At 39.4% G+C, this 57,671-nt stretch carries 49 protein-coding genes and 1 riboswitch (2 of these 50 cut by a window edge); of the genes, 48 read left to right on the forward strand and 1 reads right to left on the reverse strand.

Annotation, left to right across the window (positions count from 1 at the left end; all coding sequences use genetic code 11):
• The 17 genes from BUB05_RS08340 to BUB05_RS08420 all read left to right on the forward strand — a co-directional run.
• Window positions 1-1,695, forward strand: partial view of a BglG family transcription antiterminator gene (locus tag BUB05_RS08340; RefSeq protein WP_073049145.1) — the 3' portion only. The gene continues 402 nt to the left of window position 1, outside the view; 1,695 of the gene's 2,097 nt are visible here — the last part of the coding sequence; its start codon lies beyond the left edge, outside the window; the stop codon is at window positions 1,693-1,695.
• Window positions 1,696-1,973: 278 nt separating this feature from the next.
• Window positions 1,974-3,377 (forward strand): PTS mannitol transporter subunit IIBC, encoded by a 1,404-nt coding sequence (locus BUB05_RS08345; RefSeq protein WP_073049146.1) that lies wholly within the window; start codon window positions 1,974-1,976, stop codon window positions 3,375-3,377.
• Window positions 3,378-3,691: 314 nt separating this feature from the next.
• Window positions 3,692-5,641 (forward strand): PTS mannitol transporter subunit IICBA, encoded by a 1,950-nt coding sequence (locus tag BUB05_RS08350; RefSeq protein ID WP_073049147.1) that lies wholly within the window; start codon window positions 3,692-3,694, stop codon window positions 5,639-5,641.
• A 21-nt stretch (window positions 5,642-5,662) separates the two neighbouring features.
• Window positions 5,663-6,928: a zinc-binding dehydrogenase gene (locus tag BUB05_RS08355; RefSeq protein WP_073049148.1), complete on the forward strand. Its 1,266-nt coding sequence runs from the start codon at window positions 5,663-5,665 to the stop codon at window positions 6,926-6,928.
• Window positions 6,929-6,972: 44 nt separating this feature from the next.
• Window positions 6,973-7,119, forward strand: coding sequence for an HPr family phosphocarrier protein (locus BUB05_RS18445; RefSeq protein ID WP_245819810.1), 147 nt, complete (start codon window positions 6,973-6,975; stop codon window positions 7,117-7,119).
• 8 nt (window positions 7,120-7,127) lie between these two features.
• A complete protein-coding gene (gene ptsP, locus BUB05_RS08365) occupies window positions 7,128-8,840 on the forward strand; it encodes a phosphoenolpyruvate--protein phosphotransferase (RefSeq protein ID WP_073049149.1) in 1,713 nt (570 codons plus the stop codon).
• Between the two features lie 168 nt (window positions 8,841-9,008).
• Entirely contained in the window at window positions 9,009-10,142 is a 1,134-nt protein-coding gene (buk, locus tag BUB05_RS08370; RefSeq protein WP_073049150.1) for a butyrate kinase, read from the forward strand.
• Window positions 10,143-10,490: 348 nt separating this feature from the next.
• The gene (locus BUB05_RS08375; protein ID WP_073049151.1) at window positions 10,491-11,642 is read left to right on the forward strand and encodes an iron-containing alcohol dehydrogenase; all 1,152 of its coding nucleotides are present in this window, start codon (window positions 10,491-10,493) and stop codon (window positions 11,640-11,642) included.
• Window positions 11,643-11,958: 316 nt separating this feature from the next.
• On the forward strand, window positions 11,959-12,897 hold the full coding sequence (pfkB, locus tag BUB05_RS08380; protein WP_073049152.1) for a 1-phosphofructokinase: 939 nt from the start codon (window positions 11,959-11,961) through the stop codon (window positions 12,895-12,897).
• A 54-nt stretch (window positions 12,898-12,951) separates the two neighbouring features.
• A complete protein-coding gene (locus BUB05_RS08385; protein ID WP_073049153.1) occupies window positions 12,952-13,224 on the forward strand; it encodes an HPr family phosphocarrier protein in 273 nt (90 codons plus the stop codon).
• 8 nt (window positions 13,225-13,232) lie between these two features.
• Window positions 13,233-14,945 carry a phosphoenolpyruvate--protein phosphotransferase gene (ptsP, locus tag BUB05_RS08390; RefSeq protein ID WP_073049154.1) on the forward strand — a complete coding sequence of 571 codons (1,713 nt, stop codon included), beginning with the start codon at window positions 13,233-13,235 and terminating at the stop codon, window positions 14,943-14,945.
• A gap of 133 nt (window positions 14,946-15,078) precedes the next feature.
• A complete protein-coding gene (locus tag BUB05_RS08395) occupies window positions 15,079-15,888 on the forward strand; it encodes a DeoR/GlpR family DNA-binding transcription regulator (protein WP_281257992.1) in 810 nt (269 codons plus the stop codon).
• A gap of 14 nt (window positions 15,889-15,902) precedes the next feature.
• Window positions 15,903-16,844: a 1-phosphofructokinase gene (pfkB, locus tag BUB05_RS08400; protein ID WP_073049156.1), complete on the forward strand. Its 942-nt coding sequence runs from the start codon at window positions 15,903-15,905 to the stop codon at window positions 16,842-16,844.
• Window positions 16,845-16,892: 48 nt separating this feature from the next.
• Window positions 16,893-17,159: an HPr family phosphocarrier protein gene (locus BUB05_RS08405; RefSeq protein WP_073049157.1), complete on the forward strand. Its 267-nt coding sequence runs from the start codon at window positions 16,893-16,895 to the stop codon at window positions 17,157-17,159.
• Window positions 17,160-17,419: 260 nt separating this feature from the next.
• Entirely contained in the window at window positions 17,420-18,982 is a 1,563-nt protein-coding gene (locus tag BUB05_RS08410; RefSeq protein WP_073049158.1) for a DEAD/DEAH box helicase, read from the forward strand.
• Between the two features lie 63 nt (window positions 18,983-19,045).
• Entirely contained in the window at window positions 19,046-19,435 is a 390-nt protein-coding gene (locus BUB05_RS08415; RefSeq protein WP_073049159.1) for a hypothetical protein, read from the forward strand.
• A 17-nt stretch (window positions 19,436-19,452) separates the two neighbouring features.
• The gene (locus BUB05_RS08420) at window positions 19,453-19,926 is read left to right on the forward strand and encodes a M48 family metallopeptidase (RefSeq protein ID WP_175548533.1); all 474 of its coding nucleotides are present in this window, start codon (window positions 19,453-19,455) and stop codon (window positions 19,924-19,926) included.
• 88 nt (window positions 19,927-20,014) lie between these two features.
• Here the strand turns inward: BUB05_RS08420 and BUB05_RS08425 are convergent, their stop codons facing one another.
• Window positions 20,015-20,254 carry a TIGR03905 family TSCPD domain-containing protein gene (locus tag BUB05_RS08425; RefSeq protein ID WP_073049161.1) on the reverse strand — a complete coding sequence of 80 codons (240 nt, stop codon included), beginning with the start codon at window positions 20,252-20,254 and terminating at the stop codon, window positions 20,015-20,017.
• Between the two features lie 268 nt (window positions 20,255-20,522).
• Between BUB05_RS08425 and BUB05_RS08430 the strand changes: the two genes are divergently transcribed.
• The 31 genes from BUB05_RS08430 to BUB05_RS08580 form a co-directional block, all read left to right on the forward strand.
• Window positions 20,523-21,203, forward strand: coding sequence for a response regulator transcription factor (locus BUB05_RS08430; protein WP_073049162.1), 681 nt, complete (start codon window positions 20,523-20,525; stop codon window positions 21,201-21,203).
• On the forward strand, window positions 21,200-22,570 hold the full coding sequence (locus tag BUB05_RS08435; RefSeq protein ID WP_073049163.1) for a sensor histidine kinase: 1,371 nt from the start codon (window positions 21,200-21,202) through the stop codon (window positions 22,568-22,570). The genes BUB05_RS08430 and BUB05_RS08435 overlap by 4 nt, the downstream gene beginning before the upstream one ends.
• A 122-nt stretch (window positions 22,571-22,692) precedes the next feature.
• The gene (locus BUB05_RS08440) at window positions 22,693-22,974 is read left to right on the forward strand and encodes a putative quinol monooxygenase (RefSeq protein WP_073049164.1); all 282 of its coding nucleotides are present in this window, start codon (window positions 22,693-22,695) and stop codon (window positions 22,972-22,974) included.
• 50 nt (window positions 22,975-23,024) lie between these two features.
• Window positions 23,025-23,660 (forward strand): flavodoxin family protein, encoded by a 636-nt coding sequence (locus tag BUB05_RS08445; RefSeq protein ID WP_073049165.1) that lies wholly within the window; start codon window positions 23,025-23,027, stop codon window positions 23,658-23,660.
• Window positions 23,661-24,146: 486 nt separating this feature from the next.
• Window positions 24,147-25,775, forward strand: coding sequence for an L-lactate permease (locus tag BUB05_RS08450; RefSeq protein ID WP_073049166.1), 1,629 nt, complete (start codon window positions 24,147-24,149; stop codon window positions 25,773-25,775).
• A 92-nt stretch (window positions 25,776-25,867) separates the two neighbouring features.
• On the forward strand, window positions 25,868-26,491 hold the full coding sequence (locus tag BUB05_RS08455; RefSeq protein WP_073049167.1) for an acetate uptake transporter: 624 nt from the start codon (window positions 25,868-25,870) through the stop codon (window positions 26,489-26,491).
• 111 nt (window positions 26,492-26,602) lie between these two features.
• Complete coding sequence (locus tag BUB05_RS08460; protein ID WP_073049168.1) at window positions 26,603-27,250, forward strand: hypothetical protein; 648 nt, start codon at window positions 26,603-26,605, stop codon at window positions 27,248-27,250.
• Window positions 27,251-27,528: 278 nt separating this feature from the next.
• A complete protein-coding gene (locus tag BUB05_RS08465; protein WP_073049169.1) occupies window positions 27,529-29,091 on the forward strand; it encodes an acyl CoA:acetate/3-ketoacid CoA transferase in 1,563 nt (520 codons plus the stop codon).
• Between the two features lie 51 nt (window positions 29,092-29,142).
• Complete coding sequence (locus BUB05_RS08470; RefSeq protein WP_073049170.1) at window positions 29,143-29,559, forward strand: VOC family protein; 417 nt, start codon at window positions 29,143-29,145, stop codon at window positions 29,557-29,559.
• Between the two features lie 54 nt (window positions 29,560-29,613).
• Window positions 29,614-30,402, forward strand: a complete 789-nt coding sequence (locus BUB05_RS08475) for an acyl-CoA dehydratase activase (RefSeq protein ID WP_073049171.1) — start codon at window positions 29,614-29,616, stop codon at window positions 30,400-30,402.
• 86 nt (window positions 30,403-30,488) lie between these two features.
• Window positions 30,489-31,757, forward strand: coding sequence for a 2-hydroxyacyl-CoA dehydratase subunit D (locus BUB05_RS08480; protein ID WP_073049172.1), 1,269 nt, complete (start codon window positions 30,489-30,491; stop codon window positions 31,755-31,757).
• Window positions 31,757-32,887, forward strand: coding sequence for a 2-hydroxyacyl-CoA dehydratase subunit D (locus BUB05_RS08485; RefSeq protein WP_073049173.1), 1,131 nt, complete (start codon window positions 31,757-31,759; stop codon window positions 32,885-32,887). Before BUB05_RS08480 ends, BUB05_RS08485 begins: the two co-directional genes overlap by 1 nt.
• A 378-nt stretch (window positions 32,888-33,265) precedes the next feature.
• Window positions 33,266-33,979: a FadR/GntR family transcriptional regulator gene (locus BUB05_RS08490; protein WP_073049174.1), complete on the forward strand. Its 714-nt coding sequence runs from the start codon at window positions 33,266-33,268 to the stop codon at window positions 33,977-33,979.
• Window positions 33,980-34,230: 251 nt separating this feature from the next.
• On the forward strand, window positions 34,231-35,016 hold the full coding sequence (locus tag BUB05_RS08495) for an electron transfer flavoprotein subunit beta/FixA family protein (protein WP_073049175.1): 786 nt from the start codon (window positions 34,231-34,233) through the stop codon (window positions 35,014-35,016).
• An 18-nt stretch (window positions 35,017-35,034) separates the two neighbouring features.
• The gene (locus BUB05_RS08500) at window positions 35,035-35,973 is read left to right on the forward strand and encodes an electron transfer flavoprotein subunit alpha/FixB family protein (protein WP_073049176.1); all 939 of its coding nucleotides are present in this window, start codon (window positions 35,035-35,037) and stop codon (window positions 35,971-35,973) included.
• 63 nt (window positions 35,974-36,036) lie between these two features.
• A complete protein-coding gene (locus BUB05_RS08505; RefSeq protein WP_073049177.1) occupies window positions 36,037-37,473 on the forward strand; it encodes an FAD-binding oxidoreductase in 1,437 nt (478 codons plus the stop codon).
• A 29-nt stretch (window positions 37,474-37,502) separates the two neighbouring features.
• Window positions 37,503-38,645, forward strand: coding sequence for an acyl-CoA dehydrogenase (locus tag BUB05_RS08510; protein ID WP_073049178.1), 1,143 nt, complete (start codon window positions 37,503-37,505; stop codon window positions 38,643-38,645).
• A gap of 266 nt (window positions 38,646-38,911) precedes the next feature.
• Entirely contained in the window at window positions 38,912-39,697 is a 786-nt protein-coding gene (locus BUB05_RS08515) for an electron transfer flavoprotein subunit beta/FixA family protein (RefSeq protein WP_073049179.1), read from the forward strand.
• 18 nt (window positions 39,698-39,715) lie between these two features.
• Window positions 39,716-40,651, forward strand: coding sequence for an electron transfer flavoprotein subunit alpha/FixB family protein (locus BUB05_RS08520; protein ID WP_073049180.1), 936 nt, complete (start codon window positions 39,716-39,718; stop codon window positions 40,649-40,651).
• Between the two features lie 31 nt (window positions 40,652-40,682).
• Entirely contained in the window at window positions 40,683-42,116 is a 1,434-nt protein-coding gene (locus BUB05_RS08525; RefSeq protein ID WP_073049197.1) for an FAD-binding oxidoreductase, read from the forward strand.
• A 57-nt stretch (window positions 42,117-42,173) separates the two neighbouring features.
• On the forward strand, window positions 42,174-43,316 hold the full coding sequence (locus tag BUB05_RS08530) for an acyl-CoA dehydrogenase (RefSeq protein WP_073049181.1): 1,143 nt from the start codon (window positions 42,174-42,176) through the stop codon (window positions 43,314-43,316).
• A gap of 188 nt (window positions 43,317-43,504) precedes the next feature.
• On the forward strand, window positions 43,505-46,873 hold the full coding sequence (locus BUB05_RS08535; protein WP_073049182.1) for an AAA family ATPase: 3,369 nt from the start codon (window positions 43,505-43,507) through the stop codon (window positions 46,871-46,873).
• Between the two features lie 64 nt (window positions 46,874-46,937).
• A complete protein-coding gene (locus BUB05_RS08540; RefSeq protein ID WP_073049183.1) occupies window positions 46,938-47,783 on the forward strand; it encodes a PhzF family phenazine biosynthesis protein in 846 nt (281 codons plus the stop codon).
• Window positions 47,784-47,880: 97 nt separating this feature from the next.
• Window positions 47,881-47,964, forward strand: a riboswitch (cyclic di-GMP riboswitch).
• A 31-nt stretch (window positions 47,965-47,995) separates the two neighbouring features.
• Window positions 47,996-48,811: a GDSL-type esterase/lipase family protein gene (locus tag BUB05_RS08545; RefSeq protein WP_073049184.1), complete on the forward strand. Its 816-nt coding sequence runs from the start codon at window positions 47,996-47,998 to the stop codon at window positions 48,809-48,811.
• A 119-nt stretch (window positions 48,812-48,930) separates the two neighbouring features.
• Entirely contained in the window at window positions 48,931-50,055 is a 1,125-nt protein-coding gene (locus tag BUB05_RS08550; RefSeq protein ID WP_073049185.1) for a site-2 protease family protein, read from the forward strand.
• Window positions 50,056-50,612: 557 nt separating this feature from the next.
• Entirely contained in the window at window positions 50,613-51,266 is a 654-nt protein-coding gene (locus BUB05_RS08555; protein ID WP_073049186.1) for a LytR/AlgR family response regulator transcription factor, read from the forward strand.
• A complete protein-coding gene (locus BUB05_RS08560; RefSeq protein WP_073049187.1) occupies window positions 51,266-52,543 on the forward strand; it encodes a sensor histidine kinase in 1,278 nt (425 codons plus the stop codon). The genes BUB05_RS08555 and BUB05_RS08560 overlap by 1 nt, the downstream gene beginning before the upstream one ends.
• A gap of 371 nt (window positions 52,544-52,914) precedes the next feature.
• Window positions 52,915-53,139 carry a hypothetical protein gene (locus tag BUB05_RS08565; protein ID WP_139257968.1) on the forward strand — a complete coding sequence of 75 codons (225 nt, stop codon included), beginning with the start codon at window positions 52,915-52,917 and terminating at the stop codon, window positions 53,137-53,139.
• A gap of 303 nt (window positions 53,140-53,442) precedes the next feature.
• The gene (gene xerA, locus BUB05_RS08570) at window positions 53,443-54,411 is read left to right on the forward strand and encodes a site-specific tyrosine recombinase/integron integrase (RefSeq protein WP_073049189.1); all 969 of its coding nucleotides are present in this window, start codon (window positions 53,443-53,445) and stop codon (window positions 54,409-54,411) included.
• 142 nt (window positions 54,412-54,553) lie between these two features.
• Window positions 54,554-55,084, forward strand: coding sequence for a hypothetical protein (locus tag BUB05_RS08575; RefSeq protein ID WP_073049190.1), 531 nt, complete (start codon window positions 54,554-54,556; stop codon window positions 55,082-55,084).
• A 3-nt stretch (window positions 55,085-55,087) separates the two neighbouring features.
• A protein-coding gene (locus BUB05_RS08580; protein WP_073049191.1) for an HD domain-containing protein crosses the window boundary here: on the forward strand, window positions 55,088-57,671 show its 5' portion. 839 nt of this gene lie beyond the right edge of the window; 2,584 of the gene's 3,423 nt are visible here — the first part of the coding sequence; its start codon is at window positions 55,088-55,090; its stop codon lies beyond the right edge, outside the window.

Genomic DNA, 57,671 nt, shown 5'->3' on the forward strand with positions numbered 1-57,671 from the left:
AACAGTTACGGAATTGAAATAATAAAAAGGCCGGGACTTGGCATTATTTTGTCAGGCAAGGAAAAGGACAAAAGAAAGGCAATTGTATCTCTTGTTCTGGAGCAAATCAAGCCTTTGGAATTCATGGATTATTTCAAGGAAAACAAGTTCAGGGAAATCAACGCGACTGCAGTGAAGGAAAGGATCAACAAATCAATATTGGAATTGTTGTCTCTTGAAAGCCTGGAAACCGTTCTCTGCCTTGTCCGGAATATTGAAGACGAGATGGGATATGCTTACTCCGATAATGCATTCGTATCCCTTGTTGTACGCACGGCTGTGATGTTGAAGAGGAGATTCATATGGGGACAGCAGCTCATTGATTATGAGAAGCGGGAGAAAATCAGAAGGGACAAGATATTCAAGATTCTTGTCAAATGGATAAATGAGAATCCTTCTGAATATTATGAGGATATTCCTGAGGAGGAACTTCTTTATCTGACTATGTATATAAAGGGAGCCAAGCTTAGGTATACTAAGATAGACAACAAGATATCCATGATAGAAGACTTTCAGACCATCAAGCTAGTGAAGGAATTCATTCAGGGCGTGGAGGAAGAGACGGGCATATACCTGTCAGACAATGAATTGCTGACATTCAGTCTGATAAAGCACCTTAGGCCGTCCATATACAGGATGAAAATGGATCTTGACATCATCAATCCATTGCTTAATGTAATAAAGGAAACATATCCAAAACTGTTTCTTGCCATATCAAAGTGCATATACATTATAGAAGAGCGTGAAAACATCAAGGTTCCGGAAGATGAAATAGCCTACCTTACAGCACATATTGGAGCCATAATTCAAAAGGAAAACAAGGATATTGTAAAAAAATATCAGGTGGTCCTTGCTTGTACCTATGGCATCGGTGCATCACAGCTTTTGCGGGCGAATGTTGAAAAGAATTTCAACAACATCGAAATAGTCAAGGTTGTCAGTATTATGGACTACAAGCTGGGCAGGGTGGATTTTGAGGGGGTCGATATAATAATATCCACTGTATCCCTTGAAGATTCTGAAGTACCCCATATAGTAGTAAATCCTGTATTGAAACCTGAGGATATCTTGAGTGTAAGCACCTTCCTAAAGGCATATACCCCCAAGGCGGCCACAGGCAGCATAAAAAAGAAGAGATATCTTGCTGACAAGCTGAAAACTCTTGATGAATACAGCAGGATAATCAGGAGAATATTGAAAAATTATTCTTATGAAAAAAACTTTAAGGCCGGGTCCATGAAAGAAATCATTGATTATTCAAGCAGCCTTATTGGGAGGAATCCGGAAGAGGTGGATATATTAATCAAGGCTTTTGCCGAGAGGGAAGAAAAGGGAACGACGATATTGAGCAAAAAAGGGATGCTTCTTCTCCATTGCAGGGCCGACATATCCATGGAAGTATGCTTGAAGATACTGAGTCTTTCAAATCCAATCGAACTGAAGCAGGGTGATGAGCAGCTTATAGATACCATAGTGATCATGGTGGGTCCTGTTGTCATAAATCAAAAGATACTCGATACTATGTCCGAAATTACGAGGTCCATAATCGCCAGCGATTTTTCCGAGCTTATCCTGTCGAAACGTGAGGAAGAAATCGAATTCGAATTAAATAGGATACTTGATAAGTACTATGAGAATCAGGTTTACAACCTTTAGAATATTAAAAGTTTTGTTTTTTGGAGTTCGGGAAAACGCTGTCAGTTGTAAAGTTCCATATATCCAGGGGTTGCATGTATTGATATTATTAAGTTGAGAAAAATGTCACTTTTTAAAAGTGACATTTTTTGACAATACGTTTTCCTGTCACTTTCCAATACGGACAAAGGCGTTTTTCATTTGCTTTATTTTTCCCCACGGCGATGGTTTAATTGAACCAGGCCGCAGAACACAGGACACAATGCAGCCGAAAATAATTTTAATCAGGGAGGAAAAGAATGGCAAATGTAGCAAAGAGCAATAATACAGTTAACACTACTAGTTCATCAAGAGAAAACATCCAGAAGTTCGGAAGATTTTTAAGTGGAATGGTGATGCCAAATATTGGAGCATTCATTGCATGGGGACTCATAACAGCTTTATTCATACCGACAGGATGGCTTCCAAATGAAAACCTTGCAACTCTGGTAGGGCCCATGATAGTATACCTTTTACCTTTACTTATTGGTTATACAGGTGGAAAGATGGTATATGGTCAAAGAGGTGGAGTGCTTGGTGCAGTTGCAACCATGGGTGCCGTAGTAGGAACTGACATTCCCATGTTTATCGGCGGTATGATTATGGGTCCAATGGGCGGATATATGATCAAGAAATTCGATGAAGCTGTAGACGGAAAGATACCGGCAGGATTCGAAATGCTTGTAAACAATTTTTCGGCTGGAATTATAGGAACTATTATTACATTGCTTGCATATCTTGGAATAGGACCAGTAGTTGAAAGCATAAGCAGCACCTTGGGTGCCGGAGTTGAATCCTTTGTAGATGCAGGATTGCTTCCGCTGGCTTCAGTATTCATAGAGCCTGCAAAGGTTCTCTTCCTTAACAATGCAATCAACCACGGAGTACTCAGTCCTCTGGGAATAGAGCAGCAGGCGGAACTTGGAAAATCCATCTTCTTCCTTCTCGAGACAAATCCAGGACCTGGACTTGGAATTCTTATGGCTTACTGGGTATTCTCAAAGGGAATGATCAAGCAGTCTGCACCAGGAGCAATAATAATCCATTTCCTTGGTGGAATTCATGAGATTTACTTCCCGTATATCTTGATGCAGCCTTCGTTGATCCTTGCCGCAATAGCAGGAGGAGCTTCCGGAGTATTCACCTTTGTATTGCTGGGGGCAGGTCTTGTTGCAGTACCTTCACCAGGTAGTATCTTCGCACTTGCAGCAATGGCGCCAAAGGGTGGACTGTTGCCCGTACTTGCAGGTGTAGTTGTAGCAGCAGGAGTTTCATTCATCGTAGCATCTCTTCTTATAAACAAGAAAGAAGCCAGCGAGGACAGTTTTGAATCAGCCAAGCAAAACATGGTTGACCTTAAGGGAAAGAAATCAAGCGTTGTAAAGACAAAAGTCAGGAAGATTATCGTAGCATGTGACGCTGGAATGGGATCAAGTGCAATGGGAGCAGGAAAACTCAGAAACAAGGTCAAGAAGGCAGGTCTTGATATAGATGTTACAAATATGGCCATAAACGACTTGCCGGGTGATGTTGACATTGTAATAACCCACAAAAAGCTTACCGACAGAGCTAAATCTTCAGCTCCAAATGCACAGCATATTTCAATTGACGATTTCATAATGACTCCTGTCTATGACCAGCTTGTTGAAGAACTTAAAGGATAAAGATCGAAACCTGAATAGACAGCAAAGTGGATAAAATGTAAGATTCCCAGGGTATGAAACCTTGGGAATTTTCTGTTTGTTCCACTGTAAAACAGGAAAATGACATTATATGTATTTTCTTTATTGTTCAAGAATGTCACTTGTTGATGCCGACATAGTAGTGTTTCTTAAACTTTTATATAAAGTTGCTGGGGCGTATAATTAAAGTATATCAAGAAAGCATCTTCGATGCATTATCGACAAAGTCGATATTCAAATGCGTAGCTGAAAAAACGCAACAGAAATAATAAATAAAAATCAAAGAGGAGAAAAATATGAAGGATACTTTAAACAACAATACTGTTGAATCAAAGAGCAAGGCACAACAGCATGTTCAAAAATTCGGCAGATTCCTGAGTGGAATGGTAATGCCCAATATAGGAGCGTTCATAGTATGGGGTCTTATAACAACGTTATTCATACCCACGGGATGGCTGCCAAATGAAAACCTTGCAAGCCTTGTAGGTCCAATGATTGTTTATTTGTTACCATTACTCATTGGATATACAGGAGGAAAACTGGTATACGGACACAGAGGGGGAGTACTGGGAGCAGTAGCTACAATGGGAGTTATTGTAGGAACCGACATTCCAATGTTCATCGGCGGTATGATAATGGGTCCCCTCGGTGGCTACATAATCAAGAAATTCGATGAAGCTGTACACGACAAGATACCTTCCGGATTTGAAATGCTTGTGAACAACTTCTCTCTGGGAATATTCGGAACTGTAATTGCAATTCTTGGTTATTATGGTATAGGACCTGTAGTTGAAAGGATAAGCAATGGTCTTGGAGCAGGAGTTGAAATGTTCGTGGAAAGAGGACTTCTTCCACTGGCATCCGTATTCATTGAGCCTGCCAAGGTATTGTTCCTGAACAATGCAATCAACCACGGAGTATTGAGTCCTCTGGGTATTGCTCAGCAGGCGGAACTCGGGAAATCGATTTTCTTCCTTCTCGAGACAAATCCGGGACCTGGCCTTGGAATACTGTTGGCTTACTGGGTGTTCTCAAAGGGTATGATCAAACAGTCTGCACCAGGAGCAATAATAATTCATTTCTTGGGTGGAATACATGAGATTTATTTCCCCTACATATTGATGCAGCCTATATTGATACTGGCGGTTATGGCCGGAGGAGCAGCAGGAGTATTCACATTTAATGCTTTGGGAGCAGGACTTGTTGCCGTACCTTCGCCCGGAAGTATTTTCGCACTGTCGGCAATGGCGCCAAAAGGAGGACTACTTCCTGTACTTGCAGGTGTTCTTGTATCGACAGGAATCTCATTCCTTGTTGCATCGGTTCTCATCAACAAGAAAGAGACAGATGAAGACATGTTTGAATCAGCCAAGGGACAGATGATAGACCTTAAAGGAAAAGAATCCAGCGTTGTAAAGACAAAGAGCGGAGCATTAATAGACACATTGTCCGAAGAACTGATTGGAGACCGTGAAATAAAGGCAATAGTGGTAGCGTGTGATGCAGGCATGGGTTCAAGCGCAATGGGAGCTGGAAAGCTTAGAACTGCACTTAAGAAGGCAGGGCTTGACATAAAGGCAACAAATACCTCAATAGACCAACTTGATGAAACCATTGACATGGTTATAACTCATGAGAAACTGACAGACAGGGCTAAATCAACTCTTCCATCAGCGATACATCTATCGATTACAGATTTTCTTACAACTCCTGTATATGAAGAGATAGCAGAATTCCTTAAAAACAGAAAAGGAAGTGGCGTGGAAAAAGCTGATGAAGAAAAGGTTGATGATAATGTTGAGGAAGCAACAGGTACCCCTGAAACGTTGAAACCGGAAAACATAATGGTAGGACTAAAGTCCGTATCCAAGGAAGAAGCAATCAAACAGGCTGGAGAAATACTTTTCAAGGGTGGATATGTCAAGGAAGACTATATTGAAGCAATGCTTCAAAGGGACAGGGAGCTTTCAACATTCATAGGAAACGGCACTGCAATACCTCACGGCGTTAATGAAGCAAAAAAAGAAATCAAGCATACGGGAATAAGCATACTTCAATATCCTGACGGAATAGACTATGACGGCAATACGGTTTATCTGGTAGTTGGAATCGCAGGACTTGGGAACGAGCATTTGAAGATACTTTCAAATCTTGCGGAAATAATAGAAGACGAGGACAAGGTTGAACAGCTTAGAACCACAAAGGATGTCAATGACGTGTACAAGCAGTTTACCAATAAAATGTAGAAATCAACAAGGAGATAATAAATGAAAACTGAAGCAGTGAGATTATACGATGTAAAGACAATGAAGCTGGAAACTTTTGAATTGCCTGAAATCAAGAAGGATGAAATTCTTGTGAAGGTTGTCAGCAACAGTATCTGCATGTCCACCTACAAGGCGGTCATTCAGGGAAGCAAGCATAAAAGGGTTCCTGAAAACATAGCAACAAATCCTACAATAATGGGACATGAATTTTCAGGTGAAATCATAGAAGTGGGAGAAGAATGGAAGGACCAGTTTTCTCCGGGGGACAAATATGCCATACAGCCAGCGCTTAACTACAAGGGAAGTCCTTATGCACCGGGATATTCATTCGAGTTTTTCGGAGGATTAACGACATACTGTGTAGTTCCAAGGGAAGTCATGGAGCTTGGATTCCTTCTCAAATATGATGGTGAATCATATTATGAAGCTTCACTTTCTGAACCCATGTCTTGTATCATAGGAGGGTTCCATTCAAACTACCATACGAAGACAGGAGAGTACTTCCATTACATGGGAATAAAGGAAGGCGGAAAGATGGTGCTTTTTGCAGGAGCAGGTCCCATGGGACTTGGAGCAATAGACTATGCTCTTAACTGTGACAGAAGGCCCGGACTTCTGGTTGTAACCGATATAAACGATGAAAGACTGGAAAGAGCAAGAAAGCTGTTTCCGAAAGAGGAAGCAAGGAAAAACGGTGTAGAGCTCCATTTTGTGAACCCAAACAATATGGAGGATTCCATCAAGGGATTGATGGATTATACGGATGGAACGGGATATGACGATGCATTCGTCTATGCTCCCGTAAGACCTATAGTTGAAGATGCGGACAAGGTACTTGCCAAGGATGGCTGCATGAATTTCTTTGCAGGCCCATCAAATACGGCATTCAGTGCTGAAATCAATTTTTACAATATCCACTATACTCCTACGCATATCATGGGATCTACAGGAGGAAATGCTGACGATATGATTGAAAGCCTTGAAATGTCGTCAAAGGGACTCATAAATCCGGCAGTAATGCTTACGCATGTAGGCGGTATAAACAGTGCAATCGACACCATTCTGGACCTTCCAAACATTCCGGGAGGAAAGAAGATTGCCTATAATGAAATAGATATGCCTATGACTGCAATTGAAGATTTTGCAGAACTTGGAAAAACAGATCCACTCTTCAAGGAACTTGCTGCAATTGTGGACAAGCATAACGGATTGTGGAATGCTGAAGCGGAAAAATATCTGTTGCAAAACGGAAAGAAAAGAGGTTAAAATGATAGAGAAAATATACGTACTGAATAACGAAGAAGGACTGCATGCAAGACCAGCCAAAGAGCATCCTTTCAGTCATGTCAATGGTAGCTGCCAAAGGCGACCGGGTAACAATAATTGCAGAAGGAGAAGACGAGAAAGAAGCAAGTGCAGTAATAGGATCTTTGTTTGAATGCGGATTTAAGGAGTAGGTGATATTATGATGAGTTACCTTGGACTGCCAATAGCAAAGGGAATCGCTCACAATAAGATTTACAAGATTGAAGACCTGGTAATAACATTCGATGAAAGCAGTGCATCCGATGTTGAAAAGGAACTGGAAATATTCAAAAACGGAAGAATGGGTGCAATAGCCGATGTGGAGAAGATATATGAAAAGACATTGACCACCTTGGGGGAGAATGAAGCCAGGATATTTGAAGCCCATCTTAGTCTGTTGAATGATATCGAGCTCATAAGCCAGGTTGAAGCCTATATCAAGGACAACAGGGCCCATGCAGCCTATGCTGTAAGTGAAGTAAGCAAGCAGCTGGAAGCAATTTTCACTGCAATGGACAATGAATACATGAGAGATCGTGCGGCCGACATCAAGGATATCACCACACGTATCATCAAGCACATAAAAGGCATCAAGACGGACAACAAGGTGGAAGAGGAATGCATAGTAATGGCAAATGACCTGACTCCGTCCATGACATCTTCACTGGACAAGAATCTTGTAAAGGGAATCATTACTGAAACAGGCGGGAAAACATCACATTCTGCCATAATAGCAAACCTACTTGAAATACCCTATATAGTCCTGGACAGATGCATGTCTCTCATAAACCAGGGAGACATTGTCGTGTTCGATGGAGCCGACGGATCTGTGCATGTTGATCCCGATGAGAAAACAACTGCAGAATACAGGAAGAGACAGGAAGAGTATGAAACACTTAAAAACAAGTATAAGGAGCTTGAGGGATTGCCTGCGGCAACGAAAGACGGCGAAAAGGTCGAGCTGATGGCAAACATAGGAAATACAGAAGACATGGAGTTTGTTGTTAAAAGCGAAGCGAAAAGCATAGGACTTTTCCGTACGGAATTCCTCTTCATGGACGACGAGTATCCTGACGAAGAAAAGCAGTTCAAGATCTACAAGGAAGTTGCAGAGAAGCTGCCTGAAGGCTATGTGACAATAAGAACCATAGATATCGGCGGAGACAAGAACAGTCCCCATTTCGACATAGCGGCCGAAGACAATCCATTCCTGGGATACAGGGGAATCAGGCTCTGTCTTGGAGAAACGGAAATATTCAAGGCCCAGCTGAGGGCTATACTGAGAGCCGGAGTCTACGGAAGCATAAAGATAATGTTCCCCATGATAGCTACAGTTCAGGAATTTATGGATGCCAAGGAACTCATCGAGGAATGCAAGAAGGAACTGAGAAGTGAAAGCATTGAATTCAATGACAATATTCCTGTAGGGATAATGGTGGAAACTCCCGCGGCTGCAATAATGGCTGATGCATTCGCCAAGCTTGTGGACTTCTTCTCAATAGGAACCAATGACCTTGTACAGTATACCCTGGCGGCTGACAGGATGAACAAGCAGGTCTCCTATATGTATTCGGCCTATGACCCTGCAGTCATAAGGAGCATAGGAATGGTTGCCCAGGCTGCAAAAATTAACAATATACCGGTCAGTATTTGCGGAGAATCGGCTGCAGACAAGACCCTCCTGCCCGTATTCGTAGGACTTGGAATCAGACATCTGAGCATGTCCGTTTCATTCATGCCTGAAGTCAAGTGGGCACTGCATTTGAGAAGTCTGGCTGAAGATGAAGCAATAAGGGATGAAGTATTCGGATTGTACAACAAGGATGATATAAAAGAATACCTGAAAAAGGTATCCGAGATGCTGCATATATAACTGATATCCGGAAGGGCATTGGAAGAATTATTCCGATGCTCTTTTGTTTTATAGAAAATTGGAGTGGTTATAATTATATGCAGTGAGTATAATATAGTTATATATATAGAAAAGGAGGATGACCATGTCGAGTAATAATTATGAATACTGGGACTGGAAGATATAAAAATGAAGAAAATATTCACTATCAATTGCGGGTCCACGTCAACGAAAGTGGCGTATTTTGAAGACAATAACATGATAAACATGGTATCTCTTGATGTTACCTCTGAAGAGCTAAAGCGTATGCCAAAGGTTCTTGAGCAGCTTGATTTCAGAACAACTCAAGTCAGGGAATTTCTTGAAAAAAACAATCTTAAACCAGCGGAGTTCGACATAGTTGTAACGAGAGCGGGTGCCATACCTGCGGTACCATATGACGGAGCCTATGAGGTAAATGAACTTATGATCGCTTCAGTCACCTATGCACCTGAAGCCCAGCATGCATCAACATTGTCATGTCTCATTGGTAAAGAACTGATTAAGGGACTTGATATTCCGGTTATTATATACGATCCTACCTGTGTGGACTCGGCAGATGAAATTGCAAAAATCACGGGAATACCTGAAATAATAAATATGCCTATAGCTCATTTATTAAACACAAAAATGGCGGGTAAGACTTATGCGGAATCTGTTGGGAGGAAATATGAGGATCTGAATTTGGTCATTGTACATCTTGGAGGAGGAATCACAATGGGATTCCATGATCATGGACGAGTTGCCGACTGGGTATATGATGACGAGGGACCGATGTCGCCGCAAAGAGCAGGTGCAATTCCAACAAGGTATATGGCGGATTTCTGCTACAACAGCTTCCAGGAAGGAAAGTCACTACAGGATGTAAGGATGTATCTTTGCGGAAAGGCTGGTCTTGCGGCCCATTTCGGAACCCAGGATGTAAGGGACGTAATCAAAATGATAGAGGCGGGAGATGAAAAGGCTGAACTGGTACTGAAGTCACTTGCCTACAATGTAGCAAAAAGCGTCGGTTCACTTTCTGTCATCAGAGGCGGCAAGGTGGACCGGATTGTCATAACCGGTGGAATGGCATACAGCGAGCTGTTGACCGGATGGATCAGAGAACTGATTGAATTCATTGCTCCCGTAACTGTAATTCCGGGAGAACAGGAAATGGAGGCTCTTGCCGCTGGCGGCCTGAGAGTATTAAACAAAGAAGAGGAAGTTCATACCTATGATGTCTATCCAAAGGGATATGCATCTATAGAAGAAATAATAAATAACCCGAACAATTTGGCTTGAGATTTGGTAACCAATGCAATCCAGGATGGCAGACAGGAAATTAGGCTGGATTGAATTGGGTTTAGTGAAAAAACATGCATCGATTGTAATAAAATAAACAAACACCTGATATTCATGGATGGATTGTATTTTGGTAAATGAAGATGATAAAGTTGCTGGATGCTGTTGGATGCCTGAATGCAATGATAAAAAAATGATAAATAAATTTCAGATGTATCTTGCTATGTTTCTTCTACTGTATTTTGTACAAATTCGAAGTTTATATTTATACAGAAGATGGATGGATTTTTTTTATTTTTGGTGATATACTTGAGACAGAGAAAAAGATTTAAAGAGGAGGAAATAATAATGGCAGTTAACGGTTATTTCATACCGACGGTAAATCTTATAGGGGAAGGCAGTGTAAACGAAGTGGGAAACAAGGTTGTAGGTCTTGGAGGCAAAAAGGTTTTGCTGGTTACCGATGCAATGCTGGTAAAATTGGGAATGGCGGCAAAGATTGAAGGTATACTTAAGGAAGCAGGACTTGAAGTGGTATTATTCGGTGGAGCTGAACCAAATCCTACAGATAAAAACGTACTTGCCGGCATGAAAGTGTGGAAAAAGGAAAAATGTGATTCCATAGTGTCCCTTGGGGGTGGATCATCGCATGACTGTGCAAAGGGAATCGGCCTGGTGGCTTCAAACGGCGGAAAAATCCAGGATTTCGAAGGGGTAGACAAGTCGCAGAATGAAATGGTTCCTTTGGTTTCAGTTAATACTACTGCCGGAACAGCATCTGAGATGACAAGATTCTGTATTATTACGGATTCAAAGAGAAAAGTAAAGATGGCGATTGTTGACTGGAGAGTAACGCCTTCGGTATCCATCAACGATCCTGGATTGATGATGGGTATGCCTCCGGCTTTGACTGCGGCAACAGGAATGGATGCTTTGACCCATTCCGTTGAAGCTTATGTTTCGACAGCGGCAAATCCTTTGACTGACTCTGCGGCCCTTATGTCAATCAAGCTTATAGCTGAATATCTCCCAATGGCTGTAGCGAACGGTACAAATATGTTGGCAAGAGAAAAGATGGCCTATGCCCAACTGCTTGCCGGAATGGCTTTCAACAATGCGTCATTGGGATATGTACATGCAATGGCTCATCAACTTGGAGGTTTCTATAACCTGCCTCATGGTGTTTGCAACGCAATACTTTTACCGGTGGTGTCTGAATTCAATATAATAGGAAATACTGAAAGATTCAAGGATATTGCTGAGGCGATGGGAGAAAATATTGACGGATTATCAACTGTTGAAGCGGCCAGGAAGGCAATAAGCGCTATAAAGGCCCTTTCCAGCTCAGTAGGAATACCTTCAGGTCTTTCCGAACTCGGAGTCAAGGAAGAGGATTTTGAAGTGATGGCAACAAATGCCAAACTTGATGCCTGCCAGTTGACAAATCCCAGGCTTGCTAGTCTAGAGCAGGTTATTGAGTTGTTCAGACAGGCAATGTAGCATAAATTAATTTAATAATATGAATTCGAAGGATTCGATGACTTGAGAATTCAAGTCAAAAAGACAATGGATCAGTTCATTCCCATTGTCTTTTTTTGTTGAATGATTATTTGTGACCATTTTTCTTTTTGACGGCATTGACAAATTACAAAAAATGATATATAATCATATTAAATCAAAAACAATCACAAACAATCACGAATGAACTTTGCATGGAATTCAATGTTTCCGCCTCAAATACTTCCAGTAACTTTATTCATAAAGCGGAAATTAAAGGGATAGAAGTGTTTGTTGGATTATGAGAGAGGTGAAAATTATGATGAACAAGGTATTGACTTTAACACTAAACCCGGCTCTTGACAAAACTGTTGAAATTGACAGCCTGGAACATGGAGGGCTAAACAGGATAAGGGAAGGAAGGATAGATGCAGGTGGCAAGGGAATCAATGTGGCAAAGGTGCTTAAGAATCTTGCAGTAGATGTGAGGGCGACGGGAATTGTTGCCGGGCATCAGGGAAGAAGTCTATTGGCTTATATGAATGATCTTGACATTGAATCGGATTTTCTTGAGATAGAGGGCGAAACAAGAACAAATTTGAAGGTCTATGACAGAAGCAAAAGTGAGATAACGGAATTTAATGAGAATGGAACATTTGTATCTGAAGAGAATCTGGAAAGATTTGACAACCTTCTTGAAAGGGTGCTCAATGATGTTGAGGTATTCGTACTGAGCGGAAGCATACCCCCGGGAATAGATAGTGATATCTACAAGAAGTATATTGAGAAAGCCAAGGCTAAAAACATCAGGACCATTCTTGACGCCGATGGGGAGATTTTCAGGAAGGGACTGGAGGCAAAGCCCTATGCAGTCAAGCCGAATATCCATGAACTTGAACAGTTTTTCGGGAGAAAATACAGCAGCGATAAAGAAGTGGTCGAGGATATTAAGAAGCTCATTGATAGGGGTGTGAAGCTTGTTGTTGTATCCATGGGGGGAGAAGGATCCATCATAGCCAATGAAACTGAAACATATCGAGTAAGACCTTTTCCAATCGAAGTGAAAAGTACAGTTGGATCAGGAGACTCAATGGTCGCTGCATTGTCGTATTCAATCATGAACAATCACGGGATTGAATTCATAGCAAAATGGATTACATCGGCTGGTACCATGACAGCCACCAAGGAAGGTACCCAGGTTTGTAGTTTTGAAGATATAAGCAAGAATGTCGACAGGGTATACCTTGAAAAAATATGAACATAATAAAATCAAGAAAAATATCAAACACCAAATATTAAAGGAGAAATTAAAATGGTAGAGAAAATATATGTACTGAATAATGAAGAAGGACTGCATGCAAGACCGGCAACAATGCTTGCCAACGAATCGATGAAATTCAGCTGTGATTTCAAGATGCTGAAAAATGACAACAAGGACAAGGTCTACCAGCCAAAGAGCATCCTTTCAGTAATGTCAATGGGAGCTGCCAAAGGCGACCAGATTACAATAATCGCAGAAGGAGAAGACGAGAAAGAGGCAAGTGCAGTGATAGGATCTTTGTTTGAATGCGGATTCAAGGAGTAGGTGATATTATGATGAGTTACTTTGGACTGCCAATAGCAAAGGGAATCGCTCACAACAAGATTTACAAGATTGAAGACCTGCTAATAACATTCGATGAAAGCAGTGCATCCGATGTTGAAAAGGAACTGGAAATATTCAAAAATGGAAGAATGGGTGCAATAGCCGATGTGGAGAAGATATATGAAAAGACATTGACCACACTTGGGGAGAATGAAGCCAGGATATTTGAAGCCCATCTCAGTCTGCTGAACGACATAGAACTCATAGGCCAGGTTGAAGCCTATATCAAGGACAAGAGCGCCCATGCAGCTTATGCCGTAAGTGAAGTAAGCAAGCAGCTGGAAGCAATCTTCACTTCAATGGACAATGAATACATGAGAGAACGTGCGGCCGACATAAAGGATATCACCACACGTATCATCAAGCATATAAAGGGCGTAAAGACGGACAACAGCGTGGAAGAGGAATGCATAGTGGTGGCAAATGACCTGACTCCGTCGATGACATCATCACTGGACAAGAATCTTGTAAAGGGAATCATTACTGAAACAGGTGGGAAAACATCACATTCGGCAATAATAGCAAACCTCCTTGAAATACCCTATATAGTACTGGATAGGTGCATGTCCCTCATAAACCAGGGTGATACTGTCGTATTCGACGGAACCGACGGATCTGTACATGTTGACCCAGATGAAGAAACGGTAGTTGAATACAGGAAGAGACAGGAAGAATACGAAAGCCTTAAAAGCAAGTACAAGGAACTTGAAGGATTGCCTGCAGCAACAAAAGACGGTGAAAAGGTCGAGCTTATGGCAAACATAGGAAATGCTGAAGACATGGAGTTTGTTGTAAAAAGCGAAGCGAAAAGCATAGGGCTTTTCCGTACGGAATTCCTCTTCATGGACGATGAGTATCCTGACGAAGAAAAGCAGTTCAAGATTTACAAGGAAGTCGCAGAACAGCTGCCTGAAGGTTATGTGACAATAAGGACCATAGATATCGGCGGAGACAAGAACAGTCCCCATTTCGACATAGCAGCAGAAGACAATCCATTCCTTGGATACAGGGGAATCAGGCTCTGCCTTGGAGAAGTGGAAATATTCAAGGCCCAGCTGAGAGCCATACTTAGAGCCGGAGTCTATGGAAGCATAAAGATAATGTTCCCCATGATAGCCACAATAAAGGAATTCATGGATGCCAAGGAACTCATAGAGGAATGCAAGAAGGAACTGAAAAGGGAGAATATCGAATACAATGACAATATTCCGGTAGGGATAATGGTTGAAACTCCCGCAGCTGCAATAATGGCTGATGCATTCGCCAAGGTTGTGGACTTCTTCTCCATAGGAACCAATGACCTGGTACAGTATACACTGGCGGCAGACAGGATGAACAAGCAGGTTTCCTACATGTATTCTGCTTATGACCCGGCAGTCATAAGGAGCATAGGCATGGTTGCCCAAGCTGCAAAAATGAACAATATACCGGTCAGCATTTGCGGAGAATCGGCTGCGGACAAAACCCTCCTGCCCGTATTTGTAGGACTTGGAATCAGACACCTCAGCATGTCCGTTTCATTCATACCTGAAGTCAAATGGGCACTGCATCTCAGGACTCTTGAGGAAGCAGAGGAAATAAAAAATGAAGCATCAGTATTTTACGTTAAGAAGGATGTAGAAGAATACCTGAAAAAGGTATCCGAGATGCTGTATATATAACTGACATGCAAAAAGGGAATTGGAGATTGACTTCAGTTCCCTTTTTGCATTATTGGAATCAATACTATATTTGCGTTTTTGTGAGCATTTCACTTGTGTTCAGCGATTGACAAAACGAAAATAATGAAATATAATCAAATTAAGTCACAAACAATCACAGACAAGAGAGGCGAAGGAAATGTTATTCGAGGAAGAACGAAAGAATAAAATTGTGGAATATATTAATCTTAAAGAAAGAGCATCTGTGAAGGAGCTTTGTAAGGAATTCAATGTTTCTGCTTCAACAGTCAGAAGGGATCTTAAGGAACTTGAAGATGCATCCAGGATCAAGAGGACTCATGGAGGTGCAATTCCTGCAGAGTCCATGATGAATTTTGAACCTTCCTTTGGAGAAAAACAGAGCAGTCTACAAAATGAAAAAATAGGAATCGCCAAGAAAGCTGTTGAATTTATTGAAGAAGGCGACACAATTATTCTTGATTCTGGAACCACAACATACGAACTGGCAAAACTATTGCTTGGAAAACGTCTAATAGTTGTTACGAATTCCATGATAATAGCCCAGATACTTCAGGAAGGAGAAGGAATAGAAGTAGTGCTTACGGGGGGGAGATTGAGGAAGAATACAATTTCTCTTGTAGGACCTATTGCAGAAGAGTCCTTTGACAGGATAAAGGCGGACAAGGCTTTCATAGCTACCAACGGTGTTGATATCGATAAAGGCCTCACTACGCCGAATCTCACTGAAGCTTCAATAAAAAAAAGGATGCTAAGTGCTGCAAAATATAGGATTTTACTTGCTGACAATACGAAAACAAACAAGGTAACCTTTGCTAAGTTTGCAGAGATTACAGATGTGGACTATTTAATTACGGATTCAAATACTTCCAGCGACTTCATTAAGAAAGCCGAGACTAAAGGTGTAGAAGTATTTGTTGGATGATTGAAGAGGTGTGAATGATGATTAACAAGGTATTGACATTAACCCTTAATCCAGCCCTTGACAAGACTGTTGAAATAGACAGCCTTGAAACCGGAGGCCTTAACAGGATAAATGAAGGAAGGATTGATGCAGGAGGCAAGGGTATCAATGTGGCAAAGGTACTCAAGAATCTTGTTGTAGATGTCAGGACAACCGGAATTGTTGCCGGACATCAGGGAAGACGACTTCTTGCTTATCTGGATGAACTTGGCATTGAATCCAAATTCCTTGAAATTGAAGGGGAGACAAGAACAAACTTGAAGGTCTTTGACAGAAGCAAAAGCGAAATAACGGAATTCAATGAGAAGGGACCTTTTGTTTCTGAAGATGATCTTAAAAGGTTTGATATTCTCCTTGACAGAGTCCTTAACGATGTTGAGGTGTTCATATTAAGCGGAAGCATACCTCCCGGAATTAAAACTGACATCTACAAGAAGTACATTGAGAAGGCCAAGAAGAGGGATATAAAAACCATTCTTGATGCTGAAGGAGAACTTTTCAGGAAGGGGCTGGAAGCAAAGCCGTATGCGGTGAAACCCAATATCCATGAACTCGAGCAGCTCTTCGGGAGAACATACAGCAGAGATGAAGAGGTGGTTGAGGATATCAAAAAGCTCATTGGAGGAGGTGTAGAGCTTGTAGTAGTGTCGATGGGAGGAGACGGTTCCATCATAGCCAATGAAACTGAAACATATCGTGTTAGACCATTTCCCATTGAGGTGAAAAGCACCGTAGGTTCAGGAGATTCCATGGTTGCTGCATTGTCATATTCAATAATGAACAACCATGAAATTGAATTCATAGCAAAATGGATTACATCGGCGGGCACCATGACTGCCACAAAGGAAGGCACCCAGGTATGCAATTTTGAAGATATCAGAAAGAATCTCGACAAGGTGTCAATTGAAAAAATATAAACATAATAGATTATTAATAAAGTGCAAAAATCAAAGGAGAAGTAAACCATGTATGCAAAGGAAGTGTTGATACAAAATGAAACGGGATTCCATATCAGGCCTGCACAGATTTTTGTTGACGCTGCAAATAAATTTGAAAGTGACATCAAGGTTGTGAAAGAGGACAAGGAAGTTGCAGGGAAGAGTATTCTTGGCCTAATGACCATGGGTGCTGTAAAGGGCATGACAATCACCATCAAGGCTGAAGGAAACGATGAAATGGAAGCCGTTAATGAACTTGTAAATCTTATAGAAAATAAATTCTTTGAAGAGTAGGAAGAAAGAAATTTCAAATATTACAATAATGGTTCAATGAACAACTGATGACCGGTTCCACTATACAGGACATCAGTTGTTTTGTTTTATCGGATTGAACAAAGTAAGAAGCAATGGTATAATAATTTGTTAAATTAATTGCGCATGACGGTTAATAAATGGAGGCATAAGGCTTTCAATAAAAGAAATTTGACTGTTGGTCAATATAATGTTACAGTGTAGTGATAATAGTAGAGCGAATATTAAAGAAAGAAGGAAATATGGAAAAAACATTTAGTGATTTAGGCGTCGAGCCATCAATAATCAAGGCCATCGAAGAGATGGATTTCATTAACCCCACTGAGGTGCAAAAGGAAGCCATACCTGAGGTGTTGAAGAACAAAGATCTGATTGTGATGTCAAAGACAGGCAGCGGCAAGACAGGTGCATTTGGTATTCCTGTGATTCAACAGATTGACAAGGAAATCGAGGGACCCCAGTGTCTTATACTGGCACCAACAAGAGAGCTTATTGTTCAGGTGGACAGTGATTTGAGGAAGATGTCAAAGAACAACAGGGTCGGAACTACGGCTGTATATGGCCAGCATAATATCAATACTGAAATTGAAGCATTGAAAAAGGGCGTATCAATAGTATCGGGAACTCCAGGTCGCGTATATGACCATATTCAGAGAAAAACACTGGATACTAAAAATATAAGATACCTTGTTCTTGACGAAGCTGACAGGATGCTTGACATGGGATTCATAGACCAGGTTGTAAGCATAATCAAAAGGCTTCCGAAGGAAAGGGTGACGCTGCTTTTCTCTGCAACAATGCCAGATGAAATAAAGGATATATGCAGGTCATACATGAAGGATCCTTTCACAATAGAATTGGAGTCGGATACCTTGACGGTTGATACAGTTGAACAGATATACTACAAGGTCAAGTACAACGAAAAAAACACCCAGCTAAACAAGATTCTCAAGGTTGAACAGCCGGAGAGCGGAATTGTCTTTTGCAATACAAGGGTGGCTGTCGAAAGAGTTAATGCCTTTCTGGAGAGAAAGGGATATGTTACGGCACCTCTTCACGGGGCAATTTCTCAACATAAGAGACTGAAAACGGTAAAGAAGATAAAGAAGGGCGATGTACAGATCATAGTTGCCACAGATGTTGCAGCAAGAGGCCTGCATATAGACAATCTGGGTCTGGTAATAAACTATGACGTCCCGGTGGAAAAAGACAGCTATGTCCACAGGATAGGAAGAACCGGGCGTGCAGGAAACACGGGAAAAGCCATAACCTTTGTAACTTCAGAAGACTTTATGGCCTTCTATGAGATCGAGGAGCATGTTGGAGTTGTCATATATGAAGAGGAACTTCCAACTGATGCTTATGTCAAGGAATGTGTTTCCAAGGCGGACGGTAAATGGGTGGAAATCATGAAGCAGAATCTTGCCAGACAGTCGTCCAAATCCCATAAAGGGAAACCCAAAGCATCCGGGTCGGAAAGGAAAAAATCCTCAAACAGGAGAAAGCCTGCCGACAAAAGGAAACCTGACGGGAAAAAGCCGGAAGGAAGAACGGTTAAAGAAGGAAATAATAGACCGGCGAAGAAAAAATCGCAGGGATATAAAAAATCACATAAGAAAACTGCAGGTTCAAAGCCCGTTGAAAATCAAGGCATAAAAACTGAAAGCAGGGCCATCAGACCGCAAAGGACACAGGAAGATATAAACAGGGAAATAAGGGAAAAGATAAAATCAGCAAAAAGACCTCCAGTTGAGAAAAAATCATTTTTTGCTCAAATAAAGGAATCCCTATTTGGGAAGAAATAGTGGAACTGCTGGTAGAGCTAAGGCAATATTGAGTTGGATAAGAGTTGAACATCGGAGGATTGAATGATTACAGCATATTTGGAAGGAATTCCAGGTTTTTATGAAAATGAAGACATAGAAATTAGATACTGTATTTTTAACAATGAAGAGGAAGTATGCAGAAAGTCCATGTATATGGAATACAAGAAACCTGTATTAGTGGGTCTTTATGCATTGTCGGAAATCTGCAAGGATTTGAAGGAATATGCAGAAGATGATATAACAATAAAAATAAACGATCCTGTACTTCTTGAACAGATAAACGGTACAACAACAACCAAGAACAGGGACATACTAAAAATGGCTGAAACTACAAGAACAAGAATGAGAAGGGTCAACAAGACTATAGAAGTTGTAGATGTCAGCACAGACAGACAGGAACTTTTGAAATGGAATGAAATCCTCAAGTTTTAAGAATGGATCAAGGTGAAATGGAAGAAAAGATGTATTATTTTCAGGGGAAGCAATATCCCCTGATTTTTAGAGTGAACCGGTCTGCTGAGAAGACAATTGTAGATTGGAATGGTGAAAGTTTCATATGTGAATGCAGTGAAGCATCTAAAAAAGATGCGGCCAAGGCACTGAAAGCTTTCTACATGAAGTCATGCAGGAAGTTGATTGACAAGAGACTGAGAAAATATCAGCCTGATTTCAATGTGAAGTACAGATCCTTCAAGATTGACGGCAGTATAAAGAAATGGGGAAGCTGCAGCTCTGATCGACATCTGATTTTCAACTGGAGACTCGTAATGCTTCCTGTACAGATAATTGACTATGTCGTAGTCCACGAACTTTGCCATCTTGTTCATATGAACCACGACCGTTCATTTTGGAGACTTGTGGGAAAGGTGTATCCTGACTACAAGAAGGCGGAAGCCTATATGAGCAGGATAAGAATAGTATAATAACAGCAAAATAAAAACAGGAAAGATTGACTGCCTTCCTGTTTTTTTAGTATGAAAATCAAACCAAAATAATTGTACGGTTTTCGACTTAGATATATTCTTTGAGTGCCTTGGCAAGCTGATCCGGGCAAGAAGTAGTCTTGTAGCCGCAAGTGATGCCATCGAGCTTGCTGATAACCTGATTTACACTAAGACCTTCTACCAGTTGCGATACCCCTTGCAGGTTACCTTCGCATCCTCCGTGAAATTTGACGTTTTTTACAATCCCTTCTTCAACTTTGAAATCTATTTGCCTGGAGCATACTCCAGTTGTTTTGTAGTTTTTCATTGGTTCCTCCATAATTGAAATCCTTTAGAGTATACAGCATTGACAAGTAGAGGTCAAGGATATCATAGGGTTGAGCCAATCATATAAAATCTTTGAATAAAGATTGAATTGGTATATACTTATAGTATGATTAAAGTTGTTGAAACGATCAACCCGATATGCGCTGATGTTGTTGCCATATTGTTGTCACATAAGTAGTTTATTATTTCATTAGGAAAACAAGAGGGATGCTGAAGTTGACATCTCTGTTGTCATGGAGGGGAAAATCATGTATGACGTAAAGCTCTTGGTTGTTGAGGATGATGAAAGGATCAGGGAAATCCTGGTCAAATATATGAAGAAGGAAAACTTCGAACTGGATGAAGCTTCAGACGGCAAAAAAGCCATAGCCCTGCTCGAGGACAACAAGTATGACCTGGCAGTTCTTGATGTTATGTTGCCTGATATTGATGGATGGTCCATCCTTAAACATATAAGGGAAAAGAACAGGGAAATGCCAGTGATAATGCTGACAGCCAGAGCAGAGGAAGAGGATAAGCTTTTTGGATTTGAACTGGGTGCGGATGATTATGTTACTAAGCCCTTCAGCGCAAAAGAACTTTTGGCCAGGGTGAAGGTTCAGCTGAAGAAGAGTCGAAGGTCCGTAGTGGATTCAATGATGGAGCTGGGTGATATAAAAATCAACACGGAGTACAGGCAGGTCTATGTCAATGACAAAGCGGTGGAGCTTACACCTATAGAATACAGTCTTCTGCAATATTTTGCAGACAACTTGAATATTGCGCTGACAAGGGACCAGATACTTGACAATGTCTGGGGTTATGACTATTTTGGAGATGAAAGGACAGTGGACACTCATGTCAAGAGGCTCAGGAAAAAGCTTCTTGATGAAGGCGACAAAATAAAAACTGTAAGAGGTCACGGTTATAGAATGGTGGTGGACCGATGAAATCCATAAGTTCAAAGGTGCTCTATTATTTCATATGCTTTGCACTGGTCATATTCCTATTCATAGGATTGGGACTTAAATTTGTATTGCCTCAATTTTATCTGGACAGGCAGATGGACAAAATAGCGGAAGCTACAACATACATTAAAACCAATTATGGAAACATAACAGATGAAGAAGCTGAACTTAGACTTGAAGGACTCAGGGAAGATATTGGAGGCAATCTTTATATCCTTGATGAAACTGGAGAGTTGAAGGGCTACGGTTATGGCAAGAACCGAAGTATAAACCAAAAAAAATCGCAGTTTGTGAGAAGCGACGATATAACTGAATATCAGTATATCAACGATATCGGCATAGAGATATATGCTTTTGGGGTGCAGCTGGACAATGACTATCTCGCATATGAAGTGAGTATCCAGTCATTGGACAAAGCCGTTGATACTATGTTTGAATTTTCAATGTATCTGTTGGTAATCGCATTGGTTTTGTCTGTTTTAATTGCCCTTCTGCTTGCCGGGAGCATAACAAGGCCTATAAAGAAACTCAACAAACTGGCTCTTGAGATGAGGGGGAAGGGCATAGATTCGAAAATTGTTGCAACAGGCAATGATGAAATCAACCAGTTGAACCAGTCCATCAACAGCCTTTATGAAGAATTGTTGTCAAATATATACAAGCTTGAATCGGAACTCAAGAAGGAAAGAAACAGCGAACTGCTGAAAAAGAAGTTTCTTGCCCAGGCAACTCATGAGCTTAAAACTCCAATATCGGTCATTCAAGGTTATTCGGAGCTGGTCTATGACGGCATGTATAAAGATCTTGACGAAAGGGACCATTATGTCAAGAGCATTTACGATGAAACAAAATCAATGAGCCACATAATAAACGATATTCTTGATTACTCGAAGATGGAGACGGGTAATTTTACAATGAAGTTTACATTGGTGGAGCTTAAGGGTTATTTGGATGTTATCTTTAACAGGTTCAAGGATATTGTAGAGAAGGGCAATATTGAATTCAAATATGATATTAACTTCGGTGAATTCTCAAAATCAATTGATGAAATAAGAATCGAACAGGTGATTAAGAACCTGTTGAGCAATGCAATTGAACATTCTGACGGAAGGATATCCGTAATGGCGGACAAGGCAGGAGACAAGCTGAGGCTTGAAGTCTTCAATTCAGGAGACAAGATAGCAGATGAAGATATTCCGTACATCTTTGACAGCTTCTATAAGAAAAAAGGAAAGAAAAAAGGTACAGGTCTTGGCCTTGCCATAGTCAAGGAAATAGTGACTTTGCACAAGGGCGACTATAGGGTTGAAAACAGGGAAGATGGTGTGAGTTTTATAGTAGTGATATGACGGTTAAAGGTAATTGAATGAAAGGATAGTTGTTTTGTGGCTTACAAAAAAAGTGAGTACTTGAAGGCAATGTTCAAATATAATATACTGTAACAAGAAATATGAATAAAAAGGAGATACTCATGATAACAATAGTGGCTAGAAGCATAATAAAAAAAGACAAGGTCGAAGAATTCAGAAAACTTGCAGAAGAACTTGTAAGGGAAAGCCAGAAGGAAGAAGGCTGCATATCCTACAATTTGTTTGAAGACATAAAGGAATCAAATGCTTTTACATTCATTGAAGAATGGAAGGATATGGAGGCAATTGAAAAGCACAACAAGGCAGTTCATTTCACTACAATAGTACCGAAATTTGGAGATTTGAGAGAAGAAAGTACTGTGAATCTTTATAAAAGAGTGTAACTGATTATATTTGAGGAAAGGAGCAGGGATGAATCAGTCCCAATAAAATCATGAAAGTAGTAGCTTTTAACGGAAGTCCCAAGAAGGAAGGGAACACATACCATGCCATCAAGCTTGTTGCTGATGAGCTTGAGAAGGAAGGCATTGAGATAGAAATAATCCATATAGGCAACAAGAATATCAGAGGATGCATGGGCTGCAACAAGTGCAGGGAGAATATGGATGAAAAATGCATATTTGATGACGATGCAGTAAATGAGATGATTCAGAAACTGAAAGAAGCGGATGGTGTGATACTTGGTACACCTGTACATTATACGGATATGTCCGGAACAATGAAGTCCTTCCTTGACAGATTGTTTTATGTAAATGGAGCCAACGGTAATTTCCTGAAGCACAAGGTTGGAGTTTCGGTTGTAGCAGTAAGGAGATCCGGTGGCATGACGGCATTGAACCAATTGAACAGCTATTTGAACTACTCGGAGATGATAGTTCCAACATCATATTACTGGAATGTAATTCACGGCAGGACTCCCGGAGAGGTTCTTAAGGATGAAGAAGGAGTCTGTACATTGAAGACACTGGGAAGAAATATGGCTTGGGCAATGAAGCTTGTTGAAAACGGCAGGGATTCAGTGAAAAAGCCTGAAAAGATAGAAAAGGAATCCATGAGTTTCATAAGATAGTATAATGACGGCAGAATAATTTGTATTCTGCCGTTTGGTTTAAATATTCATATAGTAATGGACAGAGAAGCTTGATATAGTTAAATATTTAACAAATGTTCAAGAGAAATATTAAGAAAACGTAACAAAATAGCGCTGTTTAAATCTGAAACAATGCAAATGAGCGATTTTGCGCCAGAAAAAGCACTGTATAATGCGGGCGTAATTGTTAAATAAATATCAATGCTTGTCATTAGGAAAAGGTTATCATATAATACTAACTATACCAGAGAGGTACGACCATCATAACAATATGCAAAACGGTGGTTTTTAAATTACTCCAATATGGTCGTACCATTATACCAATAAGGAGGGTGTAGTAGAAAGAACAATACAAACCAGGGATTTTGAAATGTACAGTTATTCCGGCAGGAGTATTTGTAAGAAGTAGAATGATTTGGTTTAACAGTGAATTATCCAATTAACAGATTTTTAGGAGGAGTTTTGATGTACGCAATATTAGCATTTTTACCAATTTTAGTTGCAATAGTTCTTATGACAGGATTCAACTGGGGAGCAAAAAAAGCTTTGCCTGTATCTTGGCTTATGGCTGCTGTGATAGCAACCACGGTTTGGAAAATTGATTTAGGAAAAGTTATAGGTTATTCGGTTTATGGATTGTTTAAGTCTTTTGATGTATTAATAATAATTTTTGGAGCAATACTTATTCTTAACACTTTAAAGAAATCCGGAGCGATGGCTACAATCAACAATGGATTCAACGGTATTACAAAAGACAGAAGAATTCAGGCTTTGATAATCGGCTGGATGTTTTCAGCTTTTATTGAAGGTGCTGCTGGATTCGGTACACCGGCGGCTTTGGCAGGTCCTTTGCTGGTAGGATTGGGATTCCCTCCTTTGGCAGCAGCAATGATTTCACTTATTATGAACAGTACTCCCGTAGCCTTTGGTGCAGTAGGAACACCGGTATTTGGTGCCATGAGTACACTGTCAGTCAATCTTGATGCAATAGGTGCTGATTCTACGGCATATCTCATGGAACTTACAAGATGGTCTGCAATAGGTCATTCTGTAGTAGGTACTTTCATACCTTTACTGTCAATCTGTCTTATGACTAAATTCTATGGAAAGGAAAGGTCCTTCAAGGGAGGACTGGAAGCAGCACCATTTGCTATATTTGCAGGTCTTGCATTTACAGTTCCATATATATTGATTGCTATTATATTTGGCCCTGAACTTGCAGCGCTGGTTGGAGCCTTCATTGGTTTGGCCATTGTAGTAGTAGCTGCAAAAAAAGGATTCCTGATGCCTAAGACTACTTGGGATTTTCCTCCAAAAGAAGAGTGGGAAGATAATTGGAAATCAAAAATGGACCTGGGAAAAGCATCGGAATCAAACATGTCGCTTCTTAAGGCGTGGGTTCCGTATATTCTCATAGCTGTCATCCTGGTAGTTACTAGAATACCAAGCTTGGGATTGAAAAGTCTTCTTGCATCGCAAAATATCACTGTTCCAAATGTTATGGGAACCGGACTGGATTACAGCCTGAAATGGGCATACTTGCCAGGTACTATTCCATTCATGCTTGTAGCGATTCTTACTCATTTCATGCACGGAATGAAGGCGGATGAGGTGAAGTCTGCATGGAAGAGTACATTCAAGCAGATATCAGGAGCTGCAATAGCGCTGTTTGCAGGAATAGCAATGGTTCAGCTTATGCTTAACTCAGGTATAAATGGAGCAGGACTTGAAAGTATGCTTACAGAGATGGCAAAGGCTCTAGCCAGGATATCGGGAAATGCCTATGTATTTGTATCGCCATTTATCGGTGTACTTGGATCTTTCATGTCCGGTTCGAATACTGTATCGAACATTCTTTTCTCATCACTTCAGTTTGAAACAGCAGCAATTCTTAAAATGCCTACTGTATTGATAACAGCTATGCAGGTAATTGGTGGTGGAATTGGAAACATGGTATGTGTAAACAATGTAGTTGCAGTGTGTGCAACTGTAGGAGTAATAGGAATGGAAGGAATGCTTATAAAAAGAAATGCATTGCCTATGTTCTTATACTCAATAGCAATAGCTGGATTCTTTGCATTTTTCATATACTAAGGATTTGATCCAAGTCAGTTGCAAATCATTAAATAATATATAGTGTGAGGCCTGCCCTATTGTGGGCCTCATTTTCAAGGAGGATTCAATTAATGAATGAAAGAAAAATTGTTGTAGCCAACCCAACGCCGTTGGGACTGCTGGGATTGGCGCTAGTCACCATTGTGGCGTCGTCCGCGAAACTGGGATTCACTACTGGGGTATCCTACCTGATTCCATGGGTTGTGTTTCTGGGAGCTACGGCACAGCTCATAGCATGCTTCATGGATTTCAAGAAGGACAACATGTTTGGTGCTACGGCATTTGGAGGATATGCATTGTTCTGGTATTCCATGGCAATGGTTTGGATGATAAAAGCAGGAGTGTTTGGAGAAACCCTTGCCAATTCTGTTGACCCTAAGCAATTGGGATTTGCATTCATAGGATACCTTATATTCAGCATATTCATGACGGTTGGGTCAATGACAACAAACAAGGTTCTTTTCACGATATTTTTGCTTATTGACTTGTTGTTCATAGGATTGATCTGCACGACTTTTCATGTTGCAGAAGAGTTTGGACACATGCTGGCAGCATATTCGGAATTCATCATCTCAATGACGTCATTCTACGGTTCGGGAGCAATAATCGTAAACGGTGCTTTTGGCAGGGACGTGCTGCCAATTGGAAAGGCTATTTACAGCCCTATGAAAGCTAAACTTAAGAAAGTTGCTTAAAAGGGGGATGTTTATCCCTCTTACAAAACTTGATTATGGATTTGGAAAGCAAAATACATGGCAGATTGAAAAGTTGTTGTTATAATGTAATGTTTTGGAGTTGAGGTTTGAATGAAGAACAATAGAATGTGTAATAAGAAAAAGAACTCGATTGATAAAATTGAAACAATGATTGATTATTTGATGAATCCCGTATATGAAGTTTCAGGTGATGTTACCATAGACATGGCTGTAGATATATTCAAAAAGGATGTCGACTTAATAATTGTCAATAAGAATGAGTATGGAAAAATAAGGATAATTGACAAGGATATACTATTTGATCTTCTATTGAAGGATATTGATAAAGACAGTAACTTATTTGAATATGGTTCTGAAGATTTTTGTTTACTGGAAAATTTGAATAACATATTGGATATTCAAAACAGATACATATTGGTGCAAAATCTCGAATGTAGAGTAACGGGTGTTTTTAAAAGAACGTATCTAAATAGTCTTTCAGGTAAATTTGATCATCTAAATGAAAAAAATATAACGAATATAGTTAAGAACAAGTTAAAAGACAATACTTTCGATATCATTGTAAACAAGGTCATTCCCATTAGACAAGCAAAAGAAAGGGTTGAAAGGGAATTGATTACAATGGTCATGAAAGAAACCAAAAGCACCTACAAGGCAGCTGAGATACTTGATGTAAGTCAGTCAACAATAGCAAGAAAGGCTAAAATGTATAATGATGAGTTGCTTGAATTGATATAATTGATAAAAACAAAAAACACTTTTCATAAGAATAAATGTGTGCTATAATTAGATTGAGCATTGGTCGTACCATAGTACCGAAAAAAGAGGCGTAATTAAATATACATGTAGAACAGTGCAAATAAAAGGAAATATTTTTTTAAAACAAAAGGTCGTACCATAGTACCGAAAATAAAGTGGAGAAGATGGAAAAAGTATAGACGTTAAATAGATTTCAGTTATTTCCATTGGGCCACTTCCGGCAATAGAAGTAATTAAGATTATATTTGGAGGTAAAAATGGAAAAGGTAAAAATTTTGACGGCAAGTGAAGCTGTAGAAATGGTTCAGGATTCACATACTCTTGTTACAAGCGGATTTGTAGGCAACTGTAATCCCGAAGCATTAAGCAAGGCATTTGAAAAACGATTTCTAGAGACAGGATCGCCAAGAGACATAACATTTTTTCTACCTGCATCGCAGGGGGATAGAAGCGGCACGACAGGCGGAGATCATTACGCTCATGAAGGGCTTCTGAAAAGAGTGGTAGCAGGTCATTATGCAACTGCACCAAAGCTGGGAGAGTTAGCTCTTTCAAACAAATGTGAAGCATACAACCTACCGCAGGGAGCGCTTGTATACCTTCTGAGAGATATGGCTGGTAAAAGACCTGGGACTCTTACACATGTTGGACTTGATACTTTTGTTGATCCGAGAAACGGTGGAGGAAAGGTGAATGAAAGAACTACTGAGGATTTGGTTGAACTTATAAACATCAATGGCGAAGAAAAGCTTCTTTATAAGACTTTCCCTCTTGATGTAGCGTTTATAAGAGGTACGTACGCAGATGAATACGGCAACATATCCCTGGAGAAGGAAGTAGCAACAACTGAGGTTACTTCAATGGCCCAGGCCGTTAAAAACAACAATGGAAAGGTTATAGTTCAAATAGAAAAAATAGTCGAAGCAGGATCATTGAATCCGAAACTTGTCAAGATTCCTGGAATATATGTGGATGCTGTTGTAATAGCAGATCCTGAAGACCATGAACAATGTATTGGCAATGAATACAGTCCGGGACTAAGCGGCGAAGAAAGAGTGGATATATCAAGCGAAGTTGAAAGAATACCGATGAGTGCAAAAAAAGTAATCGGCAGAAGGGCTGCAATGGAGCTTGGAAAGAATTCTGTAGTAAACCTTGGTGTAGGAGCTCCTGAATTTATTGCAACAATTGCCAATGAGGAAGGTGTAGGAGATTACGTTACACTTACTGTTGAAGCCGGAACTATCGGCGGGATACCACAGGGTGGTGCCGCTTTCGGGTCAAGCATGAATCCCCATGCAATCATCGACCAGCCTTACCAGTTTGACTTTTACGATGGGGGCGGACTTGATGCTGCATTCTTGGGACTTGCCGAATGTGATGAGAAGGGTAATATCAATGTAAGCAAGTTTGGACCTAAACTCACAGGCTGTGGAGGTTTTATAAATATCACACAGAATTCCCAAAAAGTGTTCTTCTGTGGTACATTCACTGCTGGTGGATTAAGGACAAAAGTCGAAGATGGTAAGATGATTATTGAAAATGAAGGAAAAGGACTTAAGTTTAAAGAGAAAGTTGACCAGGTTACCTTCAGTGGTAATTATGCAAACAAGACAGGTCAGTCGATTTTATACATAACTGAAAGATGTGTATTTGAACTCAGGGAAGACGGTCTATGGCTAATAGAGATTGCGCCTGGAATAGACATGCAGAGTCAAATTCTTGACAAGATGGAATTCAAGCCACATATTGCAGATGACATAAAATTGATGGATGAAAGATTGTTTAGAGAAGAAAACATGGGACTGGAATTGAAATAGTAAAAAATACAATAAATAATAGATTTTTTAAATAATTGGAGGATTTAAATTATGAAACCTATGAGAATGCACCACGTTGGAATTGTACTGAATACAAGGGAAGCTGCTGACAAATTCCTTGAAACGTTTGATCTGGAAATTGATTATGAAGGATTTGTTGAAGCATATCAGGCAGAGTTGATATTTACAAAATATACTGAAAATGAAAGCCCGGTGGAATTGATTATTCCAAAAGAGGGCAGCCCTCTCAAGAATTTCAATAATGGAAAGGGTGGCATTGCGCATATTGCTTATGAGGTTGAAGATGTTGAGGCTGTTCGTCAGGAATTTGAAAGCAAGGGGATGGAAATGCTTGAAGGTAGTGCTGTTCCAGGAACAAGCGATATTATTGTTAATTTCTTGAAGCCGAAATATGGACAAGGAATACTTGTTGAATATGTTCAAACTGTTGGTCCGATTCAAAGATAATAATCAGTAGCAAGAAGCCGGTAAATTATATTATTGGTAAAAGGAGGATATGTCATGTATACAATGGGAATTGACATTGGTTCAGCATCGTCAAAAGCTGTGATATTGAAAGATGGTAAGGAAATAGTATCAACAGCAGTGGCTCAGGTGGGAACGGGATCAACCGGACCAAGAAGAGTAATGGCTGAAGTTTTGGAAAAGGCAAACCTTACTGAGAAAGACATTGACAAGACAGTTACCACAGGATATGGAAGATTTTCCATAGACAAGGCAGACAAACAATTCAGCGAAATAAGCTGCCATGCCAAAGGGATACATTTCCTTGTACCAACTGCAAGGACTATAATTGATATTGGTGGACAGGATGCAAAAGCCATAAAGCTTGACAAGACGGGAAGGGTAAAACAGTTTTTCATGAATGACAAGTGTGCTGCCGGTACCGGAAGATTCCTCGATGTAATGGCAAGGATACTGGAAGTTGATTTGAGTGAAATGGGTGAATATGATTCCATGGCTGACGAACCTTCAGTTGTAAGCAGTACGTGTACTGTATTTGCCGAATCGGAGGTAATATCGCAGTTGTCGAGAGGCCTCAAAAAGCAGAATATTATTGCAGGTGTCCACAACTCTACAGCTTCAAAAGCCTGCAGTCTTGCATACAGGGCCGGAGTAGAAGGCGATGTGGTAATGTGCGGTGGAGTTGCACAAAATAAGGGTGTTGTAAGAGCTATAAGCGATGAGCTCGGCACAGATGTCATAGTTGCTCCAAATCCCCAGACTACAGGTGCACTGGGTGCTGCAATTTATGCTTATGAAGCAGCAGCGGAAAAAAAAGCAATATAATATTTAAAACTTAATGATATAATTAATTATAAAGTGTTTGCATAATGCGAATAAAATCGCAGAAAAACAATAAAGTGAGGTAAGATATGAGTGATATTAAAGACATAAAGGATATGAATGCAAAGGAACTCCTTGGTTACTACCAGAGTAAACTGGATGAAGAAGCAAGACAGGCAAAAAAAGAAGGAAAGCTCGTTTGCTGGTCAGCATCTGTTGCACCACCGGAATTTTGTGTAACAATGGATATAGCAATGGTTTATCCAGAAACACATGCGGCTGGAATAGGAGCAAGAAAAGGTGCACCAGACATGCTTGAGGTTGCGGACAAGAAAGGATACAATATTGATACTTGTTCATATGCAAGGGTTAACCTTGGATATATGGAACTTTTGATGGAAAAGGCGCGTACGGGAGTTACCCCTGAAAAACTTGCAAACTCGCCTGCAGCAGATATTCCTCTGCCTGATATAGTAATTACCTGCAATAATATTTGCAATACACTTTTGAAATGGTATGAAAACATAGCAGTTGAGCTTGACATACCTTGTATAGTGATCGATGTTCCATTCAATCACACTATGCCAATACCTCAATATTCAAAGGACTATATTGCAGACCAGTTTGAAGAGGCAATAAGGATACTTGAAGAAACTACAGGAAAGAAATTCGATTACGATAAGTTCCTGGAAGTACAGAAGCAGACGCAAAGGTCTGTAGCACAGTGGAACAGGCTTGCAGCTCTTGCTTCCCACAAGCCATCACCTCTTAACGGGTTTGACCTGTTTAGCTTCATGGCGCTGATAGTTTGTGCAAGAAGTCTTGATTATTCTGAAAAAACATTCAAGAAGTTTGCAGATGAATTGGAAGAGAATCTTAAGAATGAAATATATGCATTCAAGGGTAATGAGAAAACACGTATCACATGGGAAGGTATTGCAGTGTGGCCATATCTTGGACATACATTCAAAGGTCTTAAGAATCAAGGAAGCTTGATGACAGGATCTGCATACCCTGGATTGTGGAACCTTGAATATACGCCTGGAGACATGAGTTCAATGGCTGAAGCATATACAAGAATATATATAAACACATGTCTTGACAACAAGGTAAAGGTTCTTGGTGATGTAATATCAAATGGAAAATGTGACGGAATCCTCTATCATCAGAATAGAAGTTGTAAGCTTATGAGTTTGTTGAACTATGAGACCGCTGAGATGCTTCAGGAAGAAAATGGACTTCCATATGTAAGTTTTGACGGAGACCAGACAGATCCTAGAAACTTTGCACCTGCACAGTTTGACACAAGGATACAGGCGCTTGACGAAATGATGAATGAGAATTTGGAGGCAAAATAATGAATAGAATAGATGCTATTATAAATGAATTGACAGAAATCTCAAAAAATCCTGCAAAGGCCGTAGAGGATTTTACTAAAAAGACAGGAAAAGGAGCAGTGGGTGTAATGCCTGTATATGCTCCGGAAGAACTAATACACGCATCAGGATATCTTCCTGTAGGAATTTGGGGTGGACAAAAGAGCATAAAGAAAGCAAGAACATATCTGCCTCCATTTGCATGCTCAATCATGCAGTCTATTATGGAAATGCAGATAGAGGGTGCATATGATGATTTGAAAGCCGTATTGATTTCTGTGCCATGTGATACCTTGAAATGCATAAGCCAGAAATGGAAGGGAACTTCACCTACAATAGTATTTACCCATCCTCAAAACAGGAAGATTAAAGGAGCAAACAGGTTCCTTGTTGAGGAATTCAAGATAATAAAGAGCAAGCTTGAAAATATCCTGGGTGTTGAAATAACAGAAGAAGCAATTGAAAAAAGCATAGAAGTTTACAACGAGAACAGAAGTGCAATGAGAGAATTTGTTAAGACTGCAGCAGATTACCCTGATGTAATTGACCCTGTAAAAAGGCATAATGTAATAAAATCAAGATACTTCATGGAGAAATCTGAGCATACTGCATTGATAAAAGAGTTGAACCAAGAGATCAACAAGCTCGAGAAGAAGGAATGGACTGGAAAGAAAGTTGTATTGACAGGTATTACAGCAGAGCCTGACGAGCTTCTTGAAATATTCAAGGAATTCGATATAGCTGTAGCAGCCGATGATCTTGCACAGGAATCAAAGCAGTTCAGAATAGATGTACCTGCAGGAGACGATCCTCTTCTCAGACTTGCAAAATGGTGGCAGGATTTTGACGGATGTTCACTTGCTACAAATGTTGAGAAGCCAAGAGGACAGATGCTTATAGACATGGTGAAGGAAAACAGTGCGGATGCAGTAATAGTATGCATGATGAAGTTCTGTGACCCTGAGGAATTTGACTATCCAATCTACTATCAGCAGCTTCAGGATGCTTCAATCAACAATATTATGATTGAAATAGACCAGGAGTCAACATCTTTCGAGCAGGTCAGAACAAGAATCAACAGTTTCAGCGAAATGCTTCAGACTCAAGCGTAAAACTTATACTGATATCAAAAGGCTGTATAAATCCATAATAGTGACTGACACGGCAATAACTACAGGTATGCTCGGGGATGAAAATGCTTGGATTGCCAACTCCTGGTTCTTTGGATTTAATATAGCCATTGATTAATAAATGAAGAAAGGGCTGTCTCAATTGAGGTGGCTCTTTTGCTTCTTTGGCAGAAACATTTTGCAATTTTGAAGAAGCATTCTGTAATTCTATCGTTAATTTTAAATATTACTTTTAAATATACCTATATTATAATATAATATGATTTGTATGAAGTAATCCGTATATGTTATTTTATTAACGAAATAATGGGGTTATAATGGATTATGAATTTTTATTATATAGATTTGTAGGAGTGTAATATGTTTAAACAGGTGAAAAGCAAAAAAGTATATCAGCATGTAGTTGAACAAATTCAGGTTATGGTAATGAACGGAGAATTGAAAAATGGAGACAAGCTTCCAACGGAACGAGATCTGGCAGAGCAGCTTGGAGTAAGCAGGACATCCATAAGAGAAGCATTGAGGTCTCTTGAAATGGTTGGTCTGGTAGAAAGCAGACAGGGTGAGGGAAACTTCATTGGAGGAAATATCAGAAGTAATTTTTTCGAGCCCTTGTCCGTAATGTTTATGCTGAACCAGGGCGATCCCAGAGACATTCTTGAACTCAGGATGGTAATAGAAGTTGAGGCAGCAGCCCTTGCGGCTAAAAGGGTTAAAAATGAAGGTCGTGAAGAGGATGTTAAAGAGCTCAATGCAATCATGCAAAAACTTCGAGAGGCCACCAGTGAGGAAGAAAGCAGCAGTGCGGATCTGCAGCTCCATTACAAAATATCAGAAATAACAGGGAACTATCTTATAATGATGCTTCTAAATACAATATCCACTTTAATGGAAACCTTTATTGAAAGCGCCAGGGGAATGATATTGGTGGATTATACGAGCAGGGAAAAGCTGTTGAATGAACATCAGAATTTAGTTGATTCAATATCTGAAGGTGATTCAAGGAAGGCTGTCAAGTTTATGAGAGCTCATCTGGAAACAGTTAATAAAACCATGGAAGAGCGTCAGAAATAAGAATGGGCACGCATTTGAAAGTGTTAAAAAACAAACAATCCTTTTCATGAGTATAAATGTGTGCTATAATAATATTAGGATTGGTCGTACCATAGTACCCAAAACAAAAGAATTCCAAGACACTGCAAGTATAAGGGCTATATAGATTATTGGTCGTACCATAGTACCCAAAAATGAAATACAGAACAAATGAAGCAGAACTATGCAATGTAAAAAAGCAACAAAATGAAAATTTAAAGGAGAGGAAAATTATGCAGATTCTTATATGTGTAAAACAGGTTCCGGATGATTCAGTTGAGATTCGTTTGGATGACAAGGCAAAAAAACCTAATTTGAATGGAGTGAGTTTGGTAGCAAATGCATTTGATACCTATGCACTGGAGATGGCGGTTCGTTTTGTGGAAGCCAATGAAGGAAATGTAACTGTGTTGAATGTAGGTTCGGATGATTCAACAAATACATTGAAGAATTGTCTTTCTGTGGGAGCCAATGAGGCATATTTTGTAAAAGATGATCTATATGCAGATTTGGATGCTATTGGAACAGCTGATGTTTTGGCAAATGCCATCAGTAAGATTGAAAAAGACAATGACAAGCAATTTGATTTGATCATGTGTGGAATGGAATCCACAGATGAAATCACTGGACAGGTGGGAGCAATGCTTGCAGAGAAGATGGGAAAAGGTTTCATAAGCAGAGCCATTGAAGTTAATTCAAAGGACGATATGCTGGAAGTTCATCAGGAAACTGATGAAGGGTACAATATAGTGACTCTCGAATCCCCAGCTGTAGTGACAGTAAGCAAGCCGAATTATGATCCTCGTTATCCTACTATCAAGACCAAGATGAAAAGCCGTAAGGCTGTCATTCCGACTTATTCGGCAGCGGAAATCGGAGAGGTGAAACAGGCAAAGGTGCGTTGCGTTGAGTATATAGAACCTCCTAAGAGAGAAGCAGGCATCAAGATTCAAGAGAAAGATGCCGTGTTGGCAGTAAGCGCTGCCATGGAACAAATGAAAAATGACAAGGCAATCTAATTGAGGAGGAACGAGAGTATGAAAGCATTATTGTTTATTGAAACGGATGGAGAAAAAGCTTTAGGCGGAAGCCTTGAATTGATAAGTGCGGCAAAAGCACTGGATGCAGAAGGAACGGCTCTTGTAGCAGGCAACAGGGCTGCTGCAGATACAGTAGCTGAGTTGGGAATTCCCGTTATTTACATAGAGTCAGCTACAGATTGTGACACTTTGACAGCAGTATTGTCAGAAACTGTCAAGGAAGAAAATCCCGACCTTGTTCTTTTGGCCAATACAGCATTGTCTAAAGACATTGCACCACGTATAGCGGCAAGACAGAATCTGGGATGTGTAAGTGACGTGACAGGAATGAGTAAATCCGATGACAAAGTCATATACACCAGACCAGCCTATAATGGTACAATTCTCGAAAATATTGAAGTAGAGGGTACAGCAGTAGTTACAGTAAGGAATGGAAGTTTCTCAAAGCCGGAAGCTGCTTCGAATGCAGGTGTCACTGAGAAGAAAATTGAAATACCTGCTGATGCGGTCAAGGCAAAAATAGTTGATACTGTAAAGGAAATCACTGAATCCGTCAATCTGGAAGAAGCAGAGATTATCGTTTCAGGTGGACGTGGAATGGGTAGCGCAGAAAACTTTGAACTTGTCAAAGAACTTGCAAGCGTACTAGGCGGCGTAGTTGGAGCAACAAGACCACCAATTGAAGACGGATGGATTTCCCGTGCACACCAGGTTGGGCAGTCAGGAAAGATTGTGGCGCCAAAACTGTATATAGCATGCGGTATTTCAGGGGCAGCGCAACATACGTCAGGAATGATGGGTTCAAGCTATATTGTGGCGATCAACAAGGATGAAGATGCTCCGATTTTTGAAATTGCAAACCTTAGCATTGTCGGAAATGTAACAGAGATTCTTCCTCTTATGATTGAAGAAATGAAGAAAGCAAAAGCACAATAGGCAATAAGGCAGCTTTGCCGCGTTAACCGCTGATATATAATAAATTCGAGAAGGAGGATTAATATGGCTGAATACAATAAATTGACAGAAGAATTGATTTTGAAATTGCAGGAGGCAGCTCCGGGACATATTCTAACAGGTGAAGATATCAATGAAGATTATTCGCACGATGAAATGCCTATCTACGGAAAGGCGGCGCCGGAAGTTGTATTCATGGCACATTCTACAGAGGAAATAGCTGCAGTAGTGAAAATATGCAATGAAAACAGAATACCTGTAACCCCAAGAGGCTCAGGATCAGGTCTTGTAGGTGGAGCGGTGCCGCTTCTGGGTGGTGTCCTGATTGACCTTTCAAAGATGAATAAAATACTTTCCTATGATTTGGAAAATTTTGTTGTTCATGTACAACCGGGCGTATCATTGAATGATCTTGCGGAGGATTGTGCAAAAAAAGGGTTGCTGTATGCACCGGATCCAGGTGAAAAGTTTGCACATCTAGGTGGAAATGTTTCTACCAATGCAGGTGGAATGAGAGCAGTCAAGTATGGAGCAACGCGTGATTACGTACAAGCAATGACTGTGGTCCTTCCTACAGGCGAAATAACTAAATTCGGAGCTACAGTATCAAAAACAAGTTCAGGTTACAGCCTTATAGATTTGATGGTAGGAGCAGAAGGTACACTTGGCGTAATTACTGAGCTGACTTTGAAGGTTATACCGGCACCTAAGGAAATTGCCAGCCTGATTATTCCATTTGAAAATTTGGCTGATTGTATGTCTGCTGTTCCAAAGATCAAGATGGCAAACATAGATCCCCAGGCACTGGAGTTCATGGAGAAAGAGATTGTTCTTGCCAGTGAAAGGTATATAGGAAAAAATGTATTCCCTCATGAACTTGAAGGAATAGAAGCAAATGCTTACCTGCTTGTCACTGTAGATGCAAGCAGCGAAGATGAGCTTAACAACCTCATTGAGCAGGCTGCCGAAGTGGTATTGGAGGAAGGTGCAATTGACGTTCTTGTAGCCGATACACCTGCAAAGATGAGAGATGCATGGGCGGCTCGTTCCAGCTTCCTTGAGGCAATAATGGCTGAAACGGAATTGCTGGATGAATGTGATGTGGTAGTTCCTGTTAACAGGATTGCCCCTTATCTTGAATTTGTGAATAAAGCCGGCGAGGAGCATGGACTTACTATCAGGAGTTTCGGACATGCAGGAGATGGAAACCTTCACATATACCAGTGCAGCAATGATCTGGAAGAAGAGGAATTCAAGGCAAGAGTCGAGAAGTTCTTCGATGTAATCTATCCGGAGGCAGTAAGATGCGGTGGTCTTGTTTCAGGAGAACATGGAATAGGCAGTGGAAAGATCAGCTATCTTGTGGACAGTGTCGGAGAAATAAACATGAACCTGATGAGAGGCATCAAGAAAGTGTTTGATCCGAATTCAATAATGAATCCGGGCAAAGTATGCGAAATGTTGGATTTTGAATGTAAATAAAATATAATAAAAAAAGGAAGGTAATTAATATGGATTTTAAAATGAGTGAAGAGCATCAACAGTTGCAGGAAATGTATCGTGATTTTGCAGTGAATGAAGTAAAACCGATAGCTAAGGAAATTGACGAAACAATGCGTTTCCCGTCAGAAAACGTAGAGAAAATGGCTGAAATGGGCTTGTTTGGAATTCCATTTCCTGAAGAACTTGGTGGAGCAGGAATGGATAACTTAAGCTATGTACAATGTGTGGAGGAATTATCAAAATGTTGCGCATCAACTGGAATAATTGTTTCAGTGCATACAAGTCTTTGTGCAATGCCAATATACAAATATGGCACTGATGAGCAGAAGGAAAAATATCTAAAGCCACTTGCTTCAGGTGAAATGCTGGGAGCCTTTGCATTGACAGAGCCTTCTGCAGGAACTGATGCTTCTATGGCAAAGACGACAGCAGTATTGGATGGAGACCACTATGTATTGAACGGAAGCAAGATATTCATTACCAATGCAGGACATGCAGACGTATATGTTATTCTTGCAATGACAGACAAGAGCATGGGAACTAAGGGTATGTCGGCATTCATAGTTGAGAAGGACACTCCAGGTTTCTCTATAGGAGCTCATGAAGTCAAGATGGGAATCCGTGCATCTGCTACATGTGAATTGGTATTTGATGATTGCAGAGTTCCAAAGGAAAATCTTCTTGGAGTGGAAGGCAAGGGATTTGGTCTTGCAATGTCAACTCTTGACGGAGGACGTATCGGTGTCGCTGCTCAGGCTCTTGGTATTGCAGAAGGTGCAATAGAAGAAACTGTAAAATATGTAACTGAAAGAGTTCAATTCGGACGTACTCTTTCAAAATTCCAGAACACACAATTCGAACTTGCCAAGATGCGTGCAAATACGGAAGCTGCGAAATTGTTGGTATATCAGGCTGCATGTGCAGTTGATGATGGAGAAAGATACTCGCACCTTGCTGCCATGGCCAAGCTTGTTGCTTCAAACAATGCCAGTGACGTAACAAGACGTTGCCTGCAGCTGTTTGGTGGATATGGATTCACAAGTGATTATCCTATCGAAAGAATGATGAGAGATGCAAAGATAACAGAAATCTATGAAGGAACATCAGAAGTTCAAATGATGGTAATTTCCGGATGGATGGGTGTAAAATAAATATCAACAGGCTGAAATAAATCCTGGAATCAACAAAAAAGCTGTCTCGTTTGAGGCAGCTTTTTTATAGTTTCCAAAAAGACACTATAACACAAAAAAGTGCGTTCTTGCAAAAATAACACTGATTGATTACAATAAATGTAACAAGAATTGGTCGCACCATAGCACCCATGATCGGGAAGTGGGACAAAGCAAAAAGAGTAATACAATATAAAACAGTAGAGTGAAAAAGAGCAACAAATGAAAATCTAAAGGAGAGGAAAATTATGCAGATTCTTATATGTGTAAAGCAGGTTCCAGATGATTCAGTTGAGATTCGTTTGGATGACAAGGTAAAACAACCTAATTTGAACGGAGTCAGTCCGGTAGCAAATGCATTCGATACCTATGCATTGGAGATGGCGGTTCGTTTCATGGAAGCCAATGGAGGAAATGTCAGCGTGTTGAATGTTGGAGCAGAAGATTCAACAAACACATTGAAAAACTGTCTATCTGTAGGAGCAAATGAGGCATATTTTGCGAAAGATGATATATATGCAGATTTGGATGCTATTGGAACAGCTGATGTTTTGGCAGATGCCATCAGTAAAATCGAAAAAGACAATGACAAGCAATTTGATCTGATCATGTGTGGAATGGAATCCACAGATGAAATCACCGGACAGGTGGGAGCTATGCTTGCAGAGCGGATGGGAAAAGGTTTCATAAGCAGAGCCATTGAAGTGAATTCAAAAGATGACATATTGGAAGTTCATCAGGAAACTGACGAAGGCTACAATATAGTGACTCTGGAATCTCCTGCTGTAGTGACAGTAAGCAAACCGGCATATGATCCTCGTTATCCTACTATAAAAACCAAGATGAAAAGCCGTAAGGCGGTTATCCCGACTTATTCGGCAGCTGAAATCGGAGAGATAAAAGAAGCAAAGGTGCGTTGTGTTGAATATGTTGAACCTCCCAAGAGAGAGGCTGGTATCAAAATTCAAGAGAAAGATGTTGCATTGGCAGTAAGCGCTGCCATGGAGCAAATGAAAAAAGATAAGGCAATCTAATTAAGGAGGAAAGAGAGTATGAAAGCATTATTGTTTATTGAATCGAATGGAGAAAAAGTACTGGGTGGAAGCCTTGAATTGATAAATGCTGTAAAAGCACTTGATGCAGACGGAACTGCTCTTGTAGCAGGTGATAGGGCTGCGGCAGATGCAGTAGCTGATTTGGGAATACCAGTTATTTTTGTAGATACTGCTACTGATTGTGATACCCTGACAGCGGTACTGTCGGAAACTGTAAAAGAAAACGATCCGGATGTTGTACTGTTAGCCAATACGGCATTGGCTAAAGACATTGCACCACGTATAGCTGCAAGACAGGATCTGGGATGTGTAAGCGATGTGACAGGAATAAGCAAAGCTGATGGAAAAGTAATATATACAAGACCTGCCTACAATGGATCAATCCTGGAAAACATAGAAGTAGAAGGTACAGCTGTAATTACAGTAAGAAACGGAAGCTTTGAAAAGCCGGAAGATACTTCAAATGCAGGTGTAACAGAGAAGAAAATTGAAATAGCTGACGATGCCGTTAAGGCGAAAATAGTCGATACGGTAAAGGAAATCACTGAATCCGTAAATCTGGAAGAAGCAGAGATTATCGTTTCCGGTGGACGTGGAATGGGAAGTGCAGAAAACTTTGAACTTGTTAAGGAACTGGCCAGTGTACTAGGCGGTGTAGTTGGAGCAACAAGACCTCCAATTGAAGACGGATGGATTTCCCGTGCACACCAGGTCGGACAGTCAGGAAAGATTGTAGCACCAAAGCTTTACATTGCATGCGGTATTTCAGGGGCAGCCCAGCATACATCAGGAATGATGGGGTCAAACTATATTGTGGCAATCAACAAAGATGAAGATGCTCCAATTTTTGAAAGTGCCAACCTGAGTATTGTTGGTAATGTGACTGACATACTTCCGGTTATGATTGAGGAAATGAAGAAAGCAAAAGCATAAAAAATATAAAAATTAGAAAGGAATGAAAATGATGGCTGAGTACAATAAATTAACAGAAGAATTGATCGCTAAATTACAGGAAGCGGCGCCTGGACATATTTTGACAGGTGATGATATAAACGAAGATTATTCACATGATGAAATGCCTATTTATGGAAAGGCGGCTCCGGAAGTAGTATTCATGGCAACTACTACAGAGGAAGTTGCTGCAGTAATGAAAATATGTAATGAAAACAAGATCCCCGTAACTCCAAGAGGATCGGGATCCGGTCTTGTTGGTGGAGCAGTTCCCCTTTTAGGTGGTGTCCTGATTGACCTTTCAAAGATGAATAAAATACTTTCCTATGATTTGGAAAATTTTGTAGTTCATGTACAACCGGGTGTATCCTTGAATGATCTTGCAGAGGATTGTGCAAAACAAGGGTTGTTGTATGCTCCCGATCCCGGTGAAAAGTTTGCACATCTAGGTGGAAATGTTTCTACAAATGCAGGTGGAATGAGAGCAGTAAAGTATGGAGCTACGCGTGATTACGTACGGGCGATGACTGTAGTTCTTCCTTCAGGAGAAATAACCAACTTCGGTGCAACTGTATCAAAAACGAGTTCAGGCTACAGCCTTATAGATTTGATGGTTGGAGCAGAAGGTACACTTGGAGTCATTACGGAACTCACTTTGAAGGTCATGCCGGCTCCAAAGGAAATTGCCAGCCTGATTATTCCTTATGAAAATTTGCATGACTGCATATCCACTGTTCCAAAGATCAAGATGGCAAATATAGATCCGCAGGCACTGGAATTCATGGAAAGGGAAATTGTTCTCGCCAGTGAAAGATATATAGGAAAAAGTGTATTCCCACAGGAACTTGAAGGAATCACAGCAAATGCTTACTTGCTTGTAACTGTAGATGCAAGCAGTGAAGACGAGCTTAACAACCTTATTGAGCAGGCTGCCGAGGTAGCTCTGGAAGAAGGAGCAATCGATGTTCTTGTAGCCGATACGCCAGCCAAGATGAAAGATGCATGGGCGGCTCGGTCCAGCTTCCTTGAGGCAATCATGGCTGAAACGGAATTGCTGGATGAGTGTGATGTTGTAGTTCCAGTTAACAAGATAGCTTCTTACCTTGAATTTGTGAACAAAGCCGGTGAAGAGCATGGACTGATTATCAAGAGTTTTGGACATGCTGGAGATGGAAACCTTCACATATACCAGTGCAGCAATGATCTGGAAGAAGATGAATTCAAGGAAAGAGTAGAGAAGTTCTTTGATGTAATCTATCCGGAGGCAGTAAGATGCGGCGGTCTTGTTTCAGGAGAACATGGAATAGGAAGTGGAAAGATCAGCTATCTTGTGGACAGTGTCGGAGAAATAAACATGAACCTGATGAGAGGCATCAAGAAAGTGTTTGATCCGAATTCAATCATGAATCCAGGCAAGGTATGTGAAATATTGGGCGACTGCAACTAATTCTAAGTCCCTAGGAATAACTGGAATACAATATAAAAAATGAGGTAGGTATATAAAATGGATTTTAAAATGAGTGAAGAGCACCAACAATTACAGGAAATGTATCGTGATTTTGCAGTGAACGAGGTAAAACCCATTGCAAAGGAAATTGATGAAACAATGCGTTTCCCATCAGAAAATATAGAGAAAATGGCTGAAATGGGCTTGTTTGGAATTCCATTTCCAGAAGAGCTTGGTGGAGCAGGAATGGATAACTTAAGCTATGTGCAGTGTGTTGAAGAATTATCAAAGTGCTGTGGATCAACTGGAATAATCGTTTCAGTGCATACAAGTCTTTGCGCAATGCCAATTTACCAATATGGTACGGATGAACAGAAGGAAAAATATCTAAAGCCACTTGCTTCAGGTGAAATGCTAGGAGCCTTTGCACTGACAGAGCCATCTGCAGGAACTGACGCTTCTATGGCAAAGACTACAGCTGTACTTGACGGAGACCACTATGTATTGAACGGAAGCAAGATATTCATTACAAATGCAGGCTATGCAGACGTATATGTAATACTTGCAATGACAGACAAGAGCATGGGAACAAAGGGAATGTCGGCATTCATAGTTGAGAAGGACACTCCAGGTTTCTCTATAGGAACTCATGAAGTAAAGATGGGAATTCGTGCATCTGCTACGTGTGAACTTGTATTTGATGACTGTAGGGTTCCAAAGGAAAATCTTCTTGGAAAAGAAGGCAAGGGATTTGGCCTTGCAATGGCGACTCTTGACGGAGGACGTATTGGTGTTGCTGCTCAGGCTCTCGGTATTGCAGAAGGTGCAATAGAAGAAACTGTAAAATATGTTACTGAAAGAGTTCAGTTCGGACGTACTCTATCGAAATTCCAAAACACACAATTCGAACTCGCCAAGATGCGTGCAAACACGGAAGCTGCAAAGCTTCTTGTATATCAGGCGGCAAGGGCAGTGGATGATGGAGAAAGATTCTCGCACCTGGCTGCAATGGCTAAACTGGTTGCTTCTGGAAATGCCAGTGATGTAACAAGACGTTGCCTGCAGCTGTTTGGCGGATACGGATTCACAAGCGACTATCCTATAGAAAGAATGATGCGTGATGCAAAAATAACTGAAATATATGAAGGAACATCGGAAGTTCAAATGATGGTAATTTCAGGATGGATGGGCGTTAAATAATATAGGAATATCTATTTAATTGTGCAGTACAGTTAAACTGTTTTATATAAATACAATAGCAGGCATCCCGTCGGGTACATTTATGAAATTCAGGAATGTACCAAGACGGGATGTCTGTTTTGTTTTGTTCAAGCAAGAAATTTATGGTATACTTTTATACATTACTAATCGGAAAGGATGTGTATCAAATGAAACCTGAAATTATTGAAGAAATATTTAATGAAATAGAGAAGATATTAAAGATGGAATTCATAGGGCAGGACGAGTATTTCAGTGAACTATGCAAATACTTCAAAAAGAAGAGCTCAAAGGACAGAAAGGGCGTTCTTATGGTCATTGGAGACGCCAATACATTCAAAAAAATGAGTCTCAGGTTTATATTCAAAGAACTGGGGACAAAAGGGATATTTAAAAATGGAACCATTGATGAAATAGACCTTGGTTCCTACGACTTCAACTTCGGCTATAATGCATTTTTGACTGACTTGAATGAAAAGCTCAACAACGATTCCGACGGGGTGCTGTTTTCCAACCTTGACAAGGCATCCAAGGAAATGATTGACCTTATATCAACAATCAACCCCGGTGAAAAAATCAAGCTCCCATCGTCATATAAAATGAAGAACAAGATATTTGTAGAATCTTCTGAAGATGATGCAGTAGATTCAATTGAAAGCGGGAACAAGCATATCATGTTTGTGTACAACAGGAAGATGAATGGTGACGGCAGCGACTTCGCAGACAATAACATCTTAAACAGGGACAAGGTGCTTTATACAAGAAATCTTACAGGAGAAGAAAAGACAGCTCTTATCAGGAAAGTCATGACTAAGGTGTTTAATGAGCTGGAGCTTGAATACAATGTAGAAATAACCTTCAGAAACAAGGATAGTGAAGACAACGAAGAGTTATGCGGAATAGTGTATCATATCAATAAGTTTAATGAAGATGAAAATTTCACCTTTATGGACTATGTGAGATACAAGATTGGAAATCCTCTTAAGAACATATTGGAAAGCAGGGGGATGGAAGGCAGCGGCAGAATACTGCTTTATGTAGAAGATGACAAGATATATGCAAAAATCAACGACAGTATTTTCACGTTGAAGGATTATGTATTACCATCCCTGGAGGAAGTGAAATACAGGCTTGATGCACTGGTAGGCATGAAGGACTTCAAGGAGCACATGGCAAATATTGAAAACAACTTCAAGGTGCAGAAAATCAGGGAAAGACTTGGTATGGAAACTGCAACCATGTCGCTTAACATGGTGTTTCTTGGAAATGCAGGTGTTGGGAAGACCAATGCAGCAAGGATAGCCTTTGACTATTTCAATTCACTGGGGTTGCTGTCAAGGAATGTATTCCTTGAAGTGAGCAAGTCGGATTTTTCCACTGGTGACCCTTCCAAGGTTCTTGATGCTACAAACCGGATAATTGAGAATTCACTCGGAGGCGTACTTTTCATAGACGAGGCATATTCCCTATTCAAGGGCGAAGATGACAAGTCAGGCCAGGAGATAGTGGATGCTTTGCTGACAGCCATAGAAAACAACAGGGGTAATCTTGTAGTAATACTGGCCGGTTATGAAAATGAAATGGAAGACCTCTTTGGTATGAATCAGGGGCTGAAATCCAGGTTCCAGAATATAGTCCATTTCAGGGATTATACTCCTGAGGAAATGTACGACATTGCAGTTGTGACTGCAGAAGGCAAGGGATACCATATAGCAGAGGATGTCAGAAACGATCTGATAGACCTTTTCACCAGAAACCAGCTGATAGAAAAGGAAGGTCTTGGAAATGCCAGGTTTGTGAGGAATATCATAGAGAATGCCATAATGGATGCTTCAAAAAAATATCTCATGGACCCCGGACGACAGATAGATGTTCTATACAGGTCAAATTTCAACTTTAACGCAAAGGTGAAGTTCGACCTTGAAAAGAGACTTGAGAATATTATAGGACTTGAAGAGGTAAAAGGACTTTTAAGAGCTCAGTACAGGCTGTTGAAAGCCCAGGAAAAGAGAAAATCCGTCGGAGTTGAAACGGAAATAGAACAAAATCTCAACATGGTCTTTGCAGGAAATCCGGGAACGGGAAAGACCAGTATAGCAAGACTTGTGGCTGAAATGCTCAACAGTATGGGTTTTTTAAAGGGCGGACAGCTCGTAGAGACTGACAGGTCAAATTTTGTTTCTGAAAAGCCAGGTGAAACTCCTACAAAAACAGAAAAAACATTCATGAAGGCGATCGGTGGCATTCTATTCATAGATGAAGCATATACCTTGGCATCGGATTCTTTGGGCAGGGAAGCCATAGAGACTTTGTTGAAACTGATAGAGGACTATTCAAAGGATGTAATTGTGATACTGGCCGGATACAGCGAAGAGATGGAGGATTTCTTTGATGTAAACATAGGCTTGAGGTCAAGATTTCCTCTGTGGACAAATTTCGAGGACTACAATCCTGACGAGCTGATGTCAATTGCAGTGAGACTCCTTGAATCAAAGGGATTCAATCTTACTGACAATGCCGTGAAAGAGCTTGGAAGGAGCTTTGTTGACATTTACGAAAGCGGAGATGTCCAGGCTGGAAATGCCAGGATGGTAAGGAATCAGGTGGAAAATCTCATTCGCATTCAAAGTGGAAGGATTGCTGACGAAGCAACAAGCGCCTACGAGATGAACAGGATCAATTCAACAGATGTAGTGAAGCTGGCTTCTTCGGCAAAGGACAACAGCTTCGATCTTGAAAGCAGACTTGAAAGTATTTCCGGCAAGGAAAATGCCAAGGCTTTCTTGAGAGAACAATACAAGCTGTTTGTAATTAATGAGAAAAGGAAAAGATTCAATCTTGATTCCGACATCAACAAATACAGAAACTTCATATTCTCAGGAAATGCAGGAACAGGAAAGGGTATAATACTTGATACACTGTCAGACATGATGTTTAGTTTAGGTGCGGTAAAGGCGAAGACGCCTTATGAAATACATGTGAATGAAATAAGGAGCCATGTAGAAGAAGGGAAAAACCTGGAGGATTTATTGAACAAGGGCATTGGCAAGGTGATCTTCCTGCACAGAGCAGACCTTCTTCTACAGGACAGAAACTTCGACTCCTTGATTGTCAATTTGATCAAGTTTATAGATATGAACAAGAACAGGTTGATGATGGTAATAGAAGGTGAAAAAAAGGGACTTAAGGACTTGATGGCAAAATATCCGACTTTGGGATATAGATTTCCGGTAATGGTTGAGTTTGAAGAGTATTCAGAAAGGGACCTGTTCGATCTGGCTGTAAAAATATTCGAGGAGAAAGGATATGTACTTGATGTAGACAGCAGACGAGAACTGATGGAAGCTATATGCGACATAGAGACCATTGACATAGTGATATTGAAGAATGGACTCATGGTGAAACAGCTTGTGGATAATATTGCAAGGGTTCAAAGTGTAAGAGTTTATGACATGAAGGCCGATGATAAGGAAATGAACCTATTGATGGCTGAAGACATACAGAAGGGTAAGGATAAATTTGTAAGGAAAAATTCATGAAAACAGTCTTTTGAGGAATAGAGAATTGTCTCAAGAAGAATATAATGGGTGAGAAGGTGATCATATGAATGAAACGGTATACAGAATGAGTGCCTTTACGGCAACTGAAAAGGGAGGAAATCCTGCAGGCGTGGTATTTGAGGCCGACAGCCTCACAGAGGAGAGGATGAAGGAGATAGCGGCTGAAGTTGGATATTCTGAAACTGCATTTGTTATGAAGTCCCATGTTGCAAACTTCAAGGTGAGATTCTTCACACCGACAGAAGAAGTGGACCTTTGCGGACATGCCACTATAGCGACCTTCAACCTGATGAGGGATGAAGGGCTTATTGAACCAGGCCAGTACACCCAGGAGACCAAGGCGGGAATCCTCAAGCTGAAGATCTATGAAGACAGCGTGTATATGGAACAGACCTTGCCTGAATTCCATGAGGTGATTCCAAAGGAGGATGTCAGCGATTGTTTCAGCAATGGAGATGGAGAATATCTTGGAGATTCTGACGTTCAGATTGTATCTACAGGACTTAAGGATATAATGCTGCCTGTAAGCAGTCTGGATACCCTCTTGAATCTTAAGCCCGACTTTGAAATGATCTCCGAGATAAGCAGGAAATACGATGTGGTGGGTATTCATGCCTTTGCACTGGATACATATGGAGACGCCACGGCACACACAAGGAACTTTGCACCCCTATACGGCATAGATGAAGAATCAGCCACTGGTACATCCAACTGTGCCCTTGCCTGCTATCTTGATAAGCGTGGCAATATTGGAGACGAAGGCAGATATGTATTCGAACAGGGATACTGCATGGACAGTCCATCAGAGATAAGGGTGGAGCTTGCAAAGGATGCTGAAGGAAAGCTGACAGGTGTATATGTTGGAGGAAAGGCAAACAGGATAGGATAAATGATATTCGGAAATTTCACTCAAAAAAGTAAGATGAGATTCAACAAATGTCTATATATTTATGGTATAATGAACATAGAATAAAACATAAGCAGCAGCTTGAATCGGGAACGTTGAACCAGACGGAGTATTTGGACACTTTCCCTCTGGTGAGTTAATAGTGTAACCGACCTTTTATTAAGGTCGGTTTTTTGTTTACAAGGAGGTTTAAGATGAAGAAAACAAGACTCGTCATAATACTAATCATAATCACAATGCTCGCTTTACCTGTCAATGCTTTTGCAAACCATGAAGAGGGAATAGTGTATACTGCTTTGGGGGACTCAATAGCAGCAGGAACGGGAAGTGCAAATGGCGACAGCTACACGGACATGTTCAATGAATACCTGAGGAAGCTATACAAGGATAAGGTGTATAACGATAAGGTTGTGTATAACAATTTTGCTTCAGATGGAACAACGAGCGGTGCTTTGGTTATGGATTTAACTAATCCGTTGGATCCGGATTTTTATGCAACTTTTAATGCTGTAATTAGTTCTAATGTAATTACTATCAGTATAGGGGGAAATGACGTTCTTGATTATATAGAGCAATTCGATCCAGAGATAGAATATTCAGAAGAAGATTTTAACGCAATAGCATATTATATAGAAACTAATATTGTACCGCAAATGTTCAGCAATTTTACTGACATAATATCAGCAATCAAAACCACAAATCCTACTGCACAGATTTATGTAAATAATTTCTATAATCCATTTGTCTATGATGAAGAGCTTCATAATTTTGCTGAATTATTTATACCAGATATAAATACAGCTCTTAAAGATGGGGAGATATCACTGATATATGGTCGTTTATATTACGTCGTAGACGTATATACCGCTTTTGATGGGTACAGAAATCCAAAGAGCCTGGTAAACTATGACTATAGCCTTGAAACTAAAGATGCATACCTCCATCCTAGACACAAGGGATACAAGGTTATGACCAATGTGTTGAAGGATTTGTATGAGGAAAATCAATAAAATTACATGTGTGCAGAGGCATATGTGTTGAGATATGCATGCATAATATGTAATGACAGCAGAGTGGCGGCGCAATTGGTTCTGAAGCCGGTTGCGCTGCCAACTGTAAGGAGGATATTATGAAAGGATCAATGTCTCTCGGAAAGATCAGGGGTATTAGAATTGAAATCAATATCAGTTGGATAGTGATATTTTCTCTGGTTACTTTTATGATGGCAAGCAGCTATTTCCCAACTCTCTATCCGGGCATGAATCCTGTCATATATTGGAGTCTTGGCATATCCATAGCCCTTTTGATGTTTGTATCAATCCTCCTTCATGAACTGTCCCATTCTATAGTTTCCATACATCTTGGAATAAATGTAAGCAGCATAACGCTTTTCATATTCGGAGGTCTGGCACAAATTGAAGAGGAGCCCAATGACCCTGTGAAGGAGATGAAGATTGCCATAGCAGGACCCGCCATGAGCCTGCTTCTATTTGCTTTGTTCACACTTTTGTCAAACCTATTGCTGTTTCTTGGTATTACTGAAATATATACAGTGCCATTTTCATATGTAGGTGGAGTCAATCTCATACTTGCAATATTTAACCTTGTACCGGCATTTCCTCTCGATGGAGGAAGGGTACTACGGGCAATACTCTGGTACTATAAGGGCAGCCTTCAGTTCGCAACAAAAGTTGCATCATCCATGGGAGACATGTTCGGATATTTTCTGATATTCATTGGACTTTACTGGGCATTGTCGGGCAATGTAATCAACGGATTGTGGTTTGTATTCATAGGATGGTTTATCAAGCAACTTTCACAGTCCAGCTATCAGAACATGATGATGAACGATCTCTTCACTAAAATTCATGTCAGGGAATTCATGACCAGAGACCTGGTCGTTGTGAAGGATTTTACCTCGGTGGAGGACTTGGTTGAGAACTATTTCTACAGATACAAGTATGTATGTTTTCCTGTAGTGAGGAATGAAAGCGTACTGGGTCTTGTTACAATCGACAGTGTAAAGAAGATAGAGCGTGAAATGTGGAACCAGACGTCCGTTGGAGCAATAACTGAACTGCTGAGGGATGACCTTGTAGCTGCTCCCGACGCAACGGTAATATCTGCAATGAAGAAACTTTTCAGCAACAAGATAGGAAGAATGGTGGTTATTGAAGACGGAAAACTTATAGGGATTATTTCAAGAACCGACATACTTAACTATATTAGGGTATATTCAGAGCTTCATCAGTAAGTGAAACAAGTTCAACCAAATGAGATTAAAGGAGCCTAAATCAGGTTCCTTTTTTTGAGATTTTTTGGATGGTGCGGTTTAGCGTAACATAGTTTATTACAAAACGCAAGTTGAAGCTGAAAGTGTTGAAAACCAAGAATTCAGGAATAATCAAAGACTATGAATTTCATCTTTGAAAATTAAAAAAAGTTAAGAAACAAGTTACCGTTGTATTGAGGTGGTGAAACTATTCGCAATTTTTGATTTGTTATTGTCCTTGCAAACAATTAGTGATACAATGATTCTTGGGATATGCTGAAAATGGGGTTGATGTATTAATTATTATTTTTTATGGTGGTTTATTGACCCTGTTCAGAGATGAGCGGGGTTTTGTGTTATTTTCAATGAATAGTTGAAATTCTATGTAACTGATGATTCAGTATATTCATAAATCGTGATACAACTTAGTTGCATCCGGACACAATTTGAAGAATACAGGGAGGAATGTCATGAGGAAGATTTTGATAATTGAAGATAATCCTGATGAGAGAGAATAGATAATCAAGATTGCAGCAAAGATGAACTCAAGGCTGAAGATTTTTAGTACTGGCTCGTCCAAAGAAGCTTACGAAATTGCAATGAGAGAAGAGATAGATGTTTTCTTTATCGATATAAATCTCTTTGATGGAGACGGAATGAAGCTTGCTGAAAATTTGAGGGGAATAAAAAAATATGAGTTTACAAAGATAGTATTCATAACATCCGTCGTGATGATGGAACTGGAAGCATACAGGAATACACAGTGTTATGAATTTGTGGTAAAGAATTTTGATGATGGAAGCAATCTTGAACGTGTCATGAAGAAGCTTCTCATAGATTATATAAATTATGAAGATGAACGGTATAATGCTTGGAACAACAGGTGTCTTGAGTTGAATTACAATAATTCGATTTACAAGGTCCCCATTAAGGACATTATATTTGTGGAGTATCTTAACAGAAGGATTTATGTGCAGACTAAAAACGAGAGAATAAGGTACAAGTGCATGCCTATGATGAAGGTTATTGAGGATCTCCCAAAGGATTTCGTCCAGGTCCATCAGTCAATAGTAATCAACAAGAATTACATAACAAAAATTGACAAGTCAAACAGAATGATTGAATTGTCTGATTACGACCAGCAAGTGCCCTATGGCAGAAATTATTCAAAAGTTATAGGAGGATTGGGATAATGTCGGGAAGCGAAATATTTGTAATATCTCTGTTTGATATGTCCATGATGGCAGTTTTTATACATGGAATGTTGACGGAGTACAAAACGTCGGGCAAAAGAAAAATACTATATATTGTGGGAGGATCAGTGACTATTGCATTAAACAGTGTTTTAGCCATCAACCAACCAGTGTCTCATATAGGAGCTACTATTATTTTCTTTGCAGCATTTATGTTGTATGTATCGAAATTCGAGGATCTTAACAGGATATACAAAACAATCTTGTTCCTTTTCATATCCGTTGTGCTTTTCGTCGTACAAGCAATTGTGATGCTGTTATTAAGCTTGATATTCAAGAATTTTGCTATGAGTTTTGAATATGGACTGTTCGCTCAGACACTAGGCTTGTTGCTGGTATATCTAATGAGTAAATACATGTCTTTTTCCAAGATATTCGTATATCTTTATAGGAAAAATATTGTGTTTAGTGTGGTTGTGTTCAATCTCTATGTCATACAATATGGTTTGTCCATGTCATTGTTTTCAGCCCCGCAGGATTTCTTGGAAATGGGGACAGAGGTGTTTCTATTGTATGTGATGGCATTGATTACGAACATGTTCCTGGTGAAGGAGGGTATTGCGGAAACTGCACTGCATGAAAAAGTGCAGTTTTACGATACTTATATTCCAATAATCAAGAATGTTATGAGGGAAGTCAGAAAGAAGCAGCATGACTATAATTCACAGGTAAATGTGATGAAAACTTTGAGGGACAGTCTAAAGGGAGACAAAAAAGAAGTTGTAGAATCATATGTGAAGGAAATTGAAAATGAAAATATCTGGGTTGAATTGCTTAACCTGAACAATGACGTTTTGATAGCCCTTCTTTACAGTAAATATATATCTGCCAAGGAAAAGGGAGTGGATTTGAAGTTTAAAATAAGAAACAATTACTTCGAATCGGTTTATTCGGATTACAAGATTGTGGAGATGTATGGGATATTGATTGACAATGCGATAGAGGCTGTTGAAGGGAAAGCAGATGACAAGAAAGTGAACATTGAAATGGAATTCGATGGAAAGAACAATAAGCTGAAGGTTGAAAATCCATCGGAATTTGTGAGTCTGAAGGAATTCCACAAGTTCTTTGAACCGGGGTATTCGAGAAAAAAGGGCAAAAACAGGGGGCTTGGTCTTGATAAGCTTAAGGAAATTCTGAAAGAAAAAAATGGGACCATATCATACATGTATGATAATACCTTCAATTCTGTAGTTTTCGAATTGCAACACTCTTAGTTTTTCATACAGTTTTCAATAGCGAAGATATTTCCTTGACAATTCTTATTGATGCATCTAAGAGATTTACAGCTTATTTGGAAAAAGCAAGCAAGTATGCAGAATAGGCAGAGAAAGTAACAGAATAGACAACTGCTATTGATAAATGAATATGTAGTGCTTATAATTCTCTTGAGCATAAGTTTATTGATATGTTGAAGGTGTATCAGGGGAAATAGAGTTAAGACTGATTGAATTTAACCTCTTCAAAGATGGTTACAGGCAAAACAGTCTTAACTCTATAAAAATAACAGACCTAACAGGGAATGATGATCCGGTACTTTGCAAGAAGTGTTAAGGAGCGGGATATCTTAAAAAAGGATGGGAAAAATATGGTACATTTATTAAACAAAACTATCTGCACCTGCTGCGGAGAAGAAATCAAATGGCGTCAGGAGACCAAACAGCGCATATATATGAACGGAGTCTATGTAGTTGAGATACCTGAACCTGGTGTCTGCCTGGCTAAGGATATCAATGTAACGAAGAACAACATCACTTACAGAATGAACTGTAACTACTGTCAGCAAGAGATTCATGTGACAGTGCAGAAATAAGAATTTAGGGTATTGAATTGAAGACAAGAACAATTATAAATAGACCCTTTTAGGAAAATACCAGCTTGTTTTATGTCCTCGAAATTTAGAGTTGTGGGGGAGCTTGTCCTGGGGATAATAGCCATATGCAATTTTTGATTTGCTATTGTGGAGATTCACAATTAGTGATAGAATGTTATTGGGATATGTTGAAAATGGGGTTGGAGTATTAATTAGTATTTTTGTTGCGGTTTTTAACCCTGTTCGAAATGAGCGGGGTTTTATTTATTTTTGATATACTTCAATAAAAAGGAGTCTATCAAGATGCAAAATCAAATTTACAATGTTTTAAATGACATGGCAGAATATCTCAGTATTTCTCAAATGAAAAAATTGCAGGAAGTATTGATTATAAGACTTGAGGAATATGATGAAGATATTGAAAGCATAGAGAATAAAGATTATGTCGAGATGTTTTTATCTGCTAAACAGATTGAAGGATGCTCTGAAAGAACCATTAGTTATTACCAAGCTACACTATTTAACATGTTCAAAGAAATTGAATTGCCAATAAGAAGAATTACAACAGAGGCAATTAGGGAGTATTTGAAGAAATATCAAGCTAAGAATAATTGCAGTAAGGTTACTATAGATAATGTTAGAAGGAATTTATCAAGTTTTTTCTCCTGGTTGGAAGAAGAAAATTATATTATAAAGAATCCGGTTCGACGAATTCATAAAGTGAAAATAGGAATGACTGTTAAAGAAGTGATCTCTGATGAAAACATTGAAATTATGAGGGATGGCTGTAATACAATTCGAGACTTGGCAATGATAGACTTGTTGTTCTCGACTGGAATAAGGGTTGGAGAACTAGTTAATCTGGATATTTCTGATGTGAATTTTGACGAAAGAGAATGTATTGTCTATGGCAAAGGTGATAGGGAAAGAAAGGTTTACTTTGATGCAAAGACTAAGCTGCATGTTCAAAACTATTTGAAGGAACGTTGTGATGAAAATAGGGCATTATTTGTTACGTTGAATAGACCTTATGAAAGATTGAAAATAAATGGTGTTGAAATCAGGTTACGGGAGCTTGGCAGAAAACTGGGAATAGAAAGAGTTCATCCACATAAGTTTAGAAGAACTATGGCAACAAGAGCCATTGATAAAGGAATGCCGATTGAGCAGGTGCAGAAATTATTAGGACATCAACAAATCGATACGACGATGAGGTATGCAATGGTTAATCAGAATAATGTGAAGAATTCGCATAAGAAGTATATTGGATAGGATAGAGAACAAAGTTAAGGTGAAGTTCAGAATATTATGAATGTGATACAAATATTATTTGATTTGTTGATGCAGAAGTACTTTGAATAAACTTAGTTTATGTATAATTGTTGCTAAGCTGACAAATTAATGAGGTGATTATATGGGAGATAAAGAATACAGATTAAAATGTCTTAACAGGCTATCAGAGCTGAGTAAACACAGGAAGACATCTCAAAAGGAGGGGTTGCTCGATTTGTTTGTGACTTATGTATATTTGACAAATCCTGACTATAAGTACAATGAAACATATTTGAAAGACATGATTCCTAAGTTTTGGATCAATGTTGAAAAGTATAATTTAAAAGTTGAGTTGCGTGAAAAAATGTTAAAGGAAATTCAAAAAAAACAAATTCCAGAAGGCACAAAGTGCCAGCTCTGTATTCAAGTTGATGATACTTGGGAATTAAGATTTGACAATACTGCTGAAGGAAGTATCGGCAAATGGATAAGAACAATGAGCGAAATACCAAGACTAAATTCTGTTGATAACAAAAAAACTTATATAAAGTGCCAATTTAACAATGGCCAGGGGAGTGTTTTTTCAGATTACCTAGTATCAGATGATAACGTGAAATTGATAAAATTTGCAGCTGATTCTGTAAAATCTTATATAGATAGATTGGGGGATTAGTATATGGCGATTGAGATTAGAAATAGTAATGTTTACAAGAGGATAACTGAAAAGGATTTTATATATAAGGCAATCTATTCATTAGAGAGCTATGTGTTTGAAAAAGATTTGCTTGATGAAAAGGATTATACGTTGATGTTGAAATTAAGAGATCCTTTTAATCATAAAATTATTGATGAAACAATTAAAGATGTTAAAGATTTAATTGATGATGTGCTTATAAATGGTAAATTTTTTAAAGCACAAGTTTATTTCAGACCCAAAAAGATTGATAAAGAAACAGATCAACTTGAGTCAAGACCACTTCATTCTGCGTCGTTAAATACATTAATAGCAAGTGTTGTTTTATTAAATACACTTTTAATTGAAATTGGAAATGATAATAGAACCATTGAACTTACAGAACTTGCAAGAATGCTTCCTTCAAATTTTTATGGTAATATTCCATCCAATAGACCGGAGCATTTGTTTAAGCCTTGGCATTATCAGTTTAAAGAATACACAGATGTTATTACGAGCTCTTACTATGAATATACCAAAACAAAGGAATATAGGTTTGAGGTAACACTTGACTTGAAGAATTTTTTTCCTTCAATAAATCCTGCAATTATTTATGATGAAATAATGAGCAAGTACTCTGTAAAATATGATAATATTGATGATGTTCAATGTATAAAGACAATAGTATCAAAGCTATTGGTATTCAAAATTTCTAATCTAAGATCAGATGATTTCAAAAAGATGTATTATGATTCTAGTAATATTGATTTTTTGAATGGTGATGTATGGACAAAAGGTATACCACAAGGTTTGCCCCATGCATATTTTTTCGGGAATATTTGTATGGTTAAGGTTGCAGATATTTTTCAAAAAGTTATTGCGGCTGAAGATGGTAAAGCCTTCTATTATGTTGATGACTCAGTAATATACACTAATAATTTAAAAAATGAAAATGAACTTGCAAAAAAAATAAATGAAGTTAACAAGCAGCTTAAAGATTTGAGCAATCAATATAAGAGTAGACTTGTAGAATATAAGAGAGAGGTTGAAGGAACAAGTCTACAGCCGTTTGTTGAAATATTGGATAAATTTGACTACTTGATAAAGGTACATAATGCAGAAAGTGAAAAAAGTACTGCATTAGAAATTCAAGATCCAAAATATGGACAAGCCAATTTGAATGCATATAGTAAGTTGGCTTCAATGACTTCTTATGACTTGAGTAAAATATTTTCTGACACTGAAGAGATTAATTTGTCAAAAAAATTGGAAGCAATTTATCAAGCTGTTGAAAAGGAAATTAAGAGGATAAGAGAAATTGATCCAGAAGAAGATACCTCCAATTACATAAAAGTACTTCTAAGGTTCAAGAAATTCTTTAAGTATCGTCAAAGAAGATTGGATTTCAGTAGGAGTAATGACATTAGTGATAATGATATTGATGAATTATTGTTAAGTTTTAAAGTGGGAGATGAAAGTACAAAAAGAGAGAAGTTCAAATGTTTTTTTGAAGCTTATGATGAAGATATACTACTAAATGAATTTCGTTTTTTCTTTGCTAATAGCCCTATATTCTGGAACAAGGCAGAAAAGATTGTTTCTGATTTCAATAAAGAAACATACTCCGAGTTATATAAATGGGAACAAGATGGCGATGAGCATACAATATCTTACTTCCATAAAATATGTATGAGTTTGTCACGCAAAAGAAAGATTCAAATTGATAGCAGAATTTCTAGATATGATAGTATCCAGAGTATTGTAAAAGATAATGTTTGGAATATAGCTAAATCAGGCAAACATGAAAAAGAATTTAGAATAAGAGAAGCTATCGAAACATTTTATGATGCTTTTAAAAATGGAGTGATATCAATTGATAACTGCGAAAAGTATGATGCCATAATTAACATTATTTATAAAAGTGGTGTTATTGAAGTTTCAAACAATAGGTATGAGTTAATTAAAATGCAAACTGATGAACTCTATCGAATTATTATGAATGCATATTTCTCAGAAGTAGTTTCAGTTGATGCAAATGATCTTAAGTATTTGGCTAAAAGAAATAACAAGCCTATATACTATAATGAGGCAAGAATTTTACTTTTTTTAAGGAATCGGAAGTTTATATTAGAGAATTTCTATTCAAATTTTAAGGATTACAGAAACAGCGAAGTGCTAGACTATACTTTGTTTGAAGTTGTTGATTACTATGAAAAATTCGTTCAAGATCCAGTATACATTGATAATCTTATCATGGTACATAAATACACCAGTGATATCTGGAAGAACGGCTCAAAATACCTGCACTTTTATACACTTCATAATCAAGAACATGCTATAGAGTTAATAAGATCAATTACCATGTTTATGAAGGGTGTGAATTACTTCCAGATTTCAAGGAAAGATTACTATATTCTCTTTATTAGTTGCTACTTACATGATATTTCAATGGTTCTGCATCCGAATTTAATAGAAAGTTTTATTAAAGATAGTAAAGAATCAAATGTTATTTACTCTGAGTTTAAGCAAAATATAAAAAGTTTGATTGAACAAGATGACGATGGCAAGAAAAAATTGGTAGAAATAG

The sequence above is a fragment of the Dethiosulfatibacter aminovorans DSM 17477 genome (genome assembly GCF_900142005.1).
GTDB classification, from domain to species: Bacteria; Bacillota; Clostridia; order Tissierellales; family Dethiosulfatibacteraceae; genus Dethiosulfatibacter; species Dethiosulfatibacter aminovorans.

Excerpts from the sequence above, each read along its gene's own strand:
- BUB05_RS08345 (WP_073049146.1), top strand. The coding sequence starts at position 1,974 with ATGGCAAATGTAGCAAAGAGCAATAATACAGTTAACACTACTAGTTCA.
- BUB05_RS08350 (WP_073049147.1), top strand. The coding sequence starts at position 3,692 with ATGAAGGATACTTTAAACAACAATACTGTTGAATCAAAGAGCAAGGCA.
- BUB05_RS08355 (WP_073049148.1), top strand. The coding sequence starts at position 5,663 with ATGAAAACTGAAGCAGTGAGATTATACGATGTAAAGACAATGAAGCTG.
- BUB05_RS18445 (WP_245819810.1), top strand. The coding sequence starts at position 6,973 with ATGCAAGACCAGCCAAAGAGCATCCTTTCAGTCATGTCAATGGTAGCT.
- ptsP (WP_073049149.1), top strand. The coding sequence starts at position 7,128 with ATGATGAGTTACCTTGGACTGCCAATAGCAAAGGGAATCGCTCACAAT.
- buk (WP_073049150.1), top strand. The coding sequence starts at position 9,009 with ATGAAGAAAATATTCACTATCAATTGCGGGTCCACGTCAACGAAAGTG.
- BUB05_RS08375 (WP_073049151.1), top strand. The coding sequence starts at position 10,491 with ATGGCAGTTAACGGTTATTTCATACCGACGGTAAATCTTATAGGGGAA.
- pfkB (WP_073049152.1), top strand. The coding sequence starts at position 11,959 with ATGATGAACAAGGTATTGACTTTAACACTAAACCCGGCTCTTGACAAA.
- BUB05_RS08385 (WP_073049153.1), top strand. The coding sequence starts at position 12,952 with ATGGTAGAGAAAATATATGTACTGAATAATGAAGAAGGACTGCATGCA.
- ptsP (WP_073049154.1), top strand. The coding sequence starts at position 13,233 with ATGATGAGTTACTTTGGACTGCCAATAGCAAAGGGAATCGCTCACAAC.
- pfkB (WP_073049156.1), top strand. The coding sequence starts at position 15,903 with ATGATGATTAACAAGGTATTGACATTAACCCTTAATCCAGCCCTTGAC.
- BUB05_RS08405 (WP_073049157.1), top strand. The coding sequence starts at position 16,893 with ATGTATGCAAAGGAAGTGTTGATACAAAATGAAACGGGATTCCATATC.
- BUB05_RS08410 (WP_073049158.1), top strand. The coding sequence starts at position 17,420 with ATGGAAAAAACATTTAGTGATTTAGGCGTCGAGCCATCAATAATCAAG.
- BUB05_RS08415 (WP_073049159.1), top strand. The coding sequence starts at position 19,046 with ATGATTACAGCATATTTGGAAGGAATTCCAGGTTTTTATGAAAATGAA.
- BUB05_RS08420 (WP_175548533.1), top strand. The coding sequence starts at position 19,453 with ATGGAAGAAAAGATGTATTATTTTCAGGGGAAGCAATATCCCCTGATT.
- BUB05_RS08425 (WP_073049161.1), bottom strand. The coding sequence starts at position 20,254 with ATGAAAAACTACAAAACAACTGGAGTATGCTCCAGGCAAATAGATTTC.
- BUB05_RS08430 (WP_073049162.1), top strand. The coding sequence starts at position 20,523 with ATGTATGACGTAAAGCTCTTGGTTGTTGAGGATGATGAAAGGATCAGG.
- BUB05_RS08435 (WP_073049163.1), top strand. The coding sequence starts at position 21,200 with ATGAAATCCATAAGTTCAAAGGTGCTCTATTATTTCATATGCTTTGCA.
- BUB05_RS08440 (WP_073049164.1), top strand. The coding sequence starts at position 22,693 with ATGATAACAATAGTGGCTAGAAGCATAATAAAAAAAGACAAGGTCGAA.
- BUB05_RS08445 (WP_073049165.1), top strand. The coding sequence starts at position 23,025 with ATGAAAGTAGTAGCTTTTAACGGAAGTCCCAAGAAGGAAGGGAACACA.
- BUB05_RS08450 (WP_073049166.1), top strand. The coding sequence starts at position 24,147 with ATGTACGCAATATTAGCATTTTTACCAATTTTAGTTGCAATAGTTCTT.
- BUB05_RS08455 (WP_073049167.1), top strand. The coding sequence starts at position 25,868 with ATGAATGAAAGAAAAATTGTTGTAGCCAACCCAACGCCGTTGGGACTG.
- BUB05_RS08460 (WP_073049168.1), top strand. The coding sequence starts at position 26,603 with ATGAAGAACAATAGAATGTGTAATAAGAAAAAGAACTCGATTGATAAA.
- BUB05_RS08465 (WP_073049169.1), top strand. The coding sequence starts at position 27,529 with ATGGAAAAGGTAAAAATTTTGACGGCAAGTGAAGCTGTAGAAATGGTT.
- BUB05_RS08470 (WP_073049170.1), top strand. The coding sequence starts at position 29,143 with ATGAAACCTATGAGAATGCACCACGTTGGAATTGTACTGAATACAAGG.
- BUB05_RS08475 (WP_073049171.1), top strand. The coding sequence starts at position 29,614 with ATGTATACAATGGGAATTGACATTGGTTCAGCATCGTCAAAAGCTGTG.
- BUB05_RS08480 (WP_073049172.1), top strand. The coding sequence starts at position 30,489 with ATGAGTGATATTAAAGACATAAAGGATATGAATGCAAAGGAACTCCTT.
- BUB05_RS08485 (WP_073049173.1), top strand. The coding sequence starts at position 31,757 with ATGAATAGAATAGATGCTATTATAAATGAATTGACAGAAATCTCAAAA.
- BUB05_RS08490 (WP_073049174.1), top strand. The coding sequence starts at position 33,266 with ATGTTTAAACAGGTGAAAAGCAAAAAAGTATATCAGCATGTAGTTGAA.
- BUB05_RS08495 (WP_073049175.1), top strand. The coding sequence starts at position 34,231 with ATGCAGATTCTTATATGTGTAAAACAGGTTCCGGATGATTCAGTTGAG.
- BUB05_RS08500 (WP_073049176.1), top strand. The coding sequence starts at position 35,035 with ATGAAAGCATTATTGTTTATTGAAACGGATGGAGAAAAAGCTTTAGGC.
- BUB05_RS08505 (WP_073049177.1), top strand. The coding sequence starts at position 36,037 with ATGGCTGAATACAATAAATTGACAGAAGAATTGATTTTGAAATTGCAG.
- BUB05_RS08510 (WP_073049178.1), top strand. The coding sequence starts at position 37,503 with ATGGATTTTAAAATGAGTGAAGAGCATCAACAGTTGCAGGAAATGTAT.
- BUB05_RS08515 (WP_073049179.1), top strand. The coding sequence starts at position 38,912 with ATGCAGATTCTTATATGTGTAAAGCAGGTTCCAGATGATTCAGTTGAG.
- BUB05_RS08520 (WP_073049180.1), top strand. The coding sequence starts at position 39,716 with ATGAAAGCATTATTGTTTATTGAATCGAATGGAGAAAAAGTACTGGGT.
- BUB05_RS08525 (WP_073049197.1), top strand. The coding sequence starts at position 40,683 with ATGGCTGAGTACAATAAATTAACAGAAGAATTGATCGCTAAATTACAG.
- BUB05_RS08530 (WP_073049181.1), top strand. The coding sequence starts at position 42,174 with ATGGATTTTAAAATGAGTGAAGAGCACCAACAATTACAGGAAATGTAT.
- BUB05_RS08535 (WP_073049182.1), top strand. The coding sequence starts at position 43,505 with ATGAAACCTGAAATTATTGAAGAAATATTTAATGAAATAGAGAAGATA.
- BUB05_RS08540 (WP_073049183.1), top strand. The coding sequence starts at position 46,938 with ATGAATGAAACGGTATACAGAATGAGTGCCTTTACGGCAACTGAAAAG.
- BUB05_RS08545 (WP_073049184.1), top strand. The coding sequence starts at position 47,996 with ATGAAGAAAACAAGACTCGTCATAATACTAATCATAATCACAATGCTC.
- BUB05_RS08550 (WP_073049185.1), top strand. The coding sequence starts at position 48,931 with ATGAAAGGATCAATGTCTCTCGGAAAGATCAGGGGTATTAGAATTGAA.
- BUB05_RS08555 (WP_073049186.1), top strand. The coding sequence starts at position 50,613 with ATGAACTCAAGGCTGAAGATTTTTAGTACTGGCTCGTCCAAAGAAGCT.
- BUB05_RS08560 (WP_073049187.1), top strand. The coding sequence starts at position 51,266 with ATGTCGGGAAGCGAAATATTTGTAATATCTCTGTTTGATATGTCCATG.
- BUB05_RS08565 (WP_139257968.1), top strand. The coding sequence starts at position 52,915 with ATGGTACATTTATTAAACAAAACTATCTGCACCTGCTGCGGAGAAGAA.
- xerA (WP_073049189.1), top strand. The coding sequence starts at position 53,443 with ATGCAAAATCAAATTTACAATGTTTTAAATGACATGGCAGAATATCTC.
- BUB05_RS08575 (WP_073049190.1), top strand. The coding sequence starts at position 54,554 with ATGGGAGATAAAGAATACAGATTAAAATGTCTTAACAGGCTATCAGAG.